This window comes from Paenibacillus sp. FSL R5-0345 (assembly GCF_000758585.1).
GTDB lineage: Bacteria > Bacillota > Bacilli > Paenibacillales > Paenibacillaceae > Paenibacillus_AQ.
Window position 1 is genome coordinate 5416070 of sequence record NZ_CP009281.1, and the last position, 57671, is coordinate 5473740.

At 45.5% G+C, this 57671-nt stretch carries 37 protein-coding genes, 1 tRNA gene and 1 pseudogene (2 of these 39 running past the window's edge); 11 read left to right on the top strand and 28 right to left on the bottom strand.

Features of this window, described 5'->3' with window-relative positions:
* Nucleotides 1–1373, top strand: partial view of an arginine--tRNA ligase gene (locus tag R50345_RS23920; protein ID WP_042130679.1) — the 3' portion only. The gene continues 493 nt to the left of window position 1, outside the view; the window shows 1373 of its 1866 coding nt (coding positions 494–1866); its start codon lies beyond the left edge, outside the window; it ends in the stop codon at nt 1371–1373.
* 58 nt (nt 1374–1431) lie between these two features.
* Here R50345_RS23920 and R50345_RS23925 read toward each other — a convergent pair whose 3' ends face one another.
* From R50345_RS23925 to R50345_RS23940, 4 genes are all read right to left on the bottom strand, one after another.
* Entirely contained in the window at nt 1432–4776 is a 3345-nt protein-coding gene (locus tag R50345_RS23925) for a GH36-type glycosyl hydrolase domain-containing protein (protein ID WP_042130681.1), read from the bottom strand.
* Between the two features lie 27 nt (nt 4777–4803).
* On the bottom strand, nt 4804–6993 hold the full coding sequence (bglX, locus tag R50345_RS23930; protein ID WP_042130683.1) for a beta-glucosidase BglX: 2190 nt from the start codon (nt 6991–6993) through the stop codon (nt 4804–4806).
* A gap of 38 nt (nt 6994–7031) precedes the next feature.
* Nucleotides 7032–7787 (bottom strand): alpha/beta hydrolase, encoded by a 756-nt coding sequence (locus tag R50345_RS23935; protein WP_042130685.1) that lies wholly within the window; start codon nt 7785–7787, stop codon nt 7032–7034.
* A 124-nt stretch (nt 7788–7911) separates the two neighbouring features.
* Nucleotides 7912–9066, bottom strand: coding sequence for a LacI family DNA-binding transcriptional regulator (locus R50345_RS23940; protein ID WP_231573908.1), 1155 nt, complete (start codon nt 9064–9066; stop codon nt 7912–7914).
* 264 nt (nt 9067–9330) lie between these two features.
* On the opposite strand from R50345_RS23940, the gene R50345_RS23945 reads away from it, so the two are divergent.
* Nucleotides 9331–10239: a serine hydrolase domain-containing protein gene (locus R50345_RS23945; protein ID WP_042130687.1), complete on the top strand. Its 909-nt coding sequence runs from the start codon at nt 9331–9333 to the stop codon at nt 10237–10239.
* 749 nt (nt 10240–10988) lie between these two features.
* Here the strand turns inward: R50345_RS23945 and R50345_RS23950 are convergent.
* A tRNA-Arg gene (locus R50345_RS23950) sits at nt 10989–11062 on the bottom strand.
* A 165-nt stretch (nt 11063–11227) separates the two neighbouring features.
* The gene (locus R50345_RS23955) at nt 11228–11584 is read right to left on the bottom strand and encodes a hypothetical protein (protein ID WP_042130688.1); all 357 of its coding nucleotides are present in this window, start codon (nt 11582–11584) and stop codon (nt 11228–11230) included.
* 145 nt (nt 11585–11729) lie between these two features.
* Between R50345_RS23955 and asnB the strand changes: the two genes are divergently transcribed.
* Nucleotides 11730–13574, top strand: coding sequence for an asparagine synthase (glutamine-hydrolyzing) (asnB, locus tag R50345_RS23960; protein ID WP_042130690.1), 1845 nt, complete (start codon nt 11730–11732; stop codon nt 13572–13574).
* Between the two features lie 87 nt (nt 13575–13661).
* On the opposite strand, the gene R50345_RS23965 is transcribed toward asnB, so the two are convergent.
* From R50345_RS23965 to R50345_RS24020, 12 genes are all read right to left on the bottom strand, one after another.
* Nucleotides 13662–14498 carry an aldo/keto reductase gene (locus R50345_RS23965; RefSeq protein WP_042130692.1) on the bottom strand — a complete coding sequence of 279 codons (837 nt, stop codon included), beginning with the start codon at nt 14496–14498 and terminating at the stop codon, nt 13662–13664.
* A gap of 206 nt (nt 14499–14704) precedes the next feature.
* A complete protein-coding gene (locus tag R50345_RS30460; protein WP_052414713.1) occupies nt 14705–19558 on the bottom strand; it encodes an S-layer homology domain-containing protein in 4854 nt (1617 codons plus the stop codon).
* A 77-nt stretch (nt 19559–19635) separates the two neighbouring features.
* A complete protein-coding gene (locus R50345_RS23975; protein WP_042130694.1) occupies nt 19636–20910 on the bottom strand; it encodes an extracellular solute-binding protein in 1275 nt (424 codons plus the stop codon).
* 111 nt (nt 20911–21021) lie between these two features.
* Nucleotides 21022–22626: a response regulator gene (locus R50345_RS23980; protein ID WP_042130696.1), complete on the bottom strand. Its 1605-nt coding sequence runs from the start codon at nt 22624–22626 to the stop codon at nt 21022–21024.
* A complete protein-coding gene (locus R50345_RS23985) occupies nt 22623–24419 on the bottom strand; it encodes a sensor histidine kinase (RefSeq protein ID WP_042130698.1) in 1797 nt (598 codons plus the stop codon). The genes R50345_RS23980 and R50345_RS23985 overlap by 4 nt, the downstream gene beginning before the upstream one ends.
* Nucleotides 24420–24571: 152 nt before the next feature.
* On the bottom strand, nt 24572–25264 hold the full coding sequence (pgmB, locus tag R50345_RS23990; RefSeq protein ID WP_156114861.1) for a beta-phosphoglucomutase: 693 nt from the start codon (nt 25262–25264) through the stop codon (nt 24572–24574).
* A complete protein-coding gene (locus R50345_RS23995) occupies nt 25248–27608 on the bottom strand; it encodes a glycoside hydrolase family 65 protein (protein ID WP_042130700.1) in 2361 nt (786 codons plus the stop codon). Before R50345_RS23995 ends, pgmB begins: the two co-directional genes overlap by 17 nt.
* A gap of 31 nt (nt 27609–27639) precedes the next feature.
* A complete protein-coding gene (locus R50345_RS24000; protein ID WP_042130701.1) occupies nt 27640–28455 on the bottom strand; it encodes a carbohydrate ABC transporter permease in 816 nt (271 codons plus the stop codon).
* Entirely contained in the window at nt 28456–29334 is an 879-nt protein-coding gene (locus tag R50345_RS24005) for a carbohydrate ABC transporter permease (RefSeq protein ID WP_231573909.1), read from the bottom strand.
* 303 nt (nt 29335–29637) lie between these two features.
* Nucleotides 29638–30093 (bottom strand): cupin domain-containing protein, encoded by a 456-nt coding sequence (locus tag R50345_RS24010; protein WP_042130702.1) that lies wholly within the window; start codon nt 30091–30093, stop codon nt 29638–29640.
* 102 nt (nt 30094–30195) lie between these two features.
* Nucleotides 30196–31131, bottom strand: a complete 936-nt coding sequence (locus tag R50345_RS24015) for an SPFH domain-containing protein (RefSeq protein WP_042130704.1) — start codon at nt 31129–31131, stop codon at nt 30196–30198.
* On the bottom strand, nt 31131–31559 hold the full coding sequence (locus R50345_RS24020) for an NfeD family protein (protein WP_042130705.1): 429 nt from the start codon (nt 31557–31559) through the stop codon (nt 31131–31133). The genes R50345_RS24015 and R50345_RS24020 overlap by 1 nt, the downstream gene beginning before the upstream one ends.
* Nucleotides 31560–32160: 601 nt before the next feature.
* On the opposite strand from R50345_RS24020, the gene R50345_RS24025 reads away from it, so the two are divergent.
* Both R50345_RS24025 and R50345_RS24030 read left to right on the top strand, forming a co-directional pair.
* Nucleotides 32161–34095 carry a glycosyl hydrolase family 18 protein gene (locus R50345_RS24025; RefSeq protein WP_042130707.1) on the top strand — a complete coding sequence of 645 codons (1935 nt, stop codon included), beginning with the start codon at nt 32161–32163 and terminating at the stop codon, nt 34093–34095.
* A 77-nt stretch (nt 34096–34172) separates the two neighbouring features.
* Nucleotides 34173–36599, top strand: a complete 2427-nt coding sequence (locus tag R50345_RS24030) for a glycosyl hydrolase family 18 protein (protein ID WP_052414715.1) — start codon at nt 34173–34175, stop codon at nt 36597–36599.
* Nucleotides 36600–36813: 214 nt separating this feature from the next.
* Here R50345_RS24030 and R50345_RS24035 read toward each other — a convergent pair whose 3' ends face one another.
* The 3 genes from R50345_RS24035 to R50345_RS24045 all read right to left on the bottom strand — a co-directional run bounded on the left by R50345_RS24035 (nt 36814) and on the right by R50345_RS24045 (nt 39517).
* A complete protein-coding gene (locus R50345_RS24035; protein WP_042130708.1) occupies nt 36814–37470 on the bottom strand; it encodes an XTP/dITP diphosphatase in 657 nt (218 codons plus the stop codon).
* Between the two features lies 1 nt (nt 37471).
* Nucleotides 37472–38230, bottom strand: a complete 759-nt coding sequence (rph, locus tag R50345_RS24040; RefSeq protein ID WP_042130710.1) for a ribonuclease PH — start codon at nt 38228–38230, stop codon at nt 37472–37474.
* Between the two features lie 165 nt (nt 38231–38395).
* Nucleotides 38396–39517 (bottom strand): GerMN domain-containing protein, encoded by a 1122-nt coding sequence (locus R50345_RS24045; protein ID WP_197069712.1) that lies wholly within the window; start codon nt 39515–39517, stop codon nt 38396–38398.
* A 272-nt stretch (nt 39518–39789) separates the two neighbouring features.
* Between R50345_RS24045 and R50345_RS24050 the strand changes: the two genes are divergently transcribed.
* Nucleotides 39790–40398, top strand: coding sequence for a phosphatidylglycerophosphatase A family protein (locus tag R50345_RS24050; RefSeq protein WP_042130715.1), 609 nt, complete (start codon nt 39790–39792; stop codon nt 40396–40398).
* A 274-nt stretch (nt 40399–40672) separates the two neighbouring features.
* On the opposite strand, the gene R50345_RS24055 is transcribed toward R50345_RS24050, so the two are convergent.
* The 5 genes and pseudogenes from R50345_RS24055 to R50345_RS24075 form a co-directional block, all read right to left on the bottom strand.
* Nucleotides 40673–41752 (bottom strand): MBL fold metallo-hydrolase, encoded by a 1080-nt coding sequence (locus R50345_RS24055; protein WP_331281340.1) that lies wholly within the window; start codon nt 41750–41752, stop codon nt 40673–40675.
* Nucleotides 41753–42486: pseudogene (locus R50345_RS24060) on the bottom strand (class I SAM-dependent methyltransferase).
* 148 nt (nt 42487–42634) lie between these two features.
* Nucleotides 42635–44332, bottom strand: coding sequence for a glycoside hydrolase family 13 protein (locus R50345_RS24065; RefSeq protein ID WP_042130716.1), 1698 nt, complete (start codon nt 44330–44332; stop codon nt 42635–42637).
* A gap of 71 nt (nt 44333–44403) precedes the next feature.
* Nucleotides 44404–46053, bottom strand: a complete 1650-nt coding sequence (locus tag R50345_RS24070; RefSeq protein ID WP_042130717.1) for a response regulator — start codon at nt 46051–46053, stop codon at nt 44404–44406.
* Entirely contained in the window at nt 46054–47868 is a 1815-nt protein-coding gene (locus R50345_RS24075; RefSeq protein WP_042130719.1) for a sensor histidine kinase, read from the bottom strand.
* Nucleotides 47869–48206: 338 nt separating this feature from the next.
* On the opposite strand from R50345_RS24075, the gene R50345_RS24080 reads away from it, so the two are divergent.
* The 4 genes from R50345_RS24080 (at nt 48207) to R50345_RS24095 (ending at nt 52815) form a co-directional block, all read left to right on the top strand.
* A complete protein-coding gene (locus tag R50345_RS24080; RefSeq protein WP_042130721.1) occupies nt 48207–49583 on the top strand; it encodes an ABC transporter substrate-binding protein in 1377 nt (458 codons plus the stop codon).
* A 254-nt stretch (nt 49584–49837) separates the two neighbouring features.
* A complete protein-coding gene (locus tag R50345_RS24085) occupies nt 49838–50722 on the top strand; it encodes a carbohydrate ABC transporter permease (protein ID WP_042130723.1) in 885 nt (294 codons plus the stop codon).
* 25 nt (nt 50723–50747) lie between these two features.
* Nucleotides 50748–51638 carry a carbohydrate ABC transporter permease gene (locus tag R50345_RS24090; RefSeq protein WP_081954172.1) on the top strand — a complete coding sequence of 297 codons (891 nt, stop codon included), beginning with the start codon at nt 50748–50750 and terminating at the stop codon, nt 51636–51638.
* A 355-nt stretch (nt 51639–51993) separates the two neighbouring features.
* Complete coding sequence (locus tag R50345_RS24095; protein ID WP_042130725.1) at nt 51994–52815, top strand: TerC family protein; 822 nt, start codon at nt 51994–51996, stop codon at nt 52813–52815.
* An 89-nt stretch (nt 52816–52904) separates the two neighbouring features.
* On the opposite strand, the gene R50345_RS24100 is transcribed toward R50345_RS24095, so the two are convergent.
* A complete protein-coding gene (locus R50345_RS24100) occupies nt 52905–55268 on the bottom strand; it encodes an S-layer homology domain-containing protein (protein ID WP_042130727.1) in 2364 nt (787 codons plus the stop codon).
* Between the two features lie 171 nt (nt 55269–55439).
* On the opposite strand from R50345_RS24100, the gene R50345_RS24105 reads away from it, so the two are divergent.
* On the top strand, nt 55440–56387 hold the full coding sequence (locus R50345_RS24105; protein WP_042130728.1) for a serine hydrolase domain-containing protein: 948 nt from the start codon (nt 55440–55442) through the stop codon (nt 56385–56387).
* A 212-nt stretch (nt 56388–56599) separates the two neighbouring features.
* Here R50345_RS24105 and R50345_RS24110 read toward each other — a convergent pair whose 3' ends face one another.
* A protein-coding gene (locus R50345_RS24110; protein ID WP_042132430.1) for a low temperature requirement protein A crosses the window boundary here: on the bottom strand, nt 56600–57671 show its 3' portion. It continues 17 nt past the right edge of the window; the window shows 1072 of its 1089 coding nt (coding positions 18–1089); its start codon lies off the right edge, out of view; its stop codon occupies nt 56600–56602.

Consider the following 57671-nt stretch of genomic DNA (forward strand, 5'->3'; position numbering starts at 1 on the left):
ACCAGCTGGCTGATACAGTTGTAGGTTTATTAAATGTACCTTTGGAAGGAGATCATCAACGCTTCGGTGATTATTGCTGGGATCTTTATGCCAAAGTGAACAAAGAATATGCACGGAATCCAGAGATGACACACAAGCGCACGGATATGCTGCATGCTCTTGAACAGGGTGACGGCAATGAGGCGTGGCTGGGCAACCTAGTCGCTGAACGTATCGTGAGAGAACATGTAGCGGAAATGAAGCGTTTTGGTATTCATTATGACCTGCTGGTATGGGAGAGTAATATTTTAAAAGAGGGATTCTGGACAGCCGCATCTGAGCGATTGAAGCAAACGGCAGTTTTTGTACAGGAGACTGAAGGTAAGCTTGCGGGATGCTGGGTGCTAAAGCAAGGGACAGACGTAAACAATGAAACGAATTCCGAGGATCATCAGATGGATAAGGTGCTTGTGCGTTCGAATGGTATTTTGACGTATACAGCCAAAGACATTGCTTATCATCTCTGGAAATTCGGTCTACTAACCAAGGATTTCACCTATAGTGAATTCTCATCCGGCTTATGGACCACAGGATTAACTGGAACCCAAGAGCCTTATGGACATGCAGACCGTGTCATTAACGTGATTGATTATAGACAGGAATATCCGCAACAAATGGTTAAGCAGGCTTTAAGCGCACTAGGTTATAACGATCAGGCAGAAAAGCTCCATCATGTAAGTTACGGTGTTGTTTCTCTTAGTCCGGCCTCAGCTGCTGAGCTGGGAATAAATATTTCAGAAGGAAAATCTTCTTATGCCATGTCCGGACGCCAAGGAATTGGCGTAAAGGTGAGCGATTTAGTGAAGCTTATGGAACAGAACATAGAACATTCGCGCTCCGATAAAGAGGGGCTTTCCAGCCACATCATTGCAGCTGCTGCCATTCGTTATTATCTGCTGCGGTTCAATCTGGGAACGGAAATCGTGTTTGATTTCAAACAAGCTACAGAAATATCCGGGAATACCGGGGTTTATCTGATGTACACCTATGCTCGTGCTAGCAGTGTTTTGAGCAAATCTACAATCCCATTCAGCACAGACGCCTCAGTACTTCAATTCCCTATCGAAATGGAAAAAGCAGAACTTGCTCTCCTGAGACAGCTTAGCCTCTGGCAGGAGACATTGTATTCTGCCAGTGTAGAATTGACGCCGAATATACTCTGTACCTACGCGCATACCTTAGCCACACTCTTCAATAACTTCTATTCTTTATGTCCGATTTTAAAAGGTGAGGCAGGAACCATTGCCTTTCGTCTCTGGCTCACTTCGAGATTTAAGGACACTTTAGGGGATGTACTTGAAGTGCTTGGGTTACCGACACCGAGCCGTATGTAGCACAAAAAAGGGCAATCTCCACGCTTATCACGGAGATTGCCCTTCAAATAATATGATCTTACTTATAAATGTCTATCACATTTCCAGCTTCCACGCAGAGACGATCAAAGTCTTCGCGCTTGATCCGGATACCGCCACTACGGTAACGATTAAGCGTATCTTCCGCTTGTACTTCCGTACCGTTAACAGTAATCCGACTGTTGTCAGAGCCCGTAAGGTGATAAATAAATTCTACCTTAGTACCGGCATACTCAAAGCTAAAGTGCATTCCGTCCAGTGACTCCGGCAGAATTGGGTCGATGATTAAATCCCCGCCTTCCGTACGGATCCCCAGTGCATTGGAGATTAACTGGTTCATGTAGATCCCAGGACCGCTGGAATAGATTCTCCATCCGCCTTTGACCGCTACATCACCATTACGCAGCTTATCGAAATTCTCCTGTGCCTCATAACGGGTGTTAAATTTACCATCCGAGCTGCTGAAATAAGAGTTAGCCTGACGTAGTTCAGCGTTTGGCACCACGTCACGGATTCCGATCGGATTGATCGCCGCTAGGCCATTCCAGACCTGATCGGTTTTCCCTAGCTTAGCCATAGCTTCTACATAACGGATGTGTGCATGCACATATTGAAGTCCAATTTCCCGACCAAAGTTAGAAGCTTGCTCCGCACGTTTGAAATGAGTGCTAACGCCGCCAACGTATTGTGCTGGACGGTTCATCAGACGAACGCCGTCTGGGCAGAACAATTTATCCTGGATCACTTCATAGTGCGCTTCAGCTTGTTCCGGTGTAAGCAGCTCACTGATCATACTGCGCGTCATTGGCAGCAGACGGTATTGAATTCCGGTTTCTGTATCGCTTGGATGTACCATAAGCTTCACCTGCTCAGGGTCCTCCATATACAGGAATCCAGGAATTACCTCAGATTGGAGCATATGAGTGTTGAAATCCTCACGGATTCCCTCTACCATCGCTTTCAGCTCTTCAGAACCTGCTGGATCAACTTTATGAAGCACTTCAGAGAACTGATTCAATGTCTGATACGTAAGCGCCACTGTCCAGCTACTCACCATGTACTGCTTCAGCTGTGGATTTGCCGGCTGGAGTGTATCATCCCAGTCTCCATCACCGTAAGAAGACAAATGCGTGTCATGCAGGAAGTGATTCTTAATATAAGCAACTTCCTTCCGTGCATGATCCAGCAGCGTCGCTTTTTCCTCTGTAAAATCAAAGCTATGCTTACGAGTGTACGGCACAGTCGCTTGCAAAATGCTGTAGTCTTGCGTTACTGCCAAATAGTCTCCAAGCACTTTGAGTGGCCATACAATAATATCTCCATGGCTCTCCTCTTGCTGAATCTTCGTATATTTATCAAACATGAACCACTGCGGCCAGTTACCGTCATCTTCATATTGATGAGCATACAGGGTAAGCAATATTTCACGAACTTGATCGTATTTTTGCGTAGCCATGAAGTATTCTACTGGTCCTTGACACACGTCACGGGTTCCCCAAGCAGCACCGCCATATTGTTCCAATCCGTGAGGGACTGAATAATGGACGAGCATATTATGGGTATACCACCAAGCCAGAGCATTTACCTTAAACAGCTCGCCTTCCGACCCATCACCTAACGTCAAACGGAAGCCATTCATAACCCCGCTATAGAACTCGCGGTATGCGGAAATCTCTTCTTCAGCTGTACGACTGCTCGATTGAATCTCCTTACCATCCAGAAGACCTTGAATGTTCAATGTCCACTCACTGCTCTCCGACAGTTCCAGAACTGCTAGCGGTGCATCGGTCTGCTCAGCATGAGAGACAAGTCTACCTTCATTTTGAAGAGTAAAATCTGCTCCCTGTACCTGGAATTTATATTGCAGATCAGGATATTCTCCTGCACTTAGTGCGCTTCTGTCAGCCGAGAAAGTTACGGTTCCCTCTTCTTGCTTGAATTGATATGGAAGCTCGTATTCGTTAACGTTCATTGTGATTTGGTTAGTGACTAGATAGCGATAAGCTTTTCCGCTTTCGGTACGCACATTCAGGAATATCTCCGGAGAATCTGCAGTAGTGTAGTTCGTAATAATGAAGCATTCGCCATCAGTTCTGTAATACCAACGGGCATAGTTGAAACCAACCTCGAATAGAGAAGGCATGGTCAACAGACGGTATTCACCATTCCACTGCACATAGATACGTTGTCCTGAAGCTTTCGGAATGTTAAGTGCATTTCTTGCATTGGTCATGAGTTTGTTGAAGTTAGTATTACCAATAACGATTTGAGAGTTAAATATTCCGTACATATAGGAAGTCGTAGTGATGACCTTATCGTTAAGTCGGGCATTATCCCCACTCATTAGAATATGTCCATGAGGGCGCTCTACCTTAAGTTCCTTCTCTTTCAATACAACATGCTCATAATTTTCCGTGAAGAAAGACAGAAGCTGGTCTCCCTCTTTCTCTTCTTGAAAACGAACCGGGAACAAGGCATCGATCTCTTCGCCCGTCAGAGAGTTTGCAGCCAGAGGCGCGCCCAGCTCTTTCGTTAGGAAAGAACGTTCGAGCGTTGCTTCAACTTCTAAAGGCAACTCTTTTACAGTTTCCCAAGCCGCAGTAACATCCTTCGCGAATTCTAACGAGGTGATCGCTTCTGGATGATCTTGCTTGAACAATCCATAAAATACAAATCGGGCTTCCCCGCTCAGCTTCACCCGCTCCGATTGCAGCGCAGTATAAGCGAATTCATATTGATAGATTTCATTACTTAATTGCTCATGACTCAGGCTTTCCGGTTGATTGGTCTCTTTATAAGACAATCCAAAGAATTGGAAACCATCCGTTGAGAAGCTTGCTGCTTTAGTGATTGCACCCTGTTGTAGATATGGAAATTTGCCACCTTGCGGTTGATTCTGTCTGGAGCATACTACATATCCCTTTGACTGATCCTCGAATACGGCATGATCAATATACTGTGACAGGTAGGCTTCATTACTGCGAACAGCACCGATATCGGCAATACCAACATCTTGTCCGTAAACGAGATCCACATCTGCGTCTTGCCCTGAAAGCTTCACATCCCAGAACCAAGCGCCTTGAGCCGTCGGAGTAAAAATAACCTGATACTCAATTTTTTCCGCAGTACCTTCCCAAACCAAGCGGTTCCCAGCCTTACGTACAGTACTTGAAGAATGAATGCCAAGCAAAGGAACAGCTTGAATGCTTCCATTACTATGAATGCGTAAATATAGATTGGATAAGGAGCCATCCACAATATTAGGCAGCAATTGATTGATCATTGTCCGTTCATGAAGAACTTGGAACAGGTCCCCGCTGTTTGTAAAAATGAATGATAAGTCCCCGGCGTTTAAATGGATGTTAGAATTCATAGTAGTAGTCATATTCTTGTATTTCCTCCATTTCGACAGCTAGTGCCGTTTATATTCTACATAATCTAATGCTAAGCGAAAATCTCGTTCTTTAACCTCTTGGCTATTTGGACCCACAAACAATTTGAATTGTCCAGGATCACTGCTAAAGCTTAAATCGCTATGATAGTAACGAAGCTGTTCTTCCGTAAGCGTAAAGCTCACTTCCTTGCTTTCTCCCGGGGAGAGACTGATCTTGACGAAGTCTTTCAGTTCCTTCATCGGTCTTACGACTTCTCCTGAAATGTCTCGAATGTAGAGTTGCACTACCTCTTCTCCATGCACATTGCCCGTATTTGTCACCGTAACAGTTACCTTAATAGGCTGATCCTTCGTCATTATTACTCCAGAAAGGATCGGTTCACTGTAGCTAAATGTCGTATAACTAAGACCAAAGCCAAATGGCAGGAACGGCTCATTAGGAATGTCCAGATATTGTGAGACATAACGTTTGTCCGCACCCGGTACATGTAGAGGACGTCCAGTGTTGAAATGATTGTAATAGACCGGAATTTGCCCAACAGATACAGGGAAAGACATCGTTAATCTTCCTGACGGATTCTCGTCACCATACAGTAGACTGGTAATCGCCGCGCCGCCCTCGCTTCCTGGGAACCAGGCTTCCAGAATAGCATCCGCGTTCTCGATCACACCGCTAAGATCTAGTGGGCGTCCGTTAAACAACACCACCACAACAGGCTTACCCAGCGTCTTCATACGTTGCAAAAGCTCACGCTGCGCTTCCGGCAAGCGGATATCTGAACGACTTCCAGCTTCTCCGCTCATATCTGAATGTTCTCCAAGTGCCAGCACAATCACATCGGCTTCCAGCGCTGCCGCTTTCGCCTCCAGCCATTGCTCTTCTGTAAAGCTCTCAATCCCGGAGCCTTCTGCAACGGTAACCTTACCTGCAGCTGCACGAGCTTCAAGAGCTGGAGCAAGACGGCTAGCTTCTTCTGTTGAACCCAACCAGGACCATGGTCCAAGAATATCTCCGTTATTAGCAAACGGTCCGATTAGCGCAATCCGCTGCTCTGTCGCAAGCGGCAGAACCTGATCATTCTTTAGTAGAACGCAGGATTTAACCGCTAATTCCCTCGCTGCTGTCCGGTGAGCCTCACAGAAAATTACCTCGCGCTCTTTCTCTATATCTGCCCCACGTAACGGATTCTCAAACAAGCCCAGTCTTTGCTTCAATTTCAAAATACGAAGTACGGCTTCATCAATGATACTTTCATCCACTTGCCCATCAGCTACAAGAGATGGCAATTGGTGAACATAACACTCTGTCATCATCTCGATATCCACGCTAGCCTTGATAGCTTTAAGCGCTGCTTCAGCCTCGTCCTCGGCGACACCATGCGGGATCAGTTCCTTCACCGCGCCCCAATCCGAGATCAACACACCGTCAAAGCCCCATTCCTCACGCAGCAGTTGACGAAGTAACTTAACATTCCCACTTATTGGAATACCGTCAATTGTGTTGAACGAAGTCATAACCATTTCTGCGCCCTCATCTAGTGCTGCACGATAAGCTGGCAGATAATATTCCCGTAGCTGACGTTCTGATAAATCAACCGTATTATAATCCCGTCCGCCTTCGGATAGACCATAGGCCGCAAAGTGCTTAACGCAAGCCGCCAGACGATTTACATCATCCGTCAAGTCATTCCCCTGAAATCCGCGTACAAATGCACAGGCAAACCTACCATTCAAATAAGGATCTTCACCAGTAGACTCCATCACTCGTCCCCAGCGCGGGTCTCGAACAAGGTCCGCCATAGGTGCAAAAGTGACGTGTACACCGGAGACTGCCGCTTCTTTAGCCGCAATCTCGGCGCTTAGCTCTGCTCGCTCCATATCCCAAGAGCAGCCAATCGCCAAGGGCACCGGAAAAATCGTCTTAAAGCCGTGCACGATATCCGCCATCATCAACAATGGAATACCCAATCTATTTTTACGTAAATGAGCTTCTTGGACGGCTATGACTTGCTCTGCGCCCGAAAGACCAAGTACTGAACCACTGTTCTCAATCATGTGATCTGTAATCCCCATGGATGCCATAGGACCAGTAATTTGGCCTCCTTCTTCCGCTCCTTCATAAAAATTTGCCGCAAGCTGCTGCAATTGTGCTATTTTCTCCTCAAGCGTCATCTGGTTTAGCAGCGACGTCAGTTGCTGGTCTTTCATCTCAAATCCTCCATAATATCTCTTTCTGTAATTGCTCATTATTCTTTGTTGTACAAGAAATCAAAAGTTGTCTTCAGATGTTCCTCCCAGAATCCCCATTCATGCGTTCCCGGGGTCTCAACATATTGAAAGGTATACGGACTCGCTTGCATATGAGAAGCAAATTCCCGGTTCATCTCCACAAATGGATCTTCCGAACCACAGCAAGTCAGAATCGAAGGCAACTTACGGTTATCGTTGACCAATTTAGCCGCTAAAGCATATAGGTCTTGATCCGGCTTAACTTGTAAGCGTTTTCCGAAAGTGCCTGCCATCTCCCTCGCCATATCCGGAGACATCTGCGGGTCTTTCAATCTTTTCTGAATATCTGTAACACCCGATAAAGAAACTACTTTGCTGTATCTTTCGGGATAGGTAAGCGCACATTTTAGGGCCCCATATCCGCCCATCGACAGACCGGCAACGTATGTCTTTTTCGGATCATCATCCAGTCTCATCATTCGGCCACAAAGCTCAGGAAGCTCATGCGTAACATAGTGGAAGTAATCTAGTCCGTACTCCATATCTGTATAATAACTTCTGCCTACCTGAGGCATTATGACTGTGCAGCCATACTTGTTAGCATACTGCTCAATGGTAGTCAGCCGGTACCAAGTGCTAGCATTATCACCAGCACCATGCAACAGATAGAGCGTTCCTCCGGTGGTATTGCCCGAATCGACTGGGGAGATTATACTGATGGACGTTGTCATTCTTAAGGTAGGAGAACCGGTCTCAACGGTTAGAAGTGCCATATGTCATCTCCTTACGGAACCTTTTTTTAAAATATAAAAAAGTATATGCTTACGCTATAAATTATCCTTCTATTACTCGCTCAAACGCTTACCGTCCTTATAAGGACGCCAAAGGCGTTTATGCTTATATATTAATCTTCTTACAAGATCCTCGTTTAACCAAAACAGACTCGAATACCACATGTTTGTTCTCCGATTGTCCCGAGATCAGATCAAACAGAATTTCAACACTGGCTTTCGCCATATCCACCCCAGGTTGGCTGATCGTATCCAGCGATGGGTGATAGTATTCTGCCATCTCTATACCGTCAAATCCGATGATCGAAATATCATTTGGAATCGATAGACCCAAAGACAACAAAGCTTTGGCAGCTCCGATAGCAATAGTATCTGATGCGGCAAATACAGCGGTGATGTCTTTTTTCTTATTGAGCAGTCTTTTCGTAGCCGTAAAGCCAGAACTTGGACTGTATTCACAATCCTCTACCAAGGAAGCATCATACTCAATCCCATGATCCTCAAGCGCCTTGATATAACCCATAAGACGACGGTTACCGGTAGTATGCTGAACCAAAGGAAATCTGGCCAAAAAGCAAATGTTCCGGTGTCCAAGTGAGATCAGATAGCTCACAGCTTTATAAGACTCTTGCATATCATCAATGATCACACTGGAGAATACGGCAGGATCAACATCCTTCGTAGTCGTGATGGTAGTCAAAACAAATGGGATTGGCAATTGTTTGAATTTTTCTTCAGAATGGTCATATGTACCACCCATAAAGATTACCCCGTACAAATTCTTTTCCTTTACGAGCTGAAGAGCAGCATTGATCTCATCCACACCATCTTCAACATGCTGGATCAGAAGCGGGCAGCCGCGCAGATTCACTTGACGCTCTACTTCTTTGATCATGTCTGCAAAAAACGGGTTTGCAATTCCCTTAACCATAAGCGCTATCGTATTAGAACGCGTTTTTTTCAGATTGCTCGCATTTCCATTTGGAATATAATTATGTTCTCTTACAACAGCCATTACTTTAGCTCTGGTTGCATCACTTACGACACCGGAGTTATTAATTACCCTGGAAACCGTGGCGATACCAACTCCTGATAGCCTTGCAATATCCTTGATATTCATAATTTCTCCTGTTTCACCCCTATAATGAGCTCCCCCTTCATCTGATAAAATCAGCTTAGTGGAAACCCCTGAAATGATGGGAAACGTTTCCCATGACATCATTTTGACTGTTTTCGTATTCAAATCGCTTAATACGTTCATTATGGACAGATATTTTTTAGAAGTCAACCTATGTTTTTTTGACAAAAACCAACTCGCGTTTCGAATTTATTTTAATTTTTCAAGGGATTTGGTGTTAATTACTAGTTTCCCCGCTTTAATTGACTTTAAAATAAGAATGGAATACCATCGATTTAGCTATTTAATATCTGTATAGAGGAAACGTTTCCACATTTTTTTCAATCATATCGACTACTAAATTATCTAATCTCAGCTTGGAATCTTAGAGAGAGAGGGCTACATTTTATGTTAAACATGACTCGCTTCGAAGCTCAGATCCGTGAACGTGGATTGAATGTGTTCAATGTTCGCGTGCTTCAAAATGGAACTCTAGTGGGCAAACTGGATCTCGCGGAGGATATTCGGCGCTTGCAGCATTCGGTCAGCAAATCTTTTACATGCATGGCGGTGGGACTGGCCATCGAAGAAGGGAAGCTAACACTAGATACAACATTAAAAGATGTGTTTCCGGATTACGCATTCACTCATAAGCAAGCCCTTCCCTCAATGCAGCCTGGTGAATTGACCTTGTTCGATTTACTGCGAATGAGCACAGGTCATGATTCCCCTCCATTTTGGGTTGAAGAGAGATTAGCATTGAAGGACGTAAACTGGATACAACATTATCTATCTCTGCCTTTGGACAGAAGTCCCGGGGAACAATTTACCTACAGCAGCGGGGATACCATTATGATCTCTGCAATGGTACAGGCCAGTGTCGGACAAACCGTAAAAGATTACCTCGTTCCCCGTCTCTTTGCCCCACTAGGCATTGAAAATGTCGATTGGGAAATGACCCCTCAAGGGATCACCCTAGGTTGTGCCGGTCTTCAGATTAACACGGAAGAATTAAGCCGATTTGGACAGCTTCTTTTGCAAAAAGGAGTATGGCAAGGGCAACAGCTTATTCCTGCAGCTTGGATCGATTTTGTCACGCAAAAGCAGATCGAGAATAATGGCGACGGTGATTGGGGCCAAGGGTACGGCTGTCAATTCTGGCTGTGCACACACGATGCTTATCGTGCTGATGGCGCTTACGGACAATTCTGTATTGTTGCACCGGATGCTCAAGTAGTAATCGCTATTAACAGTATGGAAGATAATTTGCAAGCTATACTAGACACTGTCTGGGAGGAAATCTGGCCGCTTCTTTAGGTGGGTATATGCAAGATAGGCTTCTCGGCAGCTTTTTTTCGTATAATTAGGCCAACCAGGATTATTGGGTTGGCCTTTTTGAGAGGAATTAGGGAAAAAATCCCTGTATTTAGCCGATAATTTCTAAAAATGAATAAAATGAAGGAAATCCTCCCTAAAAATCGAGGGAATTTCTATATTCGCCAACGAATTAGCTAAATTACAGGGAGAATTTCCCTAATTGTTAGTTTATTGAGCAGAAATCTCTGGATTATAGGGAGATATTCCCTAATTATCTATTAGAGCTTCGTTTTCTTTGATGCAGGGTGCTCTGCACGCAAAAACAGCCTTCCCGAAGGAAGGCTGTTACTTGCCCCGAGCGGGATGCAGCCCTTTCGGGCTGACTGCGAAGCTGATCCTATCGATGCTTATGCTCCGACGAACCACCCGGGCTTCTCTTCCCACGTACGCAAAAACAGCCTCCCCGAAGGAAGGCTGTTACTCGCCCCGAGCAGGATGCAGCCCTTTCGGGCTGACTGCGAAGCTGATCCTATCGATGCTTATGCTCCGACGAACCACCCGGGCTTCTCTTTCCCTGCACGCAAAAACAGCCTTCCCGATGGAAGGCTGTTACTTGCCCCGAGCGGGATGCAGCCCTTTCGGGCTGACTGCGAAGCTATTTCTATCGATGCTTATGCTCCGACGAACCACCCGGGCTTCTCTTTCCCTGCACGCAAAAACAGCCTTCCCGATGGAAGGCTGTTACTTGACGTCCCGGAAGGGATTCGAACCCCTGACCGTGCGCTTAGAAGGCGCATGCTCTATCCAGCTGAGCTACCGGGACATATAAGAAATAATGATATGTATTGACGCAACGATATTTATTATACCGTATTCAGCAGATTTTTCAAGATCAAACATTTTGGAAAATAAGTCATCTTCATCCTGTTTTAATAATTACGAGGGTACCAAGCTATTTTCATAGCTCAAGGATACCCTCGTTTCTACTCTACTCCAAATTCCGAAAATGCTGCTCCAGCTGCTTTTTTAAATCTCCGTATGTCATTAATTCTCTCTGAAATTTAGAACGTTCATCTTCTGGCGACATAATCATACTGCCTGTAAACGCGCTCGAAGTCACATCTTTAAAAGCGTCATGCATATTGTTATCAAACCAATCGGTAGAAGTATCCGCATCATTAGTGAGAATACGGACAATCTCGTATCCTTCCTCGCGCTGATCTTCTACGATATACACCAAAAGCGCAGGATCACTAACAGCACCTGGCAGCACCCCTACTTCTGCACAAGGTGCACCGTCATACTCCATCATTCTGCGAATCTTGGCATCTTTAATATAATACACCTGTCATCCTTCCCTCCTGGCAAATTCCTCTCTCCCCTAGTGTTCGGATAAGGACATACATTTTATGCCTTCCTTCGGCATATATCTGTATTACTTGGCAAAAAAGTAAGGACAACAATCGCACAATAAGAGAGGATGAACCATCATGTGCGGAATAACCGGATTTATCCAGTGGCGCGGAGATCTCACGCAGCACTCGCAGTTGCTGGTCAAAATGACTGAAACTTTAGCAAACCGCGGACCCGATGCAGCTGGAACTTGGATTTCAGGCCCCTGCGCATTCGGTCACCGCAGACTTAGCGTTATCGATCCAGAGAACGGCGCGCAGCCTATGATCACCCGCCATGAGGAACAGGTATATGCGATTGTGTACAACGGCGAATTATATAACGCACCCGAGCTCAAACAAGAGCTTAAGCAGCGTGGGCATCAATTCCGTACCCAATGTGACACCGAGGTTCTGCTGCATGCCTATATCGAATGGGGGCCGGATTGCGCAGAGAAGCTCAATGGAATCTTTGCCTTTGCGGTGTGGGACGGTCTTCGAGATCAGGTCTTTTTTGCACGTGACCGCTTAGGTGTGAAGCCCCTGTTCTATAGTAAGGTGGATGATGTCTTAGTTTTTGGCTCAGAGCCTAAGGCGCTCCTGCAGCACCCCAAGGTACAGCCTGTCGTAGGTCCCGAAGGACTAGCAGAAATCTTTATTGTCGGCCCAGCCCGTACTCCCGGACACGGTGTATATAAGGATATGCAGGAACTTCGTCCGGGGCATGCCATGATCTATAGTCGCGAAGGTCTGCGCAGTTATGCTTATTGGAAGCTGGAAAGCGCAAAACACACTGACAATGAAACAGAGACAGCCGCTAAGGTGCGTGAACTGCTGCAGGATACGCTCGAACGTCAGCTGGTTTCAGATGTTCCTGTTTGCTCCCTCTTGTCGGGAGGGCTGGATTCCAGTGCGCTAACAGCACTTGCAGTCGATTACTACAACCGAAACGGTCAGGGACGAGTGGATACGTATTCCGTCGATTATGTCGATAACGACAAGCACTTTAAGAGTCATACTTTTCAGCCCGGAGCAGATGGACCGTGGATTAAGCGAATGGTCGATGAATTAAATACAAACCATCACTATATCTCATTTGATACGCCAGAGCTTGTAGAAGCACTTGATAATGCCCTGTACACACGCGATTTACCTGGGATGACCGATGTGGACTCTTCTTTATATTTATTTTGCCGCGAGATTAAAAAGAATGCTACTGTAGCCATTTCCGGTGAAGCCGCTGATGAGATTTTTGGCGGATATCCTTGGTTCCATCGGGAGGAGATGCTCTCCTCAGGTACTTTCCCTTGGTCAGTTGCCCCTAAAATGCGCGCAAGTCTATTATCCCCTGAAGTCAATGAATGGATTCGGCCGCTGGAATATTTGGGTGACAGATACAGTGATGCAGTAGCAGAAGTTCCAAAATTGGATGGGGAGACAGGTAAACAAGCACAAATGCGCGTAATGTCCTATCTAAACATCACCCGATTCATGCCTACTCTGCTTGATCGTAAGGACCGAATGAGTATGGGCGCCGGACTAGAGGTACGTGTTCCTTATTGTGATCATCGCCTCGTTCAATATGTTTTTAATATTCCTTGGGAAATCAAGAACTTGAATGGTCGTGAAAAAGGGATTTTGCGCAAGGCACTTGAAGGCATTCTTCCCGACGATGTGCTATATCGTAAAAAAAGTCCTTACCCGAAAACCCACAATCCAACCTATTTAAATGCCGTACGAACACAAGTATTGAACATTCTAGATGACTCTACTTCGCCTATACTCCCTTTAATTGATGCTGCCAAAATCCGTGAGATCGCCGCTTCCCCAGAATCCTCTACCAATCTCCCTTGGTTCGGTCAGCTCATGTCCGGTCCTCAGCTGTTTGCGTATCTGGCGCAAGTAGATCTCTGGCTGCGAAAATATAACGTCTCCATCCAATAGGCACTTAGAAAAATAAGAGGTAAACGACAAACCAAACAGCAAGTCTCCTTATCCGGTGACTTGCTGTTTGGTTTATTTTCGCATTTTTTAAAAATTAAAATTATCAGGATCCGGACCAAACCGGTGATCTTGGTTCAGATCTTCGATGGCCTTGACGTCCTCATCGCTTAGCGTGAAGTCAAAGAATCCTGCATTCTCCTTGATTCGATGGGCATTCACCGATTTTGGAATCGTAATGACGCCTTGCTGTAAATCCCAACGAAGCACAATTTGTGCGGGGGTTTTACCATACTTTTCAGCCAGCTCGTTGAGGAGGGGGAGATCAAGATTCCCTTGCATTAGCGGACTCCAAGCCTCAAGCTGAATGCCCTGCTCATTGGCATACTTCAGCAGCTCGCGCTGAGTTAACAGCGGATGGAATTCCACTTGATTCACCACTGGCACTACTCCCGTATCCTCGATGATCTCCTTCAGATGATGAATCTGAAAATTACTCACACCGATGGACTTGATGAGGCCCTCTTTTTGCAAATGAATCAGAGCCTTCCATGTCTCCCGATACTTCCCTGCCACCGGCCAGTGTATGAGATACAAATCTATATAGTCCAGCCCCAGCTTACGCCGGCTAACCTCGAATGCTTTCAGTGTTGATTCATAGCCTTGATCAGGGTTGCGTACTTTCGTCGTAATAAACAGTTCATCACGGGCCACTCCACATTCACGAATAGCTTGTCCAACGCCATCTTCGTTATTATAACCGGCAGCCGTATCAATACTGCGATATCCTAATTCTATTGCGGTTTTGACCGCATGAATAACCTCTTCGCCATCCTTAGTCTTATACACGCCAAGACCCAGCCACGGCATGGTCACTCCATCATTTAAAGTGGGTCCACCCGAGAACGGTGCGTTCAATTCACTCATCGCTTAACCCTCCAAGCTTATTGTTATTTCATTAATCTTACTTAACCTAAATTCACGCTTCAGAAGCAAGCGCTACCACAAGAGTATAGCAGACTGCTTCATCATTCCCAAAATCCTCATAAAAAACAGTTGCTGTGTAAAATCAAAAGAGGCTTGCATCTTATCCGCAAGCCTCTAACTTTTTTATTCAACTAAATTATTCTATCTTATTTAGACATTCTCAAAAGCAGGGTCACCACTTCCGCTCTCGTCACCGGTTCATTTGGAGCAAATCGGTCATTTCCTTTACCTTGGATCAGACCTGCCTCATATGCCGCTGCTGCATAATCTTTTCCCCAGGCAGGAATTTGATCAGCATCAGCAAAAGGCAAGCTAGTCTTCGTACCACTCTTCAAATCGAGTGCACGTGCAACCATCGCTACAAATTCGATCCTGGTCACCTTACCATCAGGACGGAAAGAATTATCCTCGTATCCCTTAATAATTCCAGATTTGACTGCACTAGAGATGTAAGGTTTCGCCCATGACGGAATGCTAGTTGCATCTTCAAACGGAAGAGTTGTAGTGTCCGTATCCGAGAGTTTCAACGCACGGCCAAGCATAACCATCAGCTCACTGCGTTTCACCACAGCATTCGGACGGAATGTTCCGTCTTCATAACCATTGATAATTCCACGTTCTATTGCGGTAACAATAGAATCGAATGCCCAGTGATTCGAAATGTCCGGAAATTTCGGTAGATTAACCGAACCTCCGTTGTTTCCGTTGTTTCCGTTATTACCATTATTGCTGGTGTTTCCGCTGTTGCTATTATTACTATTGTTACCGTTGTTGCTATTGTTTCCGTTATTGCCCGAATCTTCATTTGCCTTGATAACCGTTAAGACAAACGTCTTCTCAACCTGAACGCCGTCTTTTTCCAAAATTGCTTTCAACGTCACTGGAGTAGAAACAGTCGGGCGCTTAACCTTACCCGTATTCGAAATTATATTCGGCTCGCTTGAAGACCAAGTGATTGAGCTACCGCGCTTTCCTTCCGCTCTCAACACCACGTTTTGGGTTACCGAGTCACTGGAGTCGCCGGTAGCAAATCCAATGGTAAGCTCCTCTCTATCAAGCTCTACATCGGTAGGCTTAGGTAGATCACTCAAAGTGATTGCTAATCTTTTTGTACTGAGCGGAACGGTCACGATACCTTTGGCGTTATCAACAACACCCTCAGAAGACTCCAGAATGTTGTTAACCATACTAGGCAATTGAATGCTGATTTGTGCATTGCTCGTATCAGCCTTGGCTTGCTCCAGACTGGTCGTAAATGTAACCACAAGCTGGTTTGCTTTTCTAACCACATTGTATCCTACTCTTCCACCTTGGAAAGCAGGATAGTTCTGAACATCCGCTACCACATTGTTGTTCTTATCGGCATCCATAACCCAATCTTTAGGAATACCACGTCCCACAATAATTTCGTATTTTGTGTTCTGATCGTAGATACGCTCAGTGATCAGCGAGTCCACCAATACCTTTGAATTGACGGCCTGCCCCCACATATGCTGGGCCGATCCGCCACCGCCAGGCGTACTACGCACACCAAGTTCATCATTGGTTGCCGTCCAAGGGCTAGATTCTGCGGTAGGGTAAGCTACGCCTTCCCACCAACTAAACGGTCCACTCATGGAGTTTTCAATCATAAACTCGTAAGCTTTAATCCCCATGTCTCTGTATTTCTCACCGCGAAGCGCGGCGCTGCCGTAACCGGCGTTATACGCACTGGAGTAGAAGCCATGCGGATAACCGCCAAAGTTATAAATAGAATCGGTTGTCCCTTCCTTGACGCGTCGCTCCATACCATAGGTATAAGTATCATCTAGCATCGTCAGGTTGATATTGTCCTCTGGCTGGTTCGCACCATACAAATATCCATCCCACAGCCATCTTCCGAACAGGAACATGGAAGCCCAGTTGGCATCACGGGAGTCTTTCATCCGGTTCTCGTCATTACTTTGCACAACAGATGCAGGAATATAGTTTAGTGCTTTGTCGGTAATTGTTTTTTGCAATTTGGCTGTGAAAGCCGCGAGCAGATCCTCGTATTGAGCGTTAGCCCACTCTGCCTCTGCCAGATAACTTGCTTGACCTTTCACCTTATACAGCTCACGCGCGATGTATTCATAAGATGCCAATCCTGTCAGAGCGGAGTAATTGTCAATCGTCCAATACCCCAATGAATCTATGGCTTTCGTTTCTTTCATAATTCGACCATCTCCAGCGCGGTCGCTTTCAATGCTTCTTGCTCCGAATTTTACCCGCTTATCGAAAACGGTACCCTCTGATCCGTCATCGGCTTTCATCTTTTCATCAAATAAGGATGTATCGCCGGTTTTGCTCAAATATACAGCATACGTCCACGGAAGCTTCCAGTTGGCATCCCAGAACAGGTTTGGGTCCACTTGACCGGTCTCGATGTTAATTCCGCCGGTAAGAGGTATGCTTTCCAGATACTCTCTTGCGTGTGCAAAGTCACCGCTCTGGATCAATTGAACAACAATCCCGATGGTATCGTGAGAGTAAAGTCTGGCATAACCATTCTCACCCACATGCAGATAATTGCCGTCTTTAATAATCATATTGTAAATGTAGCCTGCTTTAAAAGCATTAACCAGCTCTTTATTCGGCAGATCGATATCAACTATTGTGGACAGTCTGTTATTCCAGTAGGATTTCATCTCACTGTAGTTGCTGTCAAACGTACCTAGTTTCGACACTTGCTCTCTCGTTAAGGATGTAAAGCTCGTTTTCCCCGCATCGAAATATTCATACTTATCCCCTTCAATAGCAAACTCTCTGACAACAGTCTCACCAGGTTTGATCGTATAAACTTCGTTTGCAGCCTGATTCATCGGAACCAGATTGGCAGATACAACCGGCAGCAGGCGCGTCTCATCCGAATGATTGGTAACCGTCATTCTGGAATAGTTAATCACGTAGTCTTTGCTCTCTACCGTATGTTTGTTACCAAACGATTCAATTTTATAGTCCATATTGTCTTTAGCAAACTCATTTATAAAGACTGGCAGATAGCCTTCGGCATTATACCATTTGATGCCTGATGTATTTGTCGCACCGAACGTAACGATTTGTTTCGTTGCCACAAACCCATTTTGCATAGGGCGGGTTCCGCCGATCTGATAGGATCCGTCAAGGAAAGCCAGCGTGGCGTTCTTGTCACCTTCAAAACCAAAACCAGCGGTCATTTTAGGGTTCAATTCGTACTGATATTTCATTTCCAGTTGCAATCCATCCATTGCATTCAGTACTTTTGAATACACCTTGATCCGTTCTTGCTCGGATGCACCGATATTCAAAGCTTGTGCTTCCTGGATTGCTTGATGCAAAGCATCTGCCGACTGGCTGGTGTAGCCAATTAGGGCCGCTTGGCTGATCGTCTTCATCTGTTTAGCCATTACATCCAGGTTCGTACTTAGCGCTAGGTTATTAAAGGCTGTTTGCACCTGATTTAATGCCGTATCAAGCTCTGCCTGTTTAACATCTACATCGTTCAAGCGCTCATGAGCGCTGCTCAATGCTATCTCCAAGGAAGACCAGCTCTGGAGCGTGTAAAGTTGTCTGTTATATTGCTTAAGCTCTTCAATCAAGCCCTGCAGTGGGGCTCGATCCACGTTACCTTCTTTCACAATTCTCATGATGCCCGTGCCCAGACTCGCTTCAGATTTAAAGACACCTGATGTCGATTTGCCAAAGTACTCCTTTTGAGATTCAAAGTTCTTAGACATAATGACCCAGCGGTATTCTCCGGAACCCCGATCTTGCTGAGTCAGAACGAGCGCATACCGCGTATCCTGAAGGAGACTGTAGCTCAACTCCGCAGTAGTGAGACCTCCGTCCACAATCCTGTTTTTGTCCACTGTCGTTTGGACCAGCGGTTCTCCAGTCGGCAGCCCTTCACTGTTTACTGCATGTAGTTTGATGATCAAGTCGCTCACAGGCTCTTTATATCTTTTGACATTCACCTGAACATACTTCATATCAACAGCTTCCTTCACTATGAAGGTTTGATATCTATCCTGTTGATCGGTTTTAGCACCGAAAGTATACTCCTTGAACGCTTTATCCGTAAAATCAATTACAATGTTCGATTCTCTCTTCACCAGACCAAGCTGCGCTGCTACCAAAGCATTGATAGCGCTGTCAACTTCCGTCTGCGTTGCCTCTGTTCGATCAAGGATAAGCTTGGCAGCTACCAGCGTATTCACCAGAACTTGCCACGTCTCATTTGTATAAAGACCTTGTGTCATATTGCTAACTCGGTTGTATTCATTTTGCAGCGCCAATTTATCCGCAAGTGCCATACTGCTTAAAGCGAGTCCAGAGAATGATATATTTCCGTTCTTCGCGACAACCTTTGTCAACCGCCCTTCAATTTTCAGCTTCACATTCGCAGGCACGTTAACTTGATATTTATAGTTCTTGGAAACAGAATCGCCGTATACGCTTCGGGTTACCGAGAGTACATCGTCAGTATAGATATTGAGATCTACATCCGCTTGCCACAACCCAAGACTAAATACTAGGGTGGAATCCTGTGGCTGCGCTGCTACTTCAATGTCCCAGCCAACATTGTTATAGCTTCCTTTGTCTCGACTGGATTTTGGATAAAATAAACCCGTCCCAGTGTCATTTAATCCATATTCAAATCCTGGCATACCATTACTCCAGGTATAGGACATGTAATCGGCATCGGTGCCTCTGTTCAACTTACCCTCAGTTGCTGTATCTCCATATACACTGAAGGTAACTGAATTGGGGCCTGCCTTCTGAATTCGTTGAAGCTGATTCAAATTATCCGCTTTAAAATGTAGCCAGTCGATATCTCCCGTATGTGTTAAATTCAGTGGAAACTCGCCATTGACCACGCCTTCATTAATCTTAGGAGCAGGTGCTGCGGGTGCGGCCTGCATAGAGTACACAGGACCGATAGATGTGATGAACAAGCACATGAGTACAAACTTTGAAATGACACTGTTAAACGACTTTTTCATTTTCCCCTTAGACCTCCTTAAATGATTGTGAAAAAATGGTTGGACTTTGGTTATGGCAAAGTCCAACCGCTTGATAACTAGTTTTCACCGTATTTACTTTGAAGATCATTCAGCAGCTTTTCAACCGTCAAGCCGTCTTGCTTAAAGATGATTTCCTCTACGCCTTTAAGCAGATCGGCATGAAACGCTTTGGTTTGTTCAGGGTAAGCAAAGGGCATGCCGACTTTTTCCATATTGTCGAATACCGCTTTCAATTCAGGATTTTTCTCCAAATATTTAGGAAGCAGAGAAGATACTGCCGGTGAATATCCAACTGCCTCAATTGCATTCAATTGTGCTTCATCACGTAGCGCATACTTGATCACTTGCATAGCTTCTTCCTTATGCTTGCTGCCGTCCAGTATCGACAAGCCGTGAGAGTACGCGCTTTGTGCTTCTACCGTACCTTTTGGCATCGGCAGAGCAATCAATCCCATATCTGGGTTAGCTTCTTTCAAATGACCTACATACCATGGACCAGCCGTGGACATAGCCCCTTTTTCTTGACTGAATACTTCGCCGTCCCATGGAGCCCCTACTTCAATTGGAGCAATAGCAACTTTATTTTTGAGGAAAAGGTCTACGAAGAACTGCACACCAGCTACGTTTTCTTTGGAATCGATCGTTTTTCCGAAGCCCCAGTCTCCACCGAAAGCGTGAACATATTGAGTGATGTGGAATGGATCGATACTGCCGATAATACCTTTCATACCATCTTTAGTCATGGCTTTTGCCAACTCAACAACCTCATCCATTGTTTCTGGATATTTAGTGATTCCTGATTTTTCAAACATCTCTTTGTTGATCGCCAGCATAGAAGTAGAAGAATCATAAGGAATTCCGTAAAGTTTATTATCATCTGTCCAGCCTTTGTACAGCGATCCAGTAATACGTTCTTTATCAAACCCCACTTTATCGATCATATCATCGAGTGGAGCGAGTACGCCTTTCTTGATATACTCATAGTTTCCTTCATCCGACATAGCTATGATATCAGGTCCTACCCCGGCAGCAATCGCCGTTGGAACCGCTTTCCAAAATTCATCACTGGTTGGGTACATTTGCATCTTAACTTTAATGTTCGGATATTCCTTATCAATACCGTCTACCATAAATTCGAAGTTCTTTTGCTCGGACGCATTAGCCCAGTATGCCATCGTGACTTCGACGGTTTCTTGCTTCTCCGGCTTTGCCGCTCCGGCGTTGTCTGAAGCTCCATTACCAGAGTTACCGGTATTGGATTTGTTGCCACACGCTGCCGTAGACAGCATCAACATCAGCGAGCACAATAACAGGACTGACTTCTTTCTCATTTGTCACTACCCCTTTTATTTAAGAAGATTCACCGTAAGTGGTGTTATCTTCATCTTAGCTACACAGCAATCGAGAGCAAACAGAGGATCTTTACATATCTTTGTGATTTTTTACTTTACCATGTTAGTCTTTCGGTATTCGTTCGGTGGGAGCCCATAAATCTTCTTAAAGCTGATATAGTAGTTGTCAATACTGTTAAACCCTACTCTCTCCGCGATCTCATACGTTTTCAGCTTTCCTTCTTTAAGTAGCTCTAGAGACTTTTTCACACGATAGCCGTTGATATATGGAATCAGCATGGAACCCGTTTGTTCCTTAAAAATACGGCTCAGATAACTGTTGTTCAGACCAACGTAATCGGCTAGCTCATTCAGTGTCAAATCTTGATTGTAATTGTGGTGAATATAATCAATGACCCTTTTGATCTTGTAGTTCGTAGATGTCACCGCATCCGTATAACTCTCCTGTAGACTCTCCAACTCCTGGATTAGCAGCAGATGAAGATGCTCCAAACGCTCGGCTGACATGATTTCCTGCATTCCTGTATAGTCTTCCTCCCCGCTGTCCTCCTTCATATGGGACTGAATCTGGCAGTGGAGATTCACGCATATTTCCAAGGTGGCATGCCTGCTTAAAGATCTCTTCTCCTTGATCGTGGCAAACATCTCATGAACTATAGCAATAGCAGAAGATACGTGCTTTTCATCCATTTCCTTACGGATACGCTGTTCAAACAGGGTACACAGTGCCTTATCACTCATTTCCTTGATGCTGCCTGGTTCGTAGACAACAACGTTGCTGCGATCCTCATAAAATAGCATTTCAGCAGATTCCTGAGCTTCATGATAGGCTTTGGGAATATCAAGCAGACGGGCATGCAGCCCGCTGATAAGAAAACTAACTTGTATGTTCAAAAACTGTTTTAATGTCTTTTCAATTTTACGGATGAGTCCCCAGCGTTCTTCAAGAATTTCATTCATACTTCTGATGCCGGAATACGTTTTTATAATAACCAGCTCGTTCGGACTCATCAGAAACAGCTCTAGCTCGCTGTACCGATGCAGCACCTCTTGCAAAATGTTGAGGATCGAAAAGCCCAGTAAATGCTCCATTCCCTTATTGTAACGTTCCTTCACCTTGTCATATTGATCAATCAACATGACGATGCAAAGCACATTAGGCTGCTTCAGATTCAAATCGTACAGCTTTGTCTTTTGCTCAATTTCCCACTCATGGCGAACAACACCGACCGCTAAATCCCGTAAAAAAAGCGTTTTCAACTCATTGCGGTTCTTCTCCATATTTTGCTGCAGAGAAACAAAATGATCTCCCACAGGCTGGTGATTCAACTGTGTCCGGACGCGGCTCAACGCTTCAAATACAGCGGACTGTGTCAGATTCGGTTTATGAATATAATCGCATGCACCTAGCCTAAGCGCCTCTTGGGCATATTCAAACTCATTATGGCTGCTCAGAATAATAACTTTGCAGGCATGATTGGTATGCCGGAGCTGACGGAGAACCTCCAGCCCATCCATCAAAGGCATTCGGATATCCAGAAAAACTACATCCGGATGAAGCTCATCCACTTTCTCCAAAGCCTCTTTGCCGTTAGCGGCTTCGCCTACTAGGTAATAGCCATGATGCTTCCAGTCCACAAATGTCTTAAAATTCATTCGGATAAAGGACTCATCGTCCACAATCATGATTTTCATGCGTATCCTTCTCTCCTTGTTCCATCGTGGTTCTGAGAATCCTCCAAGCTAGGGATCAGAATAAGAACCGTAGTTCCTTCCCCTTTTACGCTATTGATAGTCACCCCATACTTTTCTCCAAAATGAAGCTTCAATCTTCTGGAGACATTGCCCACACCAATGGAATTCATCGTTTGACCGTCTGACATTTCCTGTTGCAAGAGCCTACTTAGCTGTTCCTCTGAGATCCCCATCCCGTTATCCGAGATCGTAAACTGAATATCGCTGCCTTTCCTCTGCACACGTACACTCAAGTTATATTGACGGGAATCTTCTGCAAAGCCGTGAAACACCGCATTCTCTACAAAAGGCTGCACCATAAATTTTAACGTTCTGCATTCCAGAACATCCGGCGCAACATCGATTTCATAATCAAACACATTGAAATACCTGAGCTGCAGCAGTTCCAGGTAACTGTGTATAAAGGCCGCTTCTTCCTGAATAGAAACAAACTCCTGAGTATTACGTGTGGAAAAGGATAGAACTTTGATTATGTCATCTACTGTTTCCGTAATGTTGTTCGCCATTTGAGCTTGCGCCATCCACTTAATCACGGAGAGCGTATTATAAATGAAATGCGGATTAATTTGATTTTGCAGCGCATTAAGTTCTGCACTCCGCTTCTTCTTCTCTTCAATCTTGGTTTGCTCAATCAAATCTTTGATTTCGACAGTCATTCGGTTAAAGGTACGCGACAGATGCCCTACTTCATCCAGACTATCCTGCTGAGCGGTAACATCAAAATCCCCCTTCTCTACCTTTCGCATCAGTCGATTGAGTCTTCGGATCGGATTGGAGATGCTACCAGATACATAGAAAGCTGTTACAAAACCCAGCACAATCAACAAAAGAAGAAGCAGAGTAGAAAAATTGCGTATTTGGTTAATTTCAGCGAGCAGTTTGTCACGGAGAACGATGCTGTAGAAGTGCCATCCAGACACATTGGATTCATCGTGAACAACATAGTAGTTCTCATCGTCCGGCTTCATTTTTTCCATAACCTGACTATATTTCATCCCAATCATGGCCGGATCTGAACTGAACACAACCGTCCCTTTTTCATCCACGATGAACTGGTTTACATCCTGTTTGTCGCCTAGTCCGCTGAATAGCTTCTCAAGCTTATCCATACGGAAATTAACGAGCAGCACACCAAGCTTCTGATAGGTACCCACATCGACCAATACACGACCTACAGATAGCACAGAGCGGGGCTTGGCATACATCTGTTTTTCCTCATGCATGCCTACTAGAATGGGTCTCTCTGCATTATTCACAATCGTTCGGTACCACGGTTCAGTCACCGGACTGTAATTATAATTGAATGTCGTATCATAACCCCTACGATAGATTAATGAATTGTTTACAGGGTAGATGAGAATGGAATCAATATCGGGATTAAATGTCATCAACTCTTTAAAAACGTTATCGCTTATGTAACGGAAATCCATACTTTTTTCAAAAGTCTCGTAGTTTACAGCAGAATAATCTTTCGACAAAATTTGCATAAGCCTTTCATCATAAAAAGGCTGCTCCGAGGATTTGAACATACTGCTAACAAACGAGTCCGCAGTGGATACCATCTGCTGATTGGTCTCTTGAAACGATTTCACAATACGAGATTCAAAAACGGACATGGCGTAAATGTAAAAGTAAATACTAATCACCACGAGAGGGACAATCATCAACAGCGTGTAGGTCAATAACAGCTTTTCTCGTATGTTGCGATCCCGAAACCGACTCCATTTCCGCATGAAGATATCCCTTCCCACTGTAGAAAATTGTTGTATTATGACGAATCAATCTTATTCCATATCCTAGTTTGCTTCAATAGCAAACTATGTAAGCTGAACTATTCATACGAATTCGTTCAACTTACATAGTATTTTGTGATTTAACTTTTAAATTAGCGTCCGGCCATATGCTGCTGAATCTCGGACAGAGATAACTTCGATGTTTCCGAGACAATATAGTCCGCTTTTGACAGAATCTTAGCATCACCAACCCCTACAGCAAACATCCCCGCACTTTTTATCGCCTGAACTCCAGCCTCTGCATCCTCTACTCCAACACAATAACGGGGGTCAACCCCCAGCTCCTCCGCTGCCTTCAGAAAAATATCCGGAGCCGGTTTTCCATGAGCCACACTCTCCGGAGCCGCAATCACATGAAAATATGAATCTACCTTCAACTGCCGTAGCAGTGTGCCGGCATTACGGCTGGCCGAAGCCAACCCGATCGGTATTCCGGCATACTCGAGATCATGGAACAAATCCAGGATGCCTGGCAATATTTCAGATTTATCCACAGTCTGAATCAATTGCTTATAATTGTTGTTCTTCCGATCAGCCCATTCCTTTTTTTGTTCCAAAGTGAAGGTTGCACCGCCATCCGGTAGTTGACTCAGTATTTTTTCCAAGGAAGCCATGCGGTCGATCCCCTTGAGCTGCTCATTAAATTCCAGGTCAAAGGGAATACCCAGCTCATCTGCCAGCTGTTTCCACGCTTCATAATGATATTTCGCCGTATCGGTTATTACTCCGTCTAGATCAAAAATAAAGGCTTGAATCTCCTGATGTTCTTTATTCACTTCGCTCAGCCTCCTTCATGTCTGTAACGATACGATCCTTCAACACGTATTCCCGGCCATGAATGAGCAAGGTAAGCTCACCAAATCCTGAAGTTAGGCGCTCCACTTCCAGCTTGCTACGGGTAACCGTCACCTGCAGACGCTCACCCTGCCAGGCAAGTGGGAAAGACAAGCGCTCCCAGGCCTGTGGAAGTTTTGAGTTCAGGCGAAGAGAGCCCTCCCAGGAACGAACCCCGCCAAAACCCATGATCGCTGTCTTCCAAATGCCGCCAATCGAAGCAGAATGAATACCTTCATCGCAGCTATGCATGTTCGTACCTAAATCAATGCGGGCTGCCTTGGCAAACATATCGTAAGCCAATTCCAGTTCATTGACATCGCTAGCCAGCATACTGTGCGTGGATAAGCTGAGCGAAGAGTCATGCAACGTTTTCGGCTCATAATAATGCCAATTCGCCGCTTTAGTCTCTTTAGAGAACCAGTCCTCCAGTAAGTAAAACAAAACGAGAATGTCCGCCTGCTTCGAAACCTGTATTTCACTGATCTGGGTCATGCTGTAGTCGGCAAGAATGGAAGCCACCTGCTCCTGATCACGGTACTTCTTCAGATCAATAATTTGCTTGTTCAAATAAGTATCGTCCTGCGGAATGATGAACGAATGCATATCCGGCTGCGGCAGATAGATCTGCTTGGATTTATCCTCCCATTCCTTCAATCGCTCGGTTAGAGCCAACTTACTTTCCAAAGTCAAATAAACATCGCTTTGCGCTTGCATAAGCTTGCGGGAGCATTCAATTGCTTTTGTCATATTCCAGTAGGCCATATAGTTGGTGAATGCATTGTTAGAGACATGTTCCTTATATTCGTCCGGACCAATCACATCACAGATATGATACTTCTGTTCCTTATCGCTCCACTCTAGCCGGCTTGCCCAGAAGGTCGCTGTTTCGAATATAATCTCATATCCGTACCGGTCCATATATTCCTGATCACCGGTAGCCTGATAATAATGCCACACGCCATATGCCACGTCCGCTGTAATATGCTGTTCGATTTTGCCTGTCCAAATAAAGGTTGGCTTTCCGGTAACGATATCTACAGGGCCCCACTCTGGCGTCTCTTCCTCGCCGGTTGCTGCGGATTCCCAAGGGTACATCGCGCCGCGATAACCATTGTCACGCGCTTTTGTTCTCGCACCGTTCAAGGTGTGGTAACGATATTCCACCAGCTTGCGGGCTGTTTGCGGGTTCATATACAAAAAGTATGGCAGAATAAAAATTTCTGTGTCCCAGAATACATGTCCCTTGTATCCCTCTCCTGTCAGTCCCTTGGCTCCTACAGAGAAACGACTGTCATGGGCAGGTGTCATCAGAAGCAAATGATACTGTGCAAACCGGATAGCCAACTGATCAAAGGAGTCGCTGCTCTTGATCTCAATGTTCGTTTTAGCCCATACACTTTTCCAAGCCTGCTCGTTTTCATTGAATAGTACATCAAAGCCTTTTTCTGCCTTCTTGCTGAGATATTCCCGGGCGGTATCCTGCAAAGCTTGATGCGCGGCCCCCCGATCTCTCCACTCCTTATCATAACTCGTATGCACCGAAGCCACTTTATCCAGCGTAATGCACTTGCCTACTTCCGCTTTAAGCTTGTAAGTCAGTGAAACTCTTCTGCGATCCATGCTCGGAGCTGGCGCAGTTGTAAGACGTACGCCCCCCTCATACATCTGATGGACACACGTATGTACAAATTCAATATTCGACTCCGATGTCGTTGCGGTAAGCTGGAGCACCTCTTTATCAAACACCCTCCGCTCACCTTCTATAAAATGCTGTGCGCCCGAATTTGTCATCTGCCCGTTGATACCGGAACGAATTGTAATTTCCGCGGATTTCGTCAGCGGGGTGATTTCCACCCGCATACCCATTAGATGCCGGTCCTGTAGCGATACGAACCGCAAGAAAGTCATCTTAAACTGATCGCCGTTCTCGTCCTCCCAGAGGATGTCACGCCGAAGCTCTCCTTGCCGTAAATCCAGCTCCCGACGGTAGCTGTGAATTTTCCCTTTTTCTAAATGAAATGGTTTACCGTTCAGACGGATATCGAGCTGCACCATATCTGCGGCATTCGGAAGCTCAGTAACCTCCTGATTGGCAAAGCGGTTAAACGCTCCTGCAACAAACAAGTTGCGGCGTTCACCCGGATAGGACTCCTCTGTAGCAGCTCTTAGACCAAGATATCCGTTACCCTGACAAAAAATTGTTTCAAACTTCCCTAAAAATCTAGCATCAAACTCTGTTTCCGCAATCACCCATCCGTCATCGAGCGCATTCAATCCTGTATATTCAATCACTTTACATCCTCCTGTCTGAACGTATTCTGTATTAACCTTTCAGTCCTGTAGTCGCAATGCCTTGCACCATATGGCGCTGGAACATCAAAAAGACGATAATGATTGGCAGGGTCAAGAGTACAACACCAGTCATCGTGAGGTTTGGCCATTCAAAATAACGATTCTTAAGTGTGTTTAGACCAACAGTCATTACATACCAACGACTGTCATTCACCAAGGTCACCGGCCATACGAAAGAGTTCCACGTGCCAGTAAAACTGAATATAATCTGTGTACCAATTGCACCTTTAGATAGCGGAAGCATGATTCGGTAGAAAATCCCGATCTTGCTCAATCCGTCAACCTCTGCCGCTTCCTCAAGCTCCTTCGGCACGGTCAAAAAGAATTGACGCATCAGAAAGACAAGGAAGCCCTGAAATAGAAATGGAATAATGAGACCCTGATAGCTGTTAAGCCATTTCAAATCAACGATCATGGAGAAAATCGGAATAATCATCACTTGGTAAGGCACCATCATCATCCCGATCACCAGGAAAAACACTACGCCTCTGCCCCGATAATTAATACGAGCCAAGGAATAGGCAGCCGTCGTGTTGACAAATAAGTTACCAATCAAAATTCCGAACGTTACAATGATCGAGTTCTTATACCAAATCAAAATATCGGACGTTTCGAAAATGTCCCTGTAATTTTCAAATGTCCACTGGCTTGGCAGCACAAGATGGCCGATGTCTGCTTTAGACAAAAGCGAAGTATAGATGGCGTAACCAAACGGTACGATGAAGAAAATAGAAAATGCGAACAGTAGAAAATAGCGTAATATTTGAGTTCTCCGGCTATGCATCATCTATATCTCCTCCTTAAGAAAGCGTTTTTGAAGCATGGAGAGTGCAATAATAAGGGCAAAAATAATAAATGCAGCTGCGCTACCGTAACCGGAACGGTTGAAGCTGAATGCCTGGCTGTAGAAATAAGTAACGATCGTGCTCGTTGCGCCGGCCGGACTTCCGAGCGAGCCGTTTCTCGCCAAGGCATAAGGCTGGTCAAAAAGTTGCATGACGTTAATAATCCCGGACATGATGACAAGGAAGGTCACTGGTTTCAACATAGGTACCGTAAGCTTCCAGAACTGCTGCCATCCATTTGCTCCGTCCACACGTCCTGCTTCATAAATATCGTTTGGAATGGTTTGCAATCCCCCCAAGTACACGACCATGTAGAATCCCACATAAGTCCAAATCGTCAGAATCATCAAAAATGGAAGTGCATACTTAACGTTGGCATACCAAGAAACGTCGGGGAAACCAAACCAAGTCAGCAATTGTGTTGCAATCCCTTCATTCTGCATGAACAGATACATAAATACGGTCGTCACTGCAATAGTTGAGGTAATATAAGGCATGTAATACAGCGTGCGGAACACACCTTTAAAGCGCATCACCTTGTTCAGGTTTACTGCAATCACCAAGGCGATGATTGCTTGCAGTGGTACCGCTACTACTGTCAACAATAAAGAATGGCTCAAGGCCGTCCAGAAGTCCTTATCCTGGACAATCTCCGCATAGTTTCCGAATCCAATAAATTTTGCCGCATCCGGATTTAGGAAGCTAATGTCCTGGAAGCTGTAAATTAATGATTGAACCAGCGGGTAATAAAACCAGATTCCCATCAAGATCAGGATGGGGGCGACAAACAAGTAGCCTACGAAATTTGATGAACTTCCCAATTCGGACAATCTTGACCCGAATCCGCGTTTTGACTTGTGTAGAGAGAGATTAGTTTCTAAATTTGGCTTCATGGTGTTACTCCTTCCACTTACGAACCCCTTGTTCGTATGTTTTTAGTAACTCCATCATATGAATTGCCCGGTTCTACTGGAATAGAGGATATTTACAAGACTCCGAGGATTTTTACATTGTGCATTTATGACATAAGGCAGGCTGCCAACGACCGGACGCAAAAAAAGCGAGCCCCATGAACGGAGACTCGCTACTTTTTTGCTTCTTTAACGTTTAGACAGGAGGACGCTTTATTTCTCAATCAGTTTAAAATCATCGAAATGGAATTCTGGAGAAACAATACAGGATACTAGCGTCGGCTCTTTGCCTAACGTGCGAGCTGCCTGCCATACGCCTGCTGGAACGACAACCTGAGGCTGTTGACCTGCAGCAATATCGAGACCCAGAATAACTTCCTGCACATCCTCAGGCTTATCTCCACTACCTCCGAGACTAAGCACTATAGGACTACCGGAATGCCACAACCAGACTTCATCGGACAGTACAGTATGCCAGTCAGATTGTTCGCCCTCGTGAAGCAGAAAATAAATTGAAGAGGCCGAATGACGCGATCCGGAGTAGCTATCGCCGAGCACTTCTTGCGATATTTCAAATTCGGAGTTCCAAAGTCTTTTGTACCAACCGCCCTCAACGTGAGGCTGTAGTCCGAGCAGTTCAACTAGCGGTGAGATTTCTTTTTGTGTCACGGTAGCTTCTCTCCTTCAAAGTTTGCATAAGCAACAATAGCTTCGTATGCATAAGGTTGTTTTTGCTTTTTACTTTAACGGAAGAAGCCCGAATTGTAAAATCTATTTACTGTCCTTACTCGCTTTGAATACTTCAGCAATCGCGCCAAGACTTCCCAGCGTTTCAACAGCACTTGTTGGCAAGAACACTTTATTCGCAGGACCTTTGGCGATTTCTGCCAGAGCCTCGAAGGAGCGATAAGCGAGTACCTGCTCATCCAGACCTGCTGAGCGAATCAGCTCAATGCGTGATTTTTCCGCTTCAGCCACCGCTTGAATCGCCTTCGCTTCACCATGAGCTTCCAGCTCCTGAGCTTGCCGTGAACCCTCTGCTTGACGGATTCGTGCTTCCTTGTCGCCTTCCGCTTTCAGAATCTTGCTCTGCTTATCCCCTTCAGCACGCAGGATCATATCCTGCTTGGCAGCTTCCGCTTCCAAAACAATCGCCCGTTTGCTCCGCTCTGCTTTCATTTGCTTATCCATCGCTTCTTGAATATCCAGCGGTGGCTTAATATCGATAACTTCCACACGCTCGATCCGTACGCCCCACTTCTCAGTAGCCTCATCAAGCGCCAAACGAATATCAGTCGAGATTTTCTCACGCCCTGACAGTGTTTCATCCAATTCAAGCTTACCGATAATTTGCCGCATCGTTGCCGTCGAGATGTTTCTTACCCCATATACATAATCGGAAATTCCATAAGTTGCTTCCTCTGGTCCGACGACCTGATAGAAAATAATCGTGTCGATCTGCACCTGCACGTTATCCTTTGTGATTACCGTTTGCGGAGGTACGTTCGCTTGTTGAATCCGCAGGTCATGGTACGTACGCACCTGATCAATTACAGGAATCAGAATGTTCAGCCCCGGTGTCAGTAGCCGATTGAATTTACCCAGACGTTCCACTACACCTACCCGCTGCTGTGGTACGATTTTGACCGTTAATGCCACAAACACTACGACTACCACCAGAATAATTGTAATTATTGCCCATTCCATTAGTTCATGTCCCCCCATCGTTCTACCTCAATAATCGTCGTGCCTCTCTTCACTACTCTTACCACTTCATCCTTACCCAGTGACTCGTCAGAGCTCGCGCTCCACGTATCTCCGCCTACCTTCACTTGCCCGTAGCGCCCCTGCTCAATCGGCTCAATAACGACACCTTGCCTGCCGACGATTTCCGTACCTGTATCCTTGAATCCACGAGAACTACGAAATTTAGAAACCAGTGGTTTCGAGAATAAGGTCAAACCAAGCGCGACCAGTGAGCCGACCACCACCTGAAGCAAAATAGAATCGGGAACGAATAACGACACCACGCCTCCAGCCAGCGCACCAATACTAAGCCATAGCAGATAAAAAGTAAGCGTCATCATCTCTACAACAAACAGGACACCGGCTGCGATCAACCAAAACACAACCATCGGTGAACCCACCACCTTCCGTATGATACTACTATAACGAAAAGAAACAGTGATGCGTTGCGTAATTCCGTAAAATAATTGCAGGCATGTATATAATTTATATTCATTACATCTGAGGTTATGTGTTCTGCATGAGTTTCCTGAAAAAGAGGACAGGCACCTTTTCTATCAAAGTTCCCCTCATTAAGCACCCAATAATTATAAAAATGTCCCCCTACATTACCGAATTTTATCCCTAGCTTAATCGCTCTCTATGCTTGAAAATAAGAAATGCCTCCACCCATATATATGAAATCAATCCTAATTATTCAACTCCCAACCAACTCTTCTACCCATCTTACCCTCTACCAGCATTGTTATATCTACAAGTTTATCAGAAAAGGAATTCTTAGAACAGCAATTTAGAAAGCGCTTACTTGTTGTGTAATGCATCATGAGGACGCTATTTTTTTGCTGCTAAATCTATGAATTGGATGTCGGTAGAATGAGAGATACGCACAGGTGAAGGTACAGGTCCATTTTAAACTGCGGGAGGTGAACATCGGGATTTCTTGCCGAAAAGATTTCGAACTACACATTAAACCTCGGAGGTAGAAAATCAATGATATTCATGAAAAAAAGTTCACGCAAAACCTTTGCGATCGCAATGATCGCCGCGCTTGTTCTGACCCTTTTTTCAGCCCTAGGTAGTAGTGCTAAAACGGCCAACGCTGCAGAGGATTATAAACTGGTTGGTTATTACGCTTCTTGGGCCGCTTATGGGCGGGCTTACAATGTATCCGATATTGATCCTACCAAAATGAATGTCATTAACTACGCCTTCGCAGATATTTGTTGGAATGGCATTCACGGCAACCCCGACCCAACTGGCCCAAATCCAGTAACCTGGAGCTGTCAAAATGAACAAGCACAGCCCATTAACGTTCCGAACGGTACAATTGTGCTCGGTGACCCGTGGATTGATACCGGTAAGAGCTTTGGGGATGACAAATGGGATGATCCCATCAAAGGCAACCTGAAGCAGCTGTGGAAGCTGAAAGAAAAGAACCCGAACCTGAAGACGTTGATCTCCGTCGGAGGCTGGACCTGGTCGAACCGATTCTCTGATGTGGCGGCTACGGCTGCAACCCGTGAGGTTTTTGCCAACTCAGCGGTAGACTTCATTCGTAAATATAAAATGGACGGTGTCGATCTCGACTGGGAGTACCCAGTTAGCGGTGGGCTCGCAGGCAACAGCTACCGTCCCGAAGACAAGGAGAACTATGTCCTTCTTCTGCAAAAAATCCGCGAGAAGCTAAATGCTGCCGGTCAGACCGACGGCAAAACCTACCTGTTGACCATTGCTTCCGGCGCAGGCCCGACATACGTGAATAACAATAATCTTGCAGGTATTGCTTCCATTGTCGATTGGATCAATATTATGACCTATGACTTCAACGGAAGCTGGAATAAGACTACAGGTCACAATGCTCCATTGTACTATGATCCTGCCGCTTCTGCATCAGGCCTAACCGAACCGCAAAACTTCAACATCGACAAAGCGGTAACCAGCTATTTAGCTAATGGCGTACCCGCGAACAAGTTAGTGCTTGGCATGGGCTTCTATGGCCGTGGTTGGGGCGGCGCTCCTGCAGCAGGAAATGGCCAATATCAATTGTCTGCTGGCATTTCGTCCACGGGTACATGGGAGAAAGGCAGTTATGATTTCTACGACCTCGAAGCTAATTATATTAACAAAAACGGCTATACCCGTTATTGGAATAATGTTTCTAAAGTGCCCTATCTCTATAATCCAACGAACCAAACCTATATCAGTTATGACGACGTAGAATCCTTTGGCCATAAAATCAGTTATCTCAAATCAAAGGGCCTAGCAGGCGCCATGTTCTGGGAGACAAGCGGTGACAGGAACAAAACGCTGACCAACAAACTAAACGCCGATCTTGGCGGCGGAGTAGTGCAACCGACTCCGACTCCATCGGCTACTCCAACCACTACACCAACGCCAACACCTACGGCTACTCCAACCACCACACCGACACCGACACCGACGGTAACCCCAACGCCGACGGCTACTCCGGGTCAATGTGCAGCGGCATGGAACCAGACAGCTGTATATACTGGCGGTCAGCAAGTTTCTTACAATGGTTCAGTCTATGAAGCTAAATGGTGGACTCAAGGCGATCGTCCCGACCTTAGCGGTGCTACCGGAGTCTGGAAATTCATCAACGTATGCGGGACAGCAACTCCGGCTCCGACGGCAACAGTGGCACCAACCGCAACTCCAACACCAACGGCCACTGTAACACCGACAGCAACTCCAACACCAACTGCAACTGTAGCACCGACAGCAACTCCGGCACCAACCGCAACTGTAGCACCGACCCCTGGGAGTTCTAGCTGGATTGCAGGAATCGCTTACAAAACGGGTGATATCGTTAGCTACAACGCCAAAACGTATACTTGCCTCCAGCCCCATACTTCACTTCAAGGCTGGGAACCGGCGACTACACCCGCACTCTGGAAGCTGAATTAAGACTCATTATTAACGCGAAAGGATCACCGTTTCTATCTACTCTCGCAGTCATATTATCCCTTTTGGAGGAATGTTAAATGAATATAAGTACACGTAATAGGCGAAGTAAATCTGCACGCTACATTGCGGCCTTAATGAGCGCCATCATTCTGCTTCCGCTATATACAAGTGCAGGTGGATCGTCGCAAGTAGCCTTAGCAGCAGGGACAACGCCTACTGCTCCCGCTCCCGCTGCAGATCATCCGCGTAAAATTGTTGCTTACTTCCCGGAGTGGGGAGATCAGGAGAATAAAGGATTTTATACTGTCGACAAAATACCCTGGGACAAAATCACTCACATTAACTATGCGTTCGCCAAGGTAAACGCTCAAACGAACAAGATTGATCTGATGGACCGTACAGCAGCTATCGAAAAAGATTATCCCGGCCAACTAACGAATTTGCCGTATAAAGGACATTTTAATCAACTCGTAAAGTATAAGCAGTTATATCCCGATGTCCGCACCCTGATTTCGGTTGGTGGTTGGTCGGGTTCTGGTGGTTTTTATAACATGGCCAATTCGGAAGCTGGCCGCGAGACGTTTGCGAATAGTGTCGTAGATTTTCTACGAACCTACCAGTTCAACGGTGTAGACATTGATTGGGAGTACCCATCCGGTACCGGACAATCAGGCAACCCGAATGACTTCGGTGTGGCTGAGCCACTGCGCACAGTGAATTACAACAACTATGTTCTCCTCATGAAAAAGCTTCGTGAAAAGCTGGATCAGGCAGGCGCACAGGACAATCAAAAATATGACCTAACCGTCGCCGCTACCGCCTCCTCCTGGATTCTTGGCGGGATGAAGCTCGGGGAAGCTAACCAGTATTTGGACTGGGCGAATCTTATGACCTATGATTTCCACGGCGCGTGGAATGGCTATGTAGGGCCGCATTCCGCCCTGTATCCAGATTCTCGCGATACCGAAACAGCTGCACTAGGCACTCCGGTTCTGAATACCGACTGGGCCGTTCGATACTATTTGGGTACGCTTCCTCCGGAAAAAATCGTCATCGGAGTTCCTTACTACTCACGTGGCTGGAAGAATGTGAATGGAGGCATCAACAACACCGGTCTTTACGGTACAGCTCCTACAACCGGAGGCGGAGCAGACGGCATTTACGGAATCTGGAACGATCCTGCACCAGAGCAGCCTGCTGGCGCAAATCCTATCTGGCATGTGCTGAACCTGCTCAAAGATCCAGCGAACAAACGTTATTTCGATCCCGTTACCAAAACTCCATACTTGTTCAACGCAGACAAGAAGGTCTTTCTTACGTATGAAGATAAGGAGTCACTCGGCTACAAACTGGATTATATCAAGCAAAAAGGATTGGGAGGGATGATGTTCTGGGAGTTGACAGGCGATTACTCTGAAAAGAGTGATGGCACTTATACGTATGGCAACTCGTTGACCGATTTTGCCTATGACCAGCTTAAGACAGCCTCTCTGCCAGGTGGAACTCCGAAGCCACAACTACCTGCACCTACGAACTTCAGTCTTAGCTTCAGTGGCGCTTACGATCATCCGAATTATACCTACTCCCTGAAAATAACGAATAACACAGGTACAGATATCGCCGGTGGTTGGAAGCTTGAATTCGATCTACCGACAACCACCACCCTGACTTCTGCATGGGGAGCTGGTACTGTAGAGCAAATCTCTACGGCTTGGGACTTTAATCGCTACCGGATTACCGGGACGGCTTCCCAAACGATTGCAAACGGAGCCACGCTGGAAGTTCCGGGTATGATGAAGCTGAACTTCTCGGGCGGGCCGCAACGCATTACGCTGAACGGAAGCTCGTCCCAGCAGGAGTACGAGAAGTTGTATGGAGGCATCACGCCAACTCCTACACCGACAGCAACACCAACAGCTACCCCAACCGCGACACCGACTGCAACAGCAACACCAACACCGCTGCCTACTGCAACGCCAACGCCGACAGCTACCGTGACTCCTACTCCAACACCGACTGCAACCGTGACTCCAACACCTACACCGGGACAATGTTCGGCAGCGACGTGGAGTGCGACAACCGTGTACACTGGCGGACAGCGCGTTTCCTACAACGGTTCACTTTATGAAGCCAAGTGGTGGACGCAAGGAGATCGTCCAGATCTGAGCGGCGCTAATGGTGTCTGGAAATTCATCAGCGCATGCGAAACCGCAACATCTACACCTGCGGTAACTGTAGCTCCAACAGTGACGCCGACTTTGGCACCTACGGTGGCACCAACATCAACTGTTGTACCAACATCTACAGCTACCGTTGTACCGACGTCAACTCCGTTGCCTACCATTACACCTACTTCGGGAGGCTCTATTTGGGTAACTGGGGTAGCCTACAAAGTAGGCGACGTCGTCACCTATAATGGAAAAACATATTCATGCTTGCAGCCTCACACTTCCCTTCAAGGGTGGGAACCAGGTTCCACGCCTGCTCTTTGGAAGCTGTTATAATCCAGCCAATAAAAAGCTCTACATTAATATTTCCGAGTATTTTACAACCTCTGAGTCTAGTGCTAATAGCGACTTTGGAGTCCGTTAAATTCTAAAATCATAAATGAAGCCACTTTTAAGATCAGCTGTGTCCGGTAATGGACACGAACACGCAAAAAAACAGGATGTCCAGCAGCCAATGGCTTTTGGACACCCTGTTTTGTATAAAAATACTCTATTCCTCAGCTAGTTCGCCTTCAGCTGCCAGCTTCTTCTCCAGCTTCGCTGTCAGCATTCGCAATGCAGCACCTCGATGGCTGATCTGCTGCTTCTCTTCCAGCGTAAGCTCGGCCATAGTTTTTTCATGCTCCGAGAGATAGAAGAGTGGGTCATAACCAAATCCGCCAGCACCGGAAGGTTCTGAGGTGATCCAGCCCTCCACTGCGCCTTCTGCGGTTAGCTCCTGTTTAGAAACCGGATCATACAGCGACAAAGTGCAGACAAACCTAGCTGTGCTCAGCAAAGGCTGGTCGGTGTCTTCCCCCTGCTTCAATCGCTCCAGCTCGCTAAGCAACTTCAGATTATTCTCTCCATCCGTAGCATTTTCCCCTGCATAACGCGCAGAGTACACACCCGGCTTGCCATCCAAAGCGTCTACACAAAGACCCGAATCATCAGCGAGGACCGGGATTCCGAGGGCATCACCTACAGCTTTGGATTTTTTAAAGGCGTTCTCGGCAAAAGTGGCTCCGTCTTCTACCACATCAGGCAGATCCGGATAATCGTACATACTTTTCACTGTCAGCCCCAGCGGAGCAAAAGCATGCTCGAATTCGCGCACTTTCCCCTTATTCTTCGTCGCAACAATGAGAATGCCGCCGTCAGACCTCATGTTACACCTCTTGGCCCGGCTGGCCGGAAGGGATTTTGAGAGCAATTGCTCCCAGCGCCTCTTTCTGCGCAGCAATCAGTTCATAAATTCCCTTCTCACCTAGACCTAGCAAAAGATCAAGCTCTTGACGCGTGAACGGTCTTTCTTCGCCAGTGCCCTGAAGTTCAACAAAAGCACCGCCGCCGGTCATAACTACATTCATATCTACTTTTGCTTTGGAATCTTCTTCATAATTCAAATCGAGCAGCGTTTTATCCCCTACAACACCGACACTGATTGCCCCTAAGAAATCTGTTATAGGAAACACAGGCAGCTTGTGCTGAAGTGCAATTTTGTTAATAGCAAATGCCATAGCAACAAAAGCACCCGTAATCGAAGCGGTCCGCGTACCACCATCCGCCTGAATCACATCACAGTCCAGTGTAATACTACGCTCGCCTAACGCTTGCAAATTCACTACGGAACGAAGCGCTCGTCCGATCAGCCGTTGGATCTCCATAGTCCGTCCGGTAAGCTTACCGCGTGCAGCTTCACGCTGATTACGGGATTGAGTTGCCCGAGGAAGCATCGAATATTCAGCGGTTACCCAACCTTTTCCTTGCCCTTTAAGAAATGGAGGCACTTTTTCCTCCACAGTAGCCGTACAAATGACCTTGGTATCTCCCATTTCAATGATCACGGAGCCCTCAGCATATTTATTCGTTTGGGTCGTTATTGTCAGCGGCCGTAATTGGTCGTCGTTTCGCCCGTTTGATCTCATCTTTTCTGCCTCCTACATCGTATAGCTAAAAGTTTAGCGTGAGTCCCATTTCCCCCGTCATAAATACTGAGTAGCACAATGCTTGGGACGTAACGTCTTTTTGAGCAACTTTTATTCTACCAAAGAGGAGGCACAAAAGCATCTTTTAAACCTTAAAGGGTCATTCTATAACGGGATCTCATTCAAATATTCTGGTGCGGAAACAGGTTTACTGTAGTCCACATTATCCGTGTCAGTAATCGATTCCTTGCCATTCAAGCGAATTTGCACCAGAGAATCATCTGAATTTTGCGCAACCGTCAACACAACCGATTCCAGCATCTCAGCGGGTACCCCTTTACCGTCTGTGAACATATCGTCAGTCAAGGACACGGTAACTACGCCGTTCTGCCCAGCATCAACGGAATCAAGGATCGTTCCCTGTGTCATGACCATTTCCAGCCCATTACCGGATTCAGGACCTGCAATCAATTCGTTCAAAGCAGCAGTCAGCTGTTCTTGTCCGGCGGGTACAAAGCGGGTTACAGGAACATAATATTGGATACCGTCAGGGGATGTTGTGGAAAAATAAACAGTAACCGCACTTGAGTTCATCAGAAGTGGACCTTGCTTCGGCAAGTTAATGCCTATTGTACGGGATAATGGACGATCCAGCGGAGTTCCTTGTAGCGGCATCTCTGTGAGCTTTTTACCATCTACCCAGAGTTGTACGCCTTTAATCTCATCTTGACCGGTCAGCGTCCAAGTGATAGCTTCGAGGATTTTACGCTCATCCGCAGGATCATAGTTATTGAACTCTGAATTAAATTCCACAACCGCAAGATTAGATTTGTCTACCGTAACACTTACTTCTGTTCCTGCTGGAAGAACGCCTTGGAATCCTTTAGGCACTGATGAGGCATATTCTCCTTTGCTCACTAGAGCCATTAACGAGTTTTTGAGAGCGGAGGAAGCATCTTTGCTCTTTGGCAAGCTTAGGGATACAGGAGCGAGTAATCCATTACCATCTTCCAAAAATACAGTTGTCCGATCTCCGGAAGCAGTACCTTGAGCGCTTTTGGTGCTGCCTTTAGTTGCTGTCTGTGTATCCTCCTGTGTCACCGGACCAAATACACCTGAATCCAAAGTAGTACCTCCACTAGTCTGTAACATTTGCGCTTCAACCTCTGGTGGCGGAGCATCAATCGATGCCGATTCTGAACCAAACAGCCCACAACCGGACAGTGCCAGTGGAACTGCGAGTAAGCAGACTGCGGAGATTCCGCGGATTTGTTGCATAGGTTTCATCATTTATTACCCCTTTCAAGGTTAGATATCATTTGTACTGCTATGTATACGAGACCTTTGTCCAAAAAATAACAACAGCTTATCCTAAATTGTTGGAAAAGCCTGTGAACTACTTCTTCATCTCAAGTAGGACCTGGATTTCAGGTCACTGAAACTTCCCTCTCTGGACAAATACTTCCGGTAAACGTACAATCTGAGGTAACAACAGTCCTTAACATCATACTAACGTTTGCTGTAATGAAATGACTTACTAAACAACGAGGTGACTGAACATGGCTGATGAAAAAATCGCAAAAATACCGTACAGTCTGAACAGCAAGGCCGTCGCAGATGCGACCAAATTCTGGCTGAACAAGCGTGGAGTAACTCTGGAGGAAATTGCGGAGCTCGTAATGTTTCTGCAACAGAAATACTATCCGAATTTAACGATGGATGAATGTATCCATAATGTAGAGATGGTGCTTAGCAAGCGAGAAGTGCAGAATGCTGTGCTAACAGGTATTCAATTAGATGTACTGGCAGAAGAGGGCAAGCTGTTCTCCCCCCTTCAGGATATGATCGAGAATGATGAGGGATTGTACGGCGTAGATGAGATTCTTGCCTTCTCTATCGTGAACGTATACGGCAGTATCGGATTTACGAACTATGGCTATGTAGACAAGCTGAAGCCTGGCGTTCTTAAACGGTTAAATGATAAAAGCACGGGACAGATCCACACCTATCTCGACGACATCGTCGGAGCCGTGGCGGCAGCAGCCAGTAGCCGAATCGCACACCGCAAGCAAGCGGAGCGAGAAATTGAGCTTGAACTGCCTCATACACCGGAGGATCGTGAAGAAGCCGCTAGAAAACTTGCAGAATATGATGAAACTCCGGAGTGAGGAGTTTCAGATGCACCAGAAGGTGAGTTTCTAATACATCAAATGTAACTCTGAGGAAAAAGCGATTGTTTCACAAGCCCTGCGGGCTGCTGGGACAATCGCTTTTTTTTGATGGGTTCTATGAATTCCTATAATTTAATCACTACCAACATTTAGTTACTCAAATACAAAAAGAGCAGTCCTCACAAAGGAAGACTGCTCTTTAACAGTGTTATACATCATCTGTTCCACGTCGATCTTGTAACATACTCTAACTGATATGCTCTTCAACACTTTAAGCTCCGTCGAACAAGAAACCGCCGTCTACCTCCAGCATCACCGCCCGCTCCCGGCGCACTAACTCCGCCAAATGCGCTAGGGTCTCACTCATCGCAAAGCGCATCTGGTGAACGGTGGTTACCCGGCTTCGAAACAGAACTTCGCACACCGCAAACGCGCTTAGCGGACCGTTTGCAAGCAGGGCACCCGCTGTATCCAGCCGCTCCTCATGATGAGCGAGCAGGCTGTTCACCCGGTGCGCGAAGCCAGCGAAGGGCTCGCGATGCCCCGGGAATGCCATGCTGACCGGGTAGCTGCCCAGTTCCCGCAGCCCCTGAAGGAACGTCTGCAGCGGCTGGGGATCGCTGCCTGGCAGCAGGCTGACATTGGGCGAGATCTGCGGCAGCACAGCGTCCCCGCAGATCATAAGCCCGCTGTCAGCATGATACAGGCTCACATGCCCCGGTGCATGTCCGCCAGTAATAATGAGCTGCCATTTACGGCCGCCCATCTTGAAGGGCTCCGCCACATTGAAATAAGAAACGACAGGCTGCGGCTCCACCTGGGAATTAAAGCTTTCCAAGTGGGCCTTAATCCCGTTCGACCACTCATCTGTCATCCCATGCCGGATGAAATAAACCGGTAATATCTCATTGATGTCTTTGCTATTGTCTTTCCCTGCATTTTCCTCAGCGCCATTGCCTCGATCATCACCAAAGCCATCGCCCCACATCAATCTAGCCTCCGCATGGGCACGCTCCGTCATCCACACCTTACAGCCACTCTGCGACTGCAGCCAGCCGGATAATCCATAATGATCGGGATGGTGATGCGTAACGACGATATCCCGTATATCCATCCACGACAAGTCCAGCTCCTGCAAAATCCCGAGCCAGCAATTCTCTGTATCCGGGCTGCGCGGACCCGGATCGATAATAGTCACTCTCCCATCTTCGTCCGAAAGAATATAGCTGTTCACTTGACGAAGAGGCGAGTCCATGGGTACCGAGACTTGGAGAATGTTCTTGTCCCATGAAGTAAGCTCTGCCTTAGACATGGAGCGTTCACCACCTTTAAATCTTTTTCCGGAAACCATTTAGGGACGTGTTCCACCAAAGATCATCCGCGTGGACCTTTCTGCATCATAAACCTCATCTTCATAGCTGCCATGTACAGCTTCGAGCTGCAAGCCCGCTTTCTCAATCATTTCCTTGAACTCCTCCAGTGAATAAAGCTTCACACGCTCATGATATTGACGAGGCGTAGGGTCATTCTTAGTGGTTAGAATGATGTCCTTCTTCACATAACCATCCTCAATCCGGCGTGACTCATCTATCAAATTCTCTCCGTCCTCACGCGTAGAATGCGGCACCAGATGACGAATCACATGCGCAGGATTCAAAAAATCAATAACGAACTTGCCACCTGGCTTCAGCAGACGATAGATTTCACGCAGAACCTTTACTTGCTCCTCATCTTTTTCAAAATAACCAAAAGAAGTGAACAGATTAACTACGGCATCGAATCCTCCATCTAGTGGTAAATCACGCATGTCGGAACGGATCCAGGTTACTTTCTCCGCCCCGACTTGAGATCGAGCTCACGCAGCAAGACCTCCGACAAATCTACTCCCGTAACCTCGTATCCTTCCTCCGCAAGTGCCAGAGAATGACGTCCCATCCCACAACATAAATCCAGCACTTTCGAACCTGGAGGTAGTCTCAGCCAGGCGATCATCTGATCCACTTCTTTACGTGCACCACCGAAATCCCGATGTCTATATACGATCAGATAATCCTCTCCGAAGCTCTTTTCATACCATTCAGTCATGTTGTCTCTCCTCCTACAGGCGTCATTCTGCAACTCCTCTTATGTATGCTTATGTAACGCCATTGTACAGTCTTTTGCTGACAAACTCAAAGAAGAGTCATCATCGTGACCTCTCGGCCTTTAATGACAACTCTTATTGTAACTTCCTTTACACAAGCTGCTGTAAATAGACCCTTGCTTCATAAGGACGAAGCTTGAAAGAACGAATATCCTGATCTTTTGACTGCGTGTAATTACTGATTAATAGCTCCAGATGATCTGGATTTGAATCGAACCCCGCTGGCCATTCGAATTCAGGCTCTCCATCAAAAAAGTTCAAAATGACCAACAGTCGCTGATTCTCTAAAGTTCGGGTATACGCATAAATCTCAGTGTGCTCTGCTAGCAGTAGATCATACGATCCGTATACGATCACCTTGTATTTTTTTCTTAACGCAATCAGCTGTTTATAGTAGTTGTAGATAGAATCCGGATCTTTTACCGCGTTGCCAGCGTTGATCTCCATATGGTTGGAATTGACTTCAATCCAGGGCGTCCCCGTTGTAAAACCGCCTGCATGTCCATCATCCCACTGCATAGGGGTACGGGCATTGTCCCGGCTTTTATGATGAATCGCAGACATAATCTGCTCTTCTGGAACACCGTTTTTTCGCTTCTCTTCATAATAATTAAGGGTCTCCACATCCCGGTATTCATCAATGGAATCGAAACAGACATTCGTCATGCCGATTTCCTCTCCTTGATAAATATAAGGTGTGCCCTCCAACATATGAATAAAGGTCGCCAGCATTTTGGCCGAAGGAATCCGGTAAAAGAGATCATTCCCAAACCGGGATACCGAGCGCGGCTGGTCATGGTTACATAGATAATTCGCATTCCAGCCTCTGTCATGCAGAACCGTCTGCCAGTTGCTCATGATCTTTTTCAGCTCTAGTAGATTCCAAGGGACCACATCCCATTTCCCACTACCCGGCGAAGCGGCATCCAGAAACATATGCTCAAACTGAAAAGTCATATTCAGCTCCCTACGTCCATCACCTACATAATCCAGCGCCTGCTCTGGTCCGAGTCCTGAAGTCTCTCCTACCGTCATAATATCGTAGAAATATAGCACCTTATCGTATAGATTTTGCAGCAAGGTGTGTACATCCTCCAGATTGGAGAACATACCATAAGCCCTTACAGTAGGTGTTCCGTTCGGGTTGTCTGCATCTGGATAGCCTTTCGTCTTCACGATATGTGCAATCGCATCAAAGCGAAATCCATCCACGCCCTTCTTCAGCCACCACTCCACCATCTCATGCAGCTTATCAATGACCACCGGATTCTCCCAGTTCAGATCGGGCTGGTATTTAGAGTAGAGGTGAAGATAATATTCATCCGTATGCGGATCAAGCTCCCAGACCGAGCCGCTGAAATAAGACTCCCAGTTGTTCGGGGGACCGCCATTTTTACCTTTTCGCCATATATAATAATCCCGTTTAGGATTGTCCTTCGACGACCTGGATTCTACAAACCAAGGATGCTCATGTGACGTGTGGTTCAGCACCAAATCCATCATCAGCTTCATTCCACGTGCGTGCAGTTCCCTGAGAAGCCGGTCAAAATCATCCATCGTGCCGAATTCCTTCATAATGTCACAATAATCACTGATATCATACCCGTTATCATGGTTAGGTGATTTATAAATAGGGCAGACCCAAATCACATCTACACCTAGGTCCTGTAAATAATCCAGTCTGGATATAATCCCTTGTAAGTCTCCGATTCCATCTCCGTTACTGTCCATGAAGCTGATCGGATAAATCTGATACACGACGCTTTCTTTCCACCATTTGGGGTTCATAACTCGGTTACCTCCTATTTAGCTATATGTAGAGTTTAACCACACAGAGCCTAGTAGATAACAAATTCCCCCTACTTGGTTAGTCCTTTTTGATATTGCGAGGGCGTAAGTCCAGTCCATTTTTTAAAAGTAGCACTGAAGTGGCGCTCTTCACCGTACCCCACCAATTTGGCAACAGCGTACATCTTAAGATTTTGGCGGAGCAGCTTTTTCGCTTCTTCTACCCGGTATTGATGCAAGTAATCGAGAAAATTCACACCAAGCTCCTGGCGGAATAGTGAACTTAAATAAGTATTAGAAACATAGGCTTCCTTCGCGACATACTCTAGTGTCAGATTGGTATTATATTTATTACGAATGATCTCCATTGCAGTGACTACTGTGCGATGCAGCGGTCGATGGTTGGAAAAAGCCTCTACCACATTCTGCATAACCTTATTCAAAATCGTAGACAACTCTTCGAGTGTTTCTATCTGTGGTGCCTGCTCCATCCAATTGACCAAATGCTGCTTCCATTCGAAGCCAGCGACTTGTTTCTCTTGCGCGAGTCTCTTTAATCGAACTACAAAAGCCGTGGCTCGAATATTCACCTCTTGCTTAAGACATCCCGGATTGCTGCGAAAACGATCGAGCCATTTCTCCAGCAGATCAAGTGCGAGCTCATTGCTCCCAGCACCCACCGCCACAAGCATTTCATCCTCCAGCTCATTTAATTCAGAATCATCTAAAATCCCGATTTCCTGCGGAGCGCCACCTATTACTCCCGTTCCTTCTGTATAGTAATAGACACCGCCTTTTCCGTTCAAAAATCGCGATTCCATCGCCTGAAGCGCTTCTTTATACGACAGATGAGCTTCAGAAATATCCGAACGACAGGAGCCAACGGCAATACTGATTGATAGTTTGAGGTATTTCTCCAGATTACACTGCAGCTTCTCAATTTGCTCTTTCAACTGGAGGGGCGCTCGGTAAAGCTTGCGAGAATCCGTTCCGGCTAAGCCGCTGCCGATCCAGAGCAAATTGTTGCCGTCATGAAAAGTTTCTATCTTTCCTCGATAGATGGGTGACAATGTCTCACTGATAATGTTTAATGCTGCGTAACGCAAAAGCACAAAATCCTGCCCTGTGCCTGTAGCGGAAGGCGGGTCAAAATCAAAGCTGACGAGACCAATCTGCGGCCCTTCAAAGCCAATCGCCATTGATAACTCTCCGATCAGCTCCTGTCGCCGTTCTAGCGGAACCGGTGAATGATAAATCCATTGGGAAAGGACCTGGCTTTTGACAAGCGGTGCATTTTTATGCCAGGAACGGTCTCGTTTAAGCTGCTCATCCTCTTGATTGCGTTGTCTTTCAATGAGTTCCTTGGCCTTCAGTACCGTCTTCAAAATTTCCTCAGGGCGGCAGGGCTTCAGCACATAATCAACAACGCCTAGGGAGATCGCTTGCTTCGCATAAGAAAACTCATTATAGCCGGATAAAATAATCGACCGGAAGCCGTACCCTCTGCGCCGCGCGACTTCAATCAGCTCCAGACCATCCATTTGCGGCATACGGATATCCGTTAACAAAAGATCGGGCTGTTCTTTCTCCATCAAAGCCAGCGCTTCACTTCCGTTCCCCGCCTCACCCATTACCTCAATCTGATGAGACTTCCAATCAATCATATTTACGATGCCCTCACGAATCGTATCTTCGTCTTCGGCAATCAGCAGCTTCATCATTTATGGACCCTCCACCGTGATATGAATAATAATACGTGTGCCAGCCCCTTCTACACTCTCCAGTTGCAAAGAGGCTCCCGCAAAAAATAAGGACAGTCGTTCCTGCACATTCATGAGCGCAAATCCTGTACGTCCAACATTCTCTTCTTCAGCTAAAGAGTTTCCCCTCGCTAAACGTTGGTGTAGCTCTAAAAGTCTATCTGCTGTGATCCCCACACCATTATCCTGTACTTCAAGCACAATAGTTTTCTCTATACGATAAGCACGAACCGATACTAGTCCACTGCCAGACAACGGCTCAATCCCGTGAATCACTGCGTTCTCGGCTAGTGGCTGCAGCAGCAGCTTTGGTACAGTAAAATCCTTGATACTCTCATCCAGAGAAATTTCGAATTCAAAACGCTCCTTAAAGCGATTTTTCTGCAGGAACAAGTAATTGGTCACCAGCTCCACTTCCTGCTCCAAGGTAAACGTATCGCGTCCATCATTTAAGCTCAGCCGAAACACTTGAGAGAGAGAATACACCATATCGGCAATTTCTTTATCTCCCTTCCTCTCGGCTTCCCAACAAATTGTATTTAACGTGTTATATAAAAAGTGCGGCCTAATTTGAGCTTGAAGCGTTTTCAATTCTGCCTCCTGTTGCTTCATTCTTGAGGCGTATACATCATTGATGAGCGATTTAATCCGCTGCACCATTAGATTATAACCATGCCCGAGTAGGCCGATCTCGTCATTTCCTTCAAAAAATACCCGCTGCGTAAAATCACCTGTCTGCAGTCTGCGCATCGAACGGGAAAGCTTCTTCAGCGGTTTCGTAATAGCGGCAGCTGCCAGCCAGGTAACCATGAGGCTAACCACTAAACACAGAACAGCGATCGTCATTGTGACCTGTAAAATCTGACCAAGCTCTTTAACAAGCTGCCGCTTGGAATGAGCCACCACCACATACCAGCCCGTCGTCTCCGACTGAAGATGCGACACAATCCACTGCTTATGATCCGCTGTAGATTCCAGCCTTTTCTTCACAGTCAGATTAGGATCGCTGTCTGCAAAATACGGAAGTTCCAGATCTCTTTTGCCAATCCAGCTCGGGTTCGAAGCCGTAATAATCAGCCCGTTCCGATCAATCACGAACATATCCACATCATCTTCAGCATTGTCGAGATATTGACTCCCAATCTTCCCTGCATCTACACCGATCACAGCGAGTCCTGCCGGCTTTAAGGTGTAAATATTCTTGATGATTCTGGAAAGGACAATCTTATGATAATGATCGCCTACAAAAATGCCGTCCGTGGGTCTGGAGAGTCCAAAGGTTGGGCTCCCTGCTGCTTTAATAGCTTCCTGATAATACGAGGTTTTGATAAAATCCGAGTACTTCATACCTGTCGTCAATCCTGCCTGATTCGCAGCAAAAGGCTCTGCTCCATTGTTATCTTCTAAAGAGTATAGGATCAGAGATTGAATAGAATTGCCTGCAACCATAAGATTGGTAACGGTCTTAAATACAGAATTACGTTCCTTTTGCGCTTCAGACGATGCTAAAAGCCGCTGCACACTTTCATCCAGAAAGAGTGTATTCGAAAAAGATATCATGCCTCGCACCATTTCATCGATCTGCTCTGCTGTTTTTTTGGTAAGATGATCCTGTGACTGCTTCATTTTCTCCACAACCTGCTGCGAAGAGATCTGATAAGAGTTCCAACCCATAGCAAATATGGTCACCAGAAGCAGAGGAACGAACCATAACAACAGCTTAAATTGGAGCGGAAGATGGCGATAACGGCTGAGTAAGCGAAAATTCCGATTCATGAGAACCACCTTCATTTATATTAGAAAGATGTGTAAACCAAGTATAACTGAAATCATTCAGCCCTGAACCGGCTTTTTACATTCGCTAAAAAATGCCTACATTATTCTTAAATATGGACCATGTTTCTATTAGCTAGAAACTCTTAAGATGAGGATGCAAGCAAAAACGCCTTCGACGTCTCTTATAGACGGTCAGCGTTTATGCGAGAAATATAAGGATAATGTATAGCGTGAAACTTATACATTCTTATATTTCAAGAAGAAACGACGTTGTCGGCTTCATCGATAGATAACAATCGTTTCTTCAAAATACTTCATTCTAAAAAGGTGGGTTTTTGATGAGAAATAAAGGAATCAAGCTAATGCTTATGAGTCTAATGCTTCCAGCTCTGCTTGCAGGCTGCGGTGGCGGAAATAACAATGCGAAAGCTACAAACGCTCCTGCGAATGACAAAGCCGAAGCTACTGCCGAGGCAACAGCGAACGCAGCGGAAAACGCACCAGCCGAAAAAATTACACTGAAGTTCTTTACCGCACTTGCGGATCGAGCAAACGGTTCAGGCAAGGTGGAGCAAGACATTATCGACGCTTATATGAAAGAGCACCCTAACGTCAAGATAGAAGTGGAAGCGCTTCAAGATGAGCCTTATAAATCAAAAATCAAAGTATATGCTTCCAGCAATCAGATGCCTGATATCATTCAAGCTTGGGGTCAGCCTTCTTTCCTGAGTCCTCTACTCGATAATGACTTGCTGCTTGAGCTGAACAGCGCTGACTTCGAAGGCGATCAATTTGTTTCCGGTTCCATGGACGGCTTCAGCAAAGATGGCAAGCTGTATGGATTGCCACGCAGTGCCGACTATATGGTCATGTTCTATAACAAAAAAATCTTTGCTGACAACGGCATCGAGGTTCCAAAGACTACTGCTGACCTGCTGGCAGCTGTCAAAACATTGCGTGCCAACAAAATTAACCCGATCGCTATGAATGGTATGGATGCATGGACGCTGCCAATCTGGTATGAGTTCGTTGCTCAACGTCAAAATGGTGATTTCAATAAGATGGATGAAGCTGTTGCACGTAAAATATCCTTTAATGATCCTAGCCTTGTTGCAGCTGCAACGGAAATGCAAGATTTCGCAAATGCTAAAGGCTTTGCCGATGGCTGGTTAACCGCTGATTATGGCGCAGCACGTAACTTGTTCGGACAAGGACAAGCCGCTATGTTCTTTATGGGCGCTTGGGAGTCCGGCCTAGCTACAGATGTGAACTTCTCTGAAGAATTCCGTAATAATGTAGGCGCATTCGCTTTCCCTGGTTCAGATAAAGGTAAGTCAACGGATGATGCTGCTTGGTACGGTGGTGGGTATGCAGTAAGTAAGAACTCCAAGCATCCTGAAGCTGCTGTTGATTTCTTGAAATATTTCTTCGCGCCTGAGAACTGGTCCAAGATGTTATGGCAAGCTGGCGCGGGTACACCTGCGCAAAAATTCGATGAATTCTTAACCGGTAATGAAACTCAACTCCAAAAAGAACTAGTAGATGTCTTCAGCTCAATGACCTCTTCTAGCGGAACTCCGCTGCAGGATATTGGTAACGATGAGTTCAAGCAAAAGGTAATGGAGGCTCACCAAAGCCTGCTCTCCGGCGCTATGAATACAGCGGAATTCGCCAAAGCGCTTGACGCTGCGTCCGATAAATTGGCTGGTAAATAAACGCTAATACTACTAGGTATATGAATGACGGCGCTTCTGATTTAACATCATAAATAGTGGCGTACAACCCCCGACTTCCCCCAGAGGTCGGGGGTTTGTTGTTCGGGCATAAGCGCCTTCGACGTCAGAGAAAATTATCATTCCATAATTTAAAAAATGTGTACAATCATCTGAAATATACGGCATGTTCCAGGGTCTGGCTTCCCGTTACGATGGTAGTAGATAGATTACTCTTTCAAAGGACGGAGATTTCCATGCACAGAGTGTTAAGCGACAAAAAAGCGATATTCCTACTCATCGCACCCGGGCTATTCCTGTTTGCTTTTATGATTTGCATCCCTATCTTCATGAGCGCTTATTACGGCTCTACAGACTGGGGCGGAATCGGGAAGTACAATTTTATCGGCTTTGATAACTATCGTGAAATCCTATTTCATGACAAAGTATTCTGGACTTCGCTGGGCAATGCCCTGTTACTGACTGCTGCCACTGTATTCTTACAGCATCCCTTTGCTATTCTCATAGGGATTTTCCTGACCAATTCCGGCAAATACGAAAAAATATTCCGGACGATCTTCTTTATCCCAGCCGTAATTTCTGTTGTGGTTACAGCCAAGCTGTGGAGCGGGATTTTTCATCCCAATTACGGATTGCTCAATAAGTTGCTAAGTGGTGTTGGGCTGGATTCCCTCACACATGATTGGCTTGGAGATCCGAAGACAGCGATCTGGTGCATCATCATTGTTGTTATGTGGCAAGGCTTTGGATACGCACTGCTGCTTTATTATTCAGGTCTGCAAGGCATTCCAAGTGACTTAAGCGAGGCCGCAAAGATCGATGGTGCGAACAACTACACCCTCTACACGCGCATCATCATTCCGCTTCTGTCGCCTATGATGCGAGTTGCCATTATCATCGCGGTTACAACCTGTCTTAAGCAAATGGAAACCGTGTTCTTAATGACTAACGGCGGCCCGGCGAACAGCACGCAATTCTTAGGGAACTACCTTTACAAAACCGCCTTCTCATCGTCGCTATACGGCTACGGTAATGCCATATCCATCCTATTCATTGTGTTCTGCCTTGTACTGACCGTAATACTCAACAAGGTTCTGAAGAAAGATATCGGAGAGTTTTAGAATCCCTGTAACCGGAGGAAATCATATGAATAATTCATTAGCACCTGCCGCTTCGCCCCCCAATCTGAAGCTTCATAAACAGAAGCGCAGTAAACCTACAACTGGCAAAATCCTAATGATGGTGTTTCTTTGTCTCATCGCTTTGATTCAGTTATTTCCGCTCATCTGGCTGATCGATTACTCCCTGCTAAAGAGTGGTGATTTCTTCGGAAGCTCTTTTCTGAAATGGCCATCGCCACCGCAATGGGAGAATTATAGAAACGCTTTTACCTATGGGCGTGTACCACGCTATTTTGCCAACAGTCTTATCATTACAGTAATTACCGTTGCGCTGTCCGCACTAGTGTCACTGATGATGGGATATGCGTTCACACGCATGAAATGGAAGCTGAGTGGTATTGTGTTGTCACTCATCATGATGGGCATGATCATTCCTATTCATGCGACATTGCTGCCGAACTTTATCCTGTTTAACAAGCTCGGAATGCTGAACAATATGTACACGCTGATTCTGCCTTATTCGGCTATTGTCATTCCAATGAGCGTGCTCATTATGACCGGTTTTCTTGAGACCATCCCTCGCGCGATTGAAGAATCGGCGGTTATCGATGGCTGTGGCATTTACGGTGTGATCTTCCGCATCATCCTGCCAATTACGAAACCCGCACTCGCTACCATCTGTGTACTCAATTTCATCAGCACCTGGAATGAATTCATTATGGCGAACACCTTCCTCACCTCAGAGGATCTCAAAACCATTCCGTTCTCCATTATGAAATTCGCCGGAGAATATTCGTCCAACTATGGTGCTCAGTTCGCGGTTATGACGATCATTGCGATCCCGACCATCCTGATCTATCTGCTCTTCACAGAACAGATGACCAAGGGAATTACCGCCGGAGCGGTTAAGGGATAACACAAAAAACACGGAGAACTCTAGCTTCTCTTCTTTCTCCAACATTTTATTGACATTAACTTTCAACTCGTATATGATCTCCTTAGGCAAAATCACAACGAATTAAATCAAAAATTTAATATATCCCGTAAAGGGGAGTAGCTGTTAAATAAAGTCGTCAATACGAGAATATGAGGATATTCTCCGGCTTTATTGGCAATTCAACATTGTTAGCGAGACCTTTACCAATCAGGTTAGACCTTTATTCCAAAGGCTAATCTGTTTGGTAAAGGTCTTTTTTATATAAAATTGGTTAAAATGGTAAGGTAAGTATCTTTTAGTAGATATTTGCATAAGAAAAGGGAGGACAACAGTAATGGATTGGGGATTATTATTAGAGTACGGCTGGGTATTACTAGTTCTTGTAGCACTTGAAGGACTACTAGCCGCAGATAACGCACTGGTATTGGCAATTATGGTTAAACACCTTCCTGATGAGGAAAGAAAAAAAGCACTATTCTACGGATTAGCCGGAGCCTTCGTGTTCCGCTTCGGTTCACTATTTGTCATCTCTTACCTGGTTGATATTTGGCAAGTACAAGCCATCGGCGCACTTTATTTACTGTTTATCGCGGGGAACCATATCTTCCGAAAACTATTAATCAAGAAACCAGTTACGGATGAGGCAGCTGAAAGCGGTACGGACGGCGCAGTCAACAAAAAGAAATCCAGCTTTTGGTTTACTGTCTTTAAAGTAGAAGTTGCTGACATCGCCTTCGCGGTGGATTCCATCCTAGCCGCAGTTGCACTTGCGGTTGCACTTCCTGCAAGTGGTCTTCCAAAAATCGGAGGCCTTGACGGCGGACAATTCCTCGTCATCTTTGCCGGCGGATTTATCGGATTGGTTATTATGCGTTTTGCAGCTTCCTTCTTCGTTAAGCTGCTTCACACCCGTCCAGGTCTTGAAATTGCAGCCTTCTTCATCGTAGGCTGGGTCGGCGTTAAGCTCGCAGTCATTACCTTGGCACACCCTTCACTTGGTGTTCTTTCCGAGGATTTCGCGCATAGTACCATTTGGAAGGTTACCTTCTATGTTGTACTCGTGCTCATCGCTGCAATCGGTTGGTTTATGAGCAGCAAGGTAGAAGAGAATGTTGGAGAAAATCCAGTTAAAGAAGTAGATAAACAGCTCCATTAATTGTATTTGTATTGTAAAAAAAAATATAACCCGAAAGACATACCCTGAACTGTAAAGGTGTTTGTCTTTCGGGTTATTTTCTTTTTTTCTTATTGACCTATAATCTGATCGGTCTTTCCTTGCAGCTCCACCAGCTTCATAATCACCGTAGCCGCCAGCGCTTTCGATACCGTCTGTTGCGGATTAAACTTGCCGTTGTCATCCTTTAAGATTCCCAATTTCACAACAAGAGCCACTGCACCCTTTTTGTTAATAGATGAACTATCGCTAAATTGACTTACAGTCACATCTTTATCAAGATAGGTTGTGAGTTTGTTGTATTTCAAAAAATTAGCCAGCAGAACAGCAAGCTGTTCCCGGGTTAATTTACTATCAATTTGGAGGCTTTCATCCTTATTGATCCACTTACGATCTGCCGCATAAGTAACAGCATCATAATATGAATTTTCAGGCTTCACGCCAGCCACAGTTTTTCGTTCATTATTATTATAATAATTGCTGAAATTCGGATTAGAAGCCTTAACAAGATAGGTTATCCAATCGCCAACAGTTATTTCTTGATCCGGGTTCACTTTACCATCGGCATCCGGAGTAAGCACATGATACTTTACTAATTCTGACAATGGCTGTTCTGCTGCGTGGCCTTTGATATCCGTCGCAGATATTTGAGTATCTTGCTGACCGAGATAATCATAAACCGCAGTCCATTTTCCAGTGGCTGCATCTAAAACCTGATACAATCCGTTAGATTCATCAAAGGTTGTATCATATACCAGCTTCACCTTTGGCGCGACATAACTGCTATAAGTATTGTATCCGCCAACCTGAGTGTATCTTAGCTTAGTCTGATATTTGGGTTTATAACTTTCGAGTGCTTCCTTCTTGGATATTTTAGCATCTGGCGATAATGTGATCTCATCGATACCGCTTATCCGATTCCCCATGTAAGAAATCAGTCTGCCGTAAAGATCCAAGCTTACCGTAATATTGCTGTCACTCACAGGAATCCCTTGATGATATCTAATAAACTGGTATCTGAATGCAGATCCGTCTGAAGTCACGCTTGAATTAGCTCCATATTCAACAAGCTTTAGCTTCTCGCTCGCCTGAGGATATAGGCTATTAATTATACTAAGCGCTTTAGACTTAGCTTCAGCCTCACTAAGCTTCTTCCCTCCAACAGGAGCCGGCTCTTCTTTTTTATCCTGAGTAACACCATAGGTTTGAACTTGGTACTGCAATATTTCACCGGTCTTTGCATCTATTTCAGCAGAGGATTGTTCTGGAAAACCAGCACCAATGAAACGTTCATTTCCATTACCACCCCAGTATAACTGCCAGATCTTCCGATTCGTATCCTGATAGTCGTTTCTCAAGCTTTGAGAAATCAATTTACGATCTGCTGGAATGTAAGCTACCTTCTTTACAAGCTGTTCCGCTTCTTTTGCAGAAAGCTCTGTAGTAGAGCTTCTTGCTTGAAAGACATCCTTACTCTTGGCTATATCTGAATACACGACTGGAGTGGATACGGATTCTTTTCCTTCATAATCTATTCTCTTGCCGGTCAATGCATCGATAGGATATAGAGATTGATCCACCGGACGCCAGCCTAGAATCCAGTTGTTGGGTTTTCCGTTCTTATAAATAGGAATGTAAAAAAGACCTACATCAAGCTGATCCGCAAATTGCTTCTGTGCTTGCTCCAAGGTAATCTTAGGCTGTGCAGACGGATACTCAAGCCCTTGAGAAGACTTAGAGAATTGAATTACATCTCCGTTCCCATCCACAGCTATGTTAATGCTATCCGATCCAGAGGGAAGACCATTCTTCATGATATTGAAGAAATAGCCATATTGAACAGGACCGAATAAAGCGCTCGAAAAATAATTATAACCAACATTCTCATTTAATTGCAGATCACTGCTCTTAACCGATGAAGCTGCCTTAGCCACAAAAGCCTTGGCGATCTCCAGTGCCTGCGCCTGCGATATTTTCGGTGGATAATAGGATTCGTTATTCTCACGTGGATATGAAATATACGTACTGATAATATCTCCATTAATCGCATCTATCTCACTGCTAAAGCCATATCCCATATTCCCTTCTTGCATTTGCCACTGAATATTCCAGATCATTTGATTTGCTGGAGCGGGGTAGCTTTGGTTAGATCCCAGTTGAACATTGTTTACCGTTGCATTTTTTAGGGATGGGAATAATTCTCTTAGCTTTGCAATCGCTTGCTCCTGCGTGAATTTCACTTTTGTAATATCTGCCTCGGACGTCGTTGTAGTAGTCGGGGCTTGTGCGCTAACCTGGGTTACCACAGTGTTGCTGCTAACAGATGTAGAATCGGCAGCAGCCAAGCTTGGTGGTAACAATAATGCGATTGCCACTGAAGTAATCAATACCGTTTTAGCTGTCTGATGAACAAAGTGCGTGTTATTGCTTTTCAAAAGAATTCATCCTCCTCTAACACGTGATTCATAACATTATACAGATAATTTCTTATATTTTCCATATTTAATTAACGACAGGAAATTACAACATTTATGTAATGTATGCTATATAAGCTATAATGGTAGGCAGCTACAGCTTCAACTCATCTATGAAAGGGGGCCACCCACATCACTGACTGGAACCTTCAGCCGCTTATAGACGGTATTACTGGCCTAGATATTCGCAGTTGTCTAATCGTTCAACATGGAAAACCCATACTGGAGCATTATCGCGAGCCTAAAATTGCAGTAGAGCTTGGCAAAATTAACTCATGCACCAAAAGTGTGCTCGCCGCTCTAGTCAGCATAGCCATAGATAAACAAATCGTTCCACCACCGGATACCCCTATTTCACTCTTTTTCCCTTTATTAAAAGAGGATCAGGACCCACGAAAAAGAGAGATCACGATCGGTCACTTATTAACAATGACAGCTGGCTTTAACTGGACGGAGTTTGGGGGGCAGAATTCTTTTCCGACCATGACCAAAACCGCAGACTGGATAAAGTTTGTGCTCGCGCAGCCGCTTGCGCATACGCCTGGAACCGTGATGACTTATAACTCCGGATGCTCTCAGCTCTTATCCTCGATTCTGCGGGATTGTTCTGGACAAGACGTGGCTGCCTTTGCCGAAGATCAGCTGTTTCAGCCGCTTGGCATCGAAAGCTATCGCTGGGATAGTGATCCGCAAGGCATACATACTGGTGGTTTTGGCCTTTATCTGAAGCCAGAGGATATGCAGAAATTCGGTCTCCTTTATTTGCAAGAGGGGCGCTGGAAGGCTCAGCAGCTTATTCTTTCAGACACGGTTCAGAAGTCCACTCACCCATATGTTGAAGCCACACTTCCACAGAAGGGCTTCTACGGCTGGCACTGGTGGGTATCCTCATTCAATGCAGGCACAGAGCAGCAGCCGAATGAGATCCCTTATTATTTTGCGCTTGGTTTCATGGGTCAGCACATTATTGTGGTTCCAGCCTACGAGCTGGTTGCAGTCATCACTGCGGATAAATATAAGAAACGCTCACCTGCAAATGTCTTCGGCCGATTTATTGTACCTGCTCTTCTTGGGCGATAGGGACAGGGGATTATATGCAGCTTTATGTGTGGATACCACCTATAGAGCTGCAGCAGCCCTAGACGGATAAAGTCTTAGGCTGTCTCTGTTTTCTTTGAACTAATTTCGTTCTTAACTAAATAGATTATATTTCATGGATATAAAACAAAAAGGAAGCCGATCACATGGACCGGCTTCCTTCTTCTTATGATTCAGCTGCGATGTAAAGCTGCTCAAGTCGTTACTTTGGCATATACACCAAAGAACAACATCATCTCTCCGATGATCAGGTAATTAGGTATAAGGAAAAGCAAATCTACTGCGAAAAACACTCCAAGTAAACCTAATAATAACACTAAATGGAACATCCCTAATCTTTGCTGTGAACGTCTATATTTATGGAAGACCAACGAAGTAGAGAAGAAGTAGAGCAACACCGACCCAAAAATAAAAAACACCATAAATATATAATCCAGTTGTTCCAGAAATAACAATTGGATCGAAGCAGCGATCATACTCAAGGAGATATAAATAAACAAATGTCCATAAATTATGGTCTGCCCGGCAGTCTCTATACTCTTGTCCACTTTCTTCTCAACATTATCAAAATATTGCCACCACATCGCAATAATTAATAAGAAAGTTAATAATGCAAATAAAATAGATTGCCAGGTCCAGTGGCTGGACTGCAGCACTGCAAGTATACTGACCACTGATTCACCAAGCAGAATGAGCGTGAACAATGAGAAGCGCTCTAATAAATGATGAGTGTTTATAGGGCTTTTCACCAAGTATTTCCGACCGATTAAGGGGAGCAAGATGTCTACAGTAATTCCTGCATACAGCACTGCATAACGAACCCAAGAATCGAAGAAAAGTGATAAAGAAGAGATTACTATACCAATCCAAAATCGACTTCCCAAATACCAGGCAGTGCTCTTTCTATCGTCCTCTTCATTTTTATGTACCGTAAGATATTGAATGGCTGTCATGGCTCTTAAACCAACATAACCTACTAAGAATGGTACATAATGTTGATCAAAATCAACCGATAAGCTAGCTGTCATGATTAATACAAAGAATAATTGTAGAATCAGAAATATTCGGTGTGAAAAAATGTCTTGTCCAAACCTGTTAACAAAAACCGATTGCCCCACCCAAGCCCACCAGATCGGAACAAAGATTAAGATAAACTTGGATAAGTATTCAAGTGGAATTGTACCCGTCTCTACATGCAATAAGACATGACTCGCTTTTGAAACTGCAGCTACAAACAGTAGATCATAAAACAGTTCCAGCCAGGTC

Bases quoted from the DNA above. Each gene is read 5' to 3' on its own strand.
- R50345_RS23925 (WP_042130681.1), bottom strand. From the start codon at position 4,776: ATGACTACTACTATGAATTCTAACATCCATTTAAACGCCGGGGACTTA.
- bglX (WP_042130683.1), bottom strand. From the start codon at position 6,993: ATGAAAGACCAGCAACTGACGTCGCTGCTAAACCAGATGACGCTTGAG.
- R50345_RS23935 (WP_042130685.1), bottom strand. From the start codon at position 7,787: ATGGCACTTCTAACCGTTGAGACCGGTTCTCCTACCTTAAGAATGACA.
- R50345_RS23940 (WP_231573908.1), bottom strand. From the start codon at position 9,066: ATGAACGTATTAAGCGATTTGAATACGAAAACAGTCAAAATGATGTCA.
- R50345_RS23945 (WP_042130687.1), top strand. From the start codon at position 9,331: ATGTTAAACATGACTCGCTTCGAAGCTCAGATCCGTGAACGTGGATTG.
- asnB (WP_042130690.1), top strand. From the start codon at position 11,730: ATGTGCGGAATAACCGGATTTATCCAGTGGCGCGGAGATCTCACGCAG.
- R50345_RS23965 (WP_042130692.1), bottom strand. From the start codon at position 14,498: ATGAGTGAATTGAACGCACCGTTCTCGGGTGGACCCACTTTAAATGAT.
- R50345_RS30460 (WP_052414713.1), bottom strand. From the start codon at position 19,558: ATGAAAAAGTCGTTTAACAGTGTCATTTCAAAGTTTGTACTCATGTGC.
- R50345_RS23975 (WP_042130694.1), bottom strand. From the start codon at position 20,910: ATGAGAAAGAAGTCAGTCCTGTTATTGTGCTCGCTGATGTTGATGCTG.
- R50345_RS23980 (WP_042130696.1), bottom strand. From the start codon at position 22,626: ATGAAAATCATGATTGTGGACGATGAGTCCTTTATCCGAATGAATTTT.
- R50345_RS23985 (WP_042130698.1), bottom strand. From the start codon at position 24,419: ATGCGGAAATGGAGTCGGTTTCGGGATCGCAACATACGAGAAAAGCTG.
- R50345_RS24000 (WP_042130701.1), bottom strand. From the start codon at position 28,455: ATGATGCATAGCCGGAGAACTCAAATATTACGCTATTTTCTACTGTTC.
- R50345_RS24015 (WP_042130704.1), bottom strand. From the start codon at position 31,131: ATGGAATGGGCAATAATTACAATTATTCTGGTGGTAGTCGTAGTGTTT.
- R50345_RS24020 (WP_042130705.1), bottom strand. From the start codon at position 31,559: ATGGTTGTGTTTTGGTTGATCGCAGCCGGTGTCCTGTTTGTTGTAGAG.
- R50345_RS24025 (WP_042130707.1), top strand. From the start codon at position 32,161: ATGATATTCATGAAAAAAAGTTCACGCAAAACCTTTGCGATCGCAATG.
- R50345_RS24030 (WP_052414715.1), top strand. From the start codon at position 34,173: ATGAATATAAGTACACGTAATAGGCGAAGTAAATCTGCACGCTACATT.
- R50345_RS24035 (WP_042130708.1), bottom strand. From the start codon at position 37,470: ATGAGGTCTGACGGCGGCATTCTCATTGTTGCGACGAAGAATAAGGGG.
- rph (WP_042130710.1), bottom strand. From the start codon at position 38,230: ATGAGATCAAACGGGCGAAACGACGACCAATTACGGCCGCTGACAATA.
- R50345_RS24045 (WP_197069712.1), bottom strand. From the start codon at position 39,517: ATGAAACCTATGCAACAAATCCGCGGAATCTCCGCAGTCTGCTTACTC.
- R50345_RS24050 (WP_042130715.1), top strand. From the start codon at position 39,790: ATGGCTGATGAAAAAATCGCAAAAATACCGTACAGTCTGAACAGCAAG.
- R50345_RS24055 (WP_331281340.1), bottom strand. From the start codon at position 41,752: ATGGTTTCCGGAAAAAGATTTAAAGGTGGTGAACGCTCCATGTCTAAG.
- R50345_RS24065 (WP_042130716.1), bottom strand. From the start codon at position 44,332: ATGAACCCCAAATGGTGGAAAGAAAGCGTCGTGTATCAGATTTATCCG.
- R50345_RS24070 (WP_042130717.1), bottom strand. From the start codon at position 46,053: ATGATGAAGCTGCTGATTGCCGAAGACGAAGATACGATTCGTGAGGGC.
- R50345_RS24075 (WP_042130719.1), bottom strand. From the start codon at position 47,868: ATGAATCGGAATTTTCGCTTACTCAGCCGTTATCGCCATCTTCCGCTC.
- R50345_RS24080 (WP_042130721.1), top strand. From the start codon at position 48,207: ATGAGAAATAAAGGAATCAAGCTAATGCTTATGAGTCTAATGCTTCCA.
- R50345_RS24085 (WP_042130723.1), top strand. From the start codon at position 49,838: ATGCACAGAGTGTTAAGCGACAAAAAAGCGATATTCCTACTCATCGCA.
- R50345_RS24090 (WP_081954172.1), top strand. From the start codon at position 50,748: ATGAATAATTCATTAGCACCTGCCGCTTCGCCCCCCAATCTGAAGCTT.
- R50345_RS24095 (WP_042130725.1), top strand. From the start codon at position 51,994: ATGGATTGGGGATTATTATTAGAGTACGGCTGGGTATTACTAGTTCTT.